At 62.9% G+C, this 54774-nt stretch carries 59 protein-coding genes and 2 pseudogenes (2 of these 61 running past the window's edge); 27 read left to right on the top strand and 34 right to left on the bottom strand.

Going from position 1 to position 54774, the window contains the following annotated elements; translation table 11 throughout:
* The 5 genes from acuI to GC127_RS13090 all read right to left on the bottom strand — a co-directional run.
* A protein-coding gene (gene acuI / locus GC127_RS13110; RefSeq protein WP_008279854.1) for an acryloyl-CoA reductase crosses the window boundary here: on the bottom strand, positions 1–358 show its beginning. 635 nt of this gene lie to the left of the window's left edge; 358 of the gene's 993 nt are visible here — the first part of the coding sequence; it begins with the start codon at positions 356–358; its stop codon lies beyond the left edge, outside the window.
* 110 nt (positions 359–468) lie between these two features.
* Complete coding sequence (locus tag GC127_RS13105) at positions 469–1581, bottom strand: dimethylsulfoniopropionate demethylase (protein WP_151978518.1); 1113 nt, start codon at positions 1579–1581, stop codon at positions 469–471.
* A complete protein-coding gene (locus tag GC127_RS13100; protein WP_151978516.1) occupies positions 1578–2093 on the bottom strand; it encodes a DinB family protein in 516 nt (171 codons plus the stop codon). The genes GC127_RS13105 and GC127_RS13100 overlap by 4 nt, the downstream gene beginning before the upstream one ends.
* Entirely contained in the window at positions 2093–2722 is a 630-nt protein-coding gene (locus tag GC127_RS13095) for a DUF1326 domain-containing protein (RefSeq protein WP_151978514.1), read from the bottom strand. Before GC127_RS13095 ends, GC127_RS13100 begins: the two co-directional genes overlap by 1 nt.
* Before the next feature lie 15 nt (positions 2723–2737).
* Complete coding sequence (locus tag GC127_RS13090; RefSeq protein ID WP_151979741.1) at positions 2738–3472, bottom strand: DUF2182 domain-containing protein; 735 nt, start codon at positions 3470–3472, stop codon at positions 2738–2740.
* Positions 3473–3557: 85 nt separating this feature from the next.
* Here GC127_RS13090 and GC127_RS13085 point away from each other — a divergent pair, with 85 nt between their 5' ends.
* Positions 3558–4286: a FadR/GntR family transcriptional regulator gene (locus GC127_RS13085; RefSeq protein WP_008279849.1), complete on the top strand. Its 729-nt coding sequence runs from the start codon at positions 3558–3560 to the stop codon at positions 4284–4286.
* Between the two features lie 4 nt (positions 4287–4290).
* On the opposite strand, the gene GC127_RS13080 is transcribed toward GC127_RS13085, so the two are convergent.
* From GC127_RS13080 to GC127_RS13040, 10 genes are all read right to left on the bottom strand, one after another.
* Entirely contained in the window at positions 4291–5652 is a 1362-nt protein-coding gene (locus tag GC127_RS13080; protein WP_008279848.1) for a sigma-54 dependent transcriptional regulator, read from the bottom strand.
* The gene (locus tag GC127_RS22840) at positions 5649–5786 is read right to left on the bottom strand and encodes a hypothetical protein (RefSeq protein ID WP_008279847.1); all 138 of its coding nucleotides are present in this window, start codon (positions 5784–5786) and stop codon (positions 5649–5651) included. The genes GC127_RS13080 and GC127_RS22840 overlap by 4 nt, the downstream gene beginning before the upstream one ends.
* 4 nt (positions 5787–5790) lie before the next feature.
* Complete coding sequence (locus GC127_RS13075; RefSeq protein ID WP_151978512.1) at positions 5791–7101, bottom strand: c-type cytochrome; 1311 nt, start codon at positions 7099–7101, stop codon at positions 5791–5793.
* 2 nt (positions 7102–7103) lie between these two features.
* Positions 7104–8315 (bottom strand): formate dehydrogenase subunit gamma, encoded by a 1212-nt coding sequence (locus GC127_RS13070; protein ID WP_008279845.1) that lies wholly within the window; start codon positions 8313–8315, stop codon positions 7104–7106.
* A 131-nt stretch (positions 8316–8446) separates the two neighbouring features.
* Entirely contained in the window at positions 8447–9043 is a 597-nt protein-coding gene (gene fdh3B, locus GC127_RS13065; RefSeq protein WP_008279844.1) for a formate dehydrogenase FDH3 subunit beta, read from the bottom strand.
* 12 nt (positions 9044–9055) lie between these two features.
* Positions 9056–11941: a formate dehydrogenase subunit alpha gene (locus GC127_RS13060; protein WP_008279843.1), complete on the bottom strand. Its 2886-nt coding sequence runs from the start codon at positions 11939–11941 to the stop codon at positions 9056–9058.
* Positions 11942–12040: 99 nt separating this feature from the next.
* The gene (locus GC127_RS13055; protein ID WP_008279842.1) at positions 12041–12232 is read right to left on the bottom strand and encodes a ubiquinol-cytochrome c reductase iron-sulfur subunit N-terminal domain-containing protein; all 192 of its coding nucleotides are present in this window, start codon (positions 12230–12232) and stop codon (positions 12041–12043) included.
* Between the two features lie 54 nt (positions 12233–12286).
* Entirely contained in the window at positions 12287–12907 is a 621-nt protein-coding gene (locus tag GC127_RS13050) for a molecular chaperone (RefSeq protein ID WP_008279841.1), read from the bottom strand.
* A complete protein-coding gene (locus tag GC127_RS13045; RefSeq protein WP_151978510.1) occupies positions 12904–13536 on the bottom strand; it encodes a DUF3306 domain-containing protein in 633 nt (210 codons plus the stop codon). The genes GC127_RS13050 and GC127_RS13045 overlap by 4 nt, the downstream gene beginning before the upstream one ends.
* Positions 13533–14138 carry a DUF3305 domain-containing protein gene (locus GC127_RS13040; protein ID WP_008279839.1) on the bottom strand — a complete coding sequence of 202 codons (606 nt, stop codon included), beginning with the start codon at positions 14136–14138 and terminating at the stop codon, positions 13533–13535. Before GC127_RS13040 ends, GC127_RS13045 begins: the two co-directional genes overlap by 4 nt.
* Before the next feature lie 348 nt (positions 14139–14486).
* Between GC127_RS13040 and GC127_RS13035 the strand changes: the two genes are divergently transcribed.
* Positions 14487–16442 carry a 4Fe-4S binding protein gene (locus GC127_RS13035; protein ID WP_008279838.1) on the top strand — a complete coding sequence of 652 codons (1956 nt, stop codon included), beginning with the start codon at positions 14487–14489 and terminating at the stop codon, positions 16440–16442.
* Here the strand turns inward: GC127_RS13035 and GC127_RS13030 are convergent.
* The gene (locus tag GC127_RS13030) at positions 16436–17170 is read right to left on the bottom strand and encodes a hypothetical protein (RefSeq protein WP_368074228.1); all 735 of its coding nucleotides are present in this window, start codon (positions 17168–17170) and stop codon (positions 16436–16438) included. The genes GC127_RS13035 and GC127_RS13030 overlap by 7 nt on opposite strands.
* Positions 17171–17278: 108 nt before the next feature.
* Between GC127_RS13030 and GC127_RS13025 the strand changes: the two genes are divergently transcribed.
* The 6 genes from GC127_RS13025 to GC127_RS13000 all read left to right on the top strand — a co-directional run bounded on the left by GC127_RS13025 (position 17279) and on the right by GC127_RS13000 (position 21944).
* Positions 17279–17473 carry a DUF6494 family protein gene (locus GC127_RS13025; RefSeq protein WP_008279836.1) on the top strand — a complete coding sequence of 65 codons (195 nt, stop codon included), beginning with the start codon at positions 17279–17281 and terminating at the stop codon, positions 17471–17473.
* Between the two features lies 1 nt (position 17474).
* On the top strand, positions 17475–18539 hold the full coding sequence (apbC, locus tag GC127_RS13020; protein ID WP_151978506.1) for an iron-sulfur cluster carrier protein ApbC: 1065 nt from the start codon (positions 17475–17477) through the stop codon (positions 18537–18539).
* Entirely contained in the window at positions 18536–19243 is a 708-nt protein-coding gene (locus tag GC127_RS13015) for a biotin/lipoate--protein ligase family protein (RefSeq protein WP_151978504.1), read from the top strand. Before apbC ends, GC127_RS13015 begins: the two co-directional genes overlap by 4 nt.
* Positions 19240–19779 carry a DUF6505 family protein gene (locus tag GC127_RS13010; protein ID WP_151978502.1) on the top strand — a complete coding sequence of 180 codons (540 nt, stop codon included), beginning with the start codon at positions 19240–19242 and terminating at the stop codon, positions 19777–19779. The genes GC127_RS13015 and GC127_RS13010 overlap by 4 nt, the downstream gene beginning before the upstream one ends.
* 247 nt (positions 19780–20026) lie before the next feature.
* A complete protein-coding gene (locus GC127_RS13005; protein ID WP_008279832.1) occupies positions 20027–20674 on the top strand; it encodes a glutathione S-transferase family protein in 648 nt (215 codons plus the stop codon).
* 226 nt (positions 20675–20900) lie between these two features.
* Entirely contained in the window at positions 20901–21944 is a 1044-nt protein-coding gene (locus GC127_RS13000; protein WP_151978500.1) for an aldo/keto reductase, read from the top strand.
* A 5-nt stretch (positions 21945–21949) separates the two neighbouring features.
* Here the strand turns inward: GC127_RS13000 and GC127_RS12995 are convergent, their stop codons facing one another.
* Positions 21950–22132, bottom strand: a complete 183-nt coding sequence (locus GC127_RS12995; protein ID WP_151978498.1) for an HNH endonuclease — start codon at positions 22130–22132, stop codon at positions 21950–21952.
* A 49-nt stretch (positions 22133–22181) separates the two neighbouring features.
* Between GC127_RS12995 and GC127_RS12990 the strand changes: the two genes are divergently transcribed.
* Entirely contained in the window at positions 22182–22562 is a 381-nt protein-coding gene (locus tag GC127_RS12990; protein ID WP_151978496.1) for a hypothetical protein, read from the top strand.
* Positions 22563–22635: 73 nt separating this feature from the next.
* Here GC127_RS12990 and GC127_RS12985 read toward each other — a convergent pair whose 3' ends face one another.
* From GC127_RS12985 to GC127_RS23135, 4 genes and pseudogenes are all read right to left on the bottom strand, one after another.
* Positions 22636–22923, bottom strand: a complete 288-nt coding sequence (locus GC127_RS12985) for a DNA-binding transcriptional regulator (RefSeq protein ID WP_151978494.1) — start codon at positions 22921–22923, stop codon at positions 22636–22638.
* A gap of 39 nt (positions 22924–22962) precedes the next feature.
* Positions 22963–23310, bottom strand: a complete 348-nt coding sequence (locus GC127_RS12980; protein WP_151978492.1) for a type II toxin-antitoxin system RelE/ParE family toxin — start codon at positions 23308–23310, stop codon at positions 22963–22965.
* Positions 23311–23414: 104 nt separating this feature from the next.
* Positions 23415–23582 (bottom strand): annotated as a pseudogene (locus GC127_RS22835) (IS1595 family transposase); the annotation flags it as partial.
* Between the two features lie 18 nt (positions 23583–23600).
* Positions 23601–23732 (bottom strand): annotated as a pseudogene (locus GC127_RS23135) (HNH endonuclease); the annotation flags it as partial.
* Positions 23733–23803: 71 nt separating this feature from the next.
* On the opposite strand from GC127_RS23135, the gene GC127_RS12970 reads away from it, so the two are divergent.
* Together GC127_RS12970 and GC127_RS12965 are read left to right on the top strand one after the other, a co-directional pair.
* Positions 23804–25135 carry a mechanosensitive ion channel family protein gene (locus GC127_RS12970; protein WP_151978490.1) on the top strand — a complete coding sequence of 444 codons (1332 nt, stop codon included), beginning with the start codon at positions 23804–23806 and terminating at the stop codon, positions 25133–25135.
* A complete protein-coding gene (locus tag GC127_RS12965) occupies positions 25132–26304 on the top strand; it encodes a TIGR03862 family flavoprotein (protein WP_151978487.1) in 1173 nt (390 codons plus the stop codon). Before GC127_RS12970 ends, GC127_RS12965 begins: the two co-directional genes overlap by 4 nt.
* Here the strand turns inward: GC127_RS12965 and GC127_RS12960 are convergent.
* The 5 genes from GC127_RS12960 to leuS all read right to left on the bottom strand — a co-directional run bounded on the left by GC127_RS12960 (position 26280) and on the right by leuS (position 32645).
* Positions 26280–26867 (bottom strand): glutathione S-transferase family protein, encoded by a 588-nt coding sequence (locus tag GC127_RS12960; RefSeq protein ID WP_081507876.1) that lies wholly within the window; start codon positions 26865–26867, stop codon positions 26280–26282. The genes GC127_RS12965 and GC127_RS12960 overlap by 25 nt on opposite strands.
* 296 nt (positions 26868–27163) lie before the next feature.
* The gene (locus tag GC127_RS12955; RefSeq protein ID WP_151978483.1) at positions 27164–28294 is read right to left on the bottom strand and encodes a hypothetical protein; all 1131 of its coding nucleotides are present in this window, start codon (positions 28292–28294) and stop codon (positions 27164–27166) included.
* Between the two features lie 160 nt (positions 28295–28454).
* On the bottom strand, positions 28455–29483 hold the full coding sequence (gene holA / locus GC127_RS12950) for a DNA polymerase III subunit delta (RefSeq protein ID WP_151978479.1): 1029 nt from the start codon (positions 29481–29483) through the stop codon (positions 28455–28457).
* The gene (gene lptE / locus GC127_RS12945) at positions 29480–29971 is read right to left on the bottom strand and encodes an LPS assembly lipoprotein LptE (RefSeq protein WP_151978477.1); all 492 of its coding nucleotides are present in this window, start codon (positions 29969–29971) and stop codon (positions 29480–29482) included. The genes holA and lptE overlap by 4 nt, the downstream gene beginning before the upstream one ends.
* Positions 29958–32645 carry a leucine--tRNA ligase gene (gene leuS, locus GC127_RS12940; RefSeq protein ID WP_151978475.1) on the bottom strand — a complete coding sequence of 896 codons (2688 nt, stop codon included), beginning with the start codon at positions 32643–32645 and terminating at the stop codon, positions 29958–29960. The genes lptE and leuS overlap by 14 nt, the downstream gene beginning before the upstream one ends.
* 149 nt (positions 32646–32794) lie before the next feature.
* On the opposite strand from leuS, the gene GC127_RS12935 reads away from it, so the two are divergent.
* Positions 32795–34036, top strand: a complete 1242-nt coding sequence (locus GC127_RS12935; protein WP_151978472.1) for a glycosyltransferase — start codon at positions 32795–32797, stop codon at positions 34034–34036.
* Here the strand turns inward: GC127_RS12935 and GC127_RS12930 are convergent.
* A complete protein-coding gene (locus tag GC127_RS12930) occupies positions 33997–34449 on the bottom strand; it encodes a helix-turn-helix domain-containing protein (RefSeq protein ID WP_008279821.1) in 453 nt (150 codons plus the stop codon). The genes GC127_RS12935 and GC127_RS12930 overlap by 40 nt on opposite strands.
* 74 nt (positions 34450–34523) lie before the next feature.
* Between GC127_RS12930 and GC127_RS12925 the strand changes: the two genes are divergently transcribed.
* Positions 34524–35162, top strand: a complete 639-nt coding sequence (locus GC127_RS12925) for a cation transporter (protein ID WP_151978470.1) — start codon at positions 34524–34526, stop codon at positions 35160–35162.
* Here GC127_RS12925 and GC127_RS12920 read toward each other — a convergent pair.
* Entirely contained in the window at positions 35143–35646 is a 504-nt protein-coding gene (locus GC127_RS12920; protein ID WP_008279819.1) for a DUF3576 domain-containing protein, read from the bottom strand. The genes GC127_RS12925 and GC127_RS12920 overlap by 20 nt on opposite strands.
* A 112-nt stretch (positions 35647–35758) precedes the next feature.
* On the opposite strand from GC127_RS12920, the gene GC127_RS12915 reads away from it, so the two are divergent.
* Complete coding sequence (locus tag GC127_RS12915; protein WP_008279818.1) at positions 35759–36412, top strand: YggS family pyridoxal phosphate-dependent enzyme; 654 nt, start codon at positions 35759–35761, stop codon at positions 36410–36412.
* An 81-nt stretch (positions 36413–36493) separates the two neighbouring features.
* The gene (locus GC127_RS12910) at positions 36494–36883 is read left to right on the top strand and encodes a YbhB/YbcL family Raf kinase inhibitor-like protein (protein WP_151978468.1); all 390 of its coding nucleotides are present in this window, start codon (positions 36494–36496) and stop codon (positions 36881–36883) included.
* Positions 36884–36886: 3 nt separating this feature from the next.
* Here GC127_RS12910 and GC127_RS12905 read toward each other — a convergent pair whose 3' ends face one another.
* A complete protein-coding gene (locus tag GC127_RS12905; RefSeq protein WP_151978465.1) occupies positions 36887–37387 on the bottom strand; it encodes a L,D-transpeptidase in 501 nt (166 codons plus the stop codon).
* 167 nt (positions 37388–37554) lie between these two features.
* Here GC127_RS12905 and GC127_RS12900 point away from each other — a divergent pair, with 167 nt between their 5' ends.
* On the top strand, positions 37555–40422 hold the full coding sequence (locus GC127_RS12900; protein ID WP_151978463.1) for a calcium-binding protein: 2868 nt from the start codon (positions 37555–37557) through the stop codon (positions 40420–40422).
* A 265-nt stretch (positions 40423–40687) separates the two neighbouring features.
* Here GC127_RS12900 and GC127_RS12895 read toward each other — a convergent pair whose 3' ends face one another.
* Positions 40688–41509, bottom strand: a complete 822-nt coding sequence (locus tag GC127_RS12895) for an alpha/beta fold hydrolase (protein ID WP_199861323.1) — start codon at positions 41507–41509, stop codon at positions 40688–40690.
* Between the two features lie 4 nt (positions 41510–41513).
* Positions 41514–42113, bottom strand: coding sequence for a 2-hydroxychromene-2-carboxylate isomerase (locus GC127_RS12890; RefSeq protein ID WP_037297095.1), 600 nt, complete (start codon positions 42111–42113; stop codon positions 41514–41516).
* Between the two features lie 102 nt (positions 42114–42215).
* On the opposite strand from GC127_RS12890, the gene GC127_RS12885 reads away from it, so the two are divergent.
* Both GC127_RS12885 and GC127_RS12880 read left to right on the top strand, forming a co-directional pair.
* The gene (locus tag GC127_RS12885; RefSeq protein ID WP_037297258.1) at positions 42216–43232 is read left to right on the top strand and encodes a ribose-phosphate pyrophosphokinase; all 1017 of its coding nucleotides are present in this window, start codon (positions 42216–42218) and stop codon (positions 43230–43232) included.
* 33 nt (positions 43233–43265) lie between these two features.
* The gene (locus tag GC127_RS12880) at positions 43266–44168 is read left to right on the top strand and encodes an EamA family transporter (protein ID WP_151978461.1); all 903 of its coding nucleotides are present in this window, start codon (positions 43266–43268) and stop codon (positions 44166–44168) included.
* A 214-nt stretch (positions 44169–44382) separates the two neighbouring features.
* Here GC127_RS12880 and GC127_RS12875 read toward each other — a convergent pair whose 3' ends face one another.
* Positions 44383–45075, bottom strand: a complete 693-nt coding sequence (locus GC127_RS12875; protein WP_151978459.1) for an NUDIX hydrolase — start codon at positions 45073–45075, stop codon at positions 44383–44385.
* Positions 45076–45096: 21 nt separating this feature from the next.
* Positions 45097–45471, bottom strand: coding sequence for a DUF983 domain-containing protein (locus tag GC127_RS12870; protein ID WP_232279158.1), 375 nt, complete (start codon positions 45469–45471; stop codon positions 45097–45099).
* Positions 45472–45710: 239 nt separating this feature from the next.
* On the opposite strand from GC127_RS12870, the gene GC127_RS12865 reads away from it, so the two are divergent.
* The 4 genes from GC127_RS12865 (at position 45711) to GC127_RS12850 (ending at position 47719) form a co-directional block, all read left to right on the top strand.
* Positions 45711–46202 (top strand): EF-hand domain-containing protein, encoded by a 492-nt coding sequence (locus GC127_RS12865; RefSeq protein ID WP_081507864.1) that lies wholly within the window; start codon positions 45711–45713, stop codon positions 46200–46202.
* Positions 46203–46276: 74 nt separating this feature from the next.
* Positions 46277–46870, top strand: coding sequence for an RNA polymerase sigma factor (locus GC127_RS12860; protein WP_151979737.1), 594 nt, complete (start codon positions 46277–46279; stop codon positions 46868–46870).
* Positions 46854–47216 (top strand): hypothetical protein, encoded by a 363-nt coding sequence (locus GC127_RS12855; protein WP_232279157.1) that lies wholly within the window; start codon positions 46854–46856, stop codon positions 47214–47216. Before GC127_RS12860 ends, GC127_RS12855 begins: the two co-directional genes overlap by 17 nt.
* Positions 47216–47719, top strand: coding sequence for a periplasmic heavy metal sensor (locus GC127_RS12850; RefSeq protein WP_008279805.1), 504 nt, complete (start codon positions 47216–47218; stop codon positions 47717–47719). The genes GC127_RS12855 and GC127_RS12850 overlap by 1 nt, the downstream gene beginning before the upstream one ends.
* 6 nt (positions 47720–47725) lie before the next feature.
* Here the strand turns inward: GC127_RS12850 and GC127_RS12845 are convergent, their stop codons facing one another.
* Positions 47726–48673 (bottom strand): GlxA family transcriptional regulator, encoded by a 948-nt coding sequence (locus tag GC127_RS12845; protein ID WP_151978457.1) that lies wholly within the window; start codon positions 48671–48673, stop codon positions 47726–47728.
* 78 nt (positions 48674–48751) lie between these two features.
* Here GC127_RS12845 and GC127_RS12840 point away from each other — a divergent pair, with 78 nt between their 5' ends.
* From GC127_RS12840 to GC127_RS12820, 5 genes are all read left to right on the top strand, one after another.
* Positions 48752–49666, top strand: coding sequence for a 3-keto-5-aminohexanoate cleavage protein (locus GC127_RS12840; protein ID WP_151978455.1), 915 nt, complete (start codon positions 48752–48754; stop codon positions 49664–49666).
* The gene (locus GC127_RS12835) at positions 49663–50424 is read left to right on the top strand and encodes an SDR family oxidoreductase (RefSeq protein ID WP_151978453.1); all 762 of its coding nucleotides are present in this window, start codon (positions 49663–49665) and stop codon (positions 50422–50424) included. Before GC127_RS12840 ends, GC127_RS12835 begins: the two co-directional genes overlap by 4 nt.
* Positions 50425–50438: 14 nt before the next feature.
* Entirely contained in the window at positions 50439–51848 is a 1410-nt protein-coding gene (locus tag GC127_RS12830; RefSeq protein ID WP_151978451.1) for a carnitine 3-dehydrogenase, read from the top strand.
* A gap of 1 nt (position 51849) precedes the next feature.
* Positions 51850–53010 (top strand): acyl-CoA dehydrogenase family protein, encoded by a 1161-nt coding sequence (locus GC127_RS12825; protein ID WP_081507859.1) that lies wholly within the window; start codon positions 51850–51852, stop codon positions 53008–53010.
* 277 nt (positions 53011–53287) lie between these two features.
* Positions 53288–54774, top strand: the 5' portion of a protein-coding gene (locus GC127_RS12820) for an acetate--CoA ligase family protein (RefSeq protein WP_151978449.1). It continues 562 nt past the right edge of the window; the window shows 1487 of its 2049 coding nt (coding positions 1–1487); the start codon lies at positions 53288–53290; its stop codon lies beyond the right edge, outside the window.

Here is a 54774-nt window from a genome sequence, read left to right as displayed (position 1 = left end):
CCAACCCCTCGGGCAGCGGCACCAGCCAATCGGCGCGCACCCGCGCCTTCTGCGCATATCCGCCCCAATGCGCCTCGCCCACGCGCCAGCCGGTTAAAACCACACGGTCACCGGGCTTGTAGCGCGCATCATCACTCGCCTCGACCGTGCCGGCAAAATCAATCCCCGGCACATGCGGATAGGACCGCACCAAACCGCCGCCCGGCCCGATGCAGAGCCCGTCCTTGTAGTTCACCGTGGAATATTCGACCGCAACCGTCACCTCGGCCTCGGGCAGATCCGCAAGCGTCAACTCTTTGACGCCTGCCGATGTCTTGCCGCTCTCCGCGTCTTTCTCGACGACCAATGCCTTGAACATCTCTCTCTCCTTCTTTCTGCAAGGCGCGCGCGCCTCGCTTCATCTGGCAAAAAATACCTCGGGGGCGACGCCCGGAACGGGCGGCGGGGGCAGCGCCCCCATGCCCCCTCTCAGGCCCAGAACCCCGCCTGCACAGAGGCGCGGCGTTCCCCATCAGGCGTCACCACTCGCAACTCCGTGCCCGCCTCCCAATGGGTCATCCGCACCATGCCGATGGCCACGCTGGTGGCGAAATCCGGCGACCACGTGGCCGAACTCACCCGGCCCACACGCGCCCCCTTCTCTGACAGGACCGGCCACCACTCGCGGCAGGGCGGCACCGCCGCCCCCTCGATAGCAATGGCGCGGATCTGCTGCACCGGCCCTTCCTTGGCCACGCGGAGCAGCGCATCCCGCCCGATACACCCAATCGCCGTATGGGTGTTGCAAAACTTGCCCAGCCCGCATTCATGTGGCGTGTTGTCATCGGTCATGTCATTGCCATAGCTCAGCAATCCGCCCTCGATCCGCTCGATCAGGTTGGGGCAGCCGGCGTGCACATCCATGCCCTTGCCCGCCTCCATCAGCGCATTCCAGAGCGGCATGCCAATATCGCCGCCTTCGACATAGATTTCAAACCCGCCCTGCTTGGAATAGCCCGAGCGCGCGATCACCATATCCCGGCCTTGAAAATCAAAATGCCCAAAGCGGAAGAACCGCACATCGCGCACCGCGTCGCCAAACACCGCCGCCATCAGATCATCGGCGCGCGGGCCTTGAATGGCCAGCGGGCTCACGTCCGGCTCATCCACCAGCACATCCAGCCGCCAGCCCTGCGCGATCCCCTTGACCCAATAGAGCAGGTCACTATCGGCAATCGAAATCCACCAACGGTCCTCGGCCAGCTTGACCGCCACCGGATCGTTGAGCATGCCGCCGGTCTCATCCACGATGGGCACATAGAAACACTGCCCCGGCGTCATGCCGCGCAAATCGCGCGGGGTCAGCATCTGCATCAGGCGGCCCGCATCCGGCCCCCGCAATTCCACCTGCCGTTCGCAGGCCACGTCCCAGACCTGCACCGCCTCTTTGAGGTGGCGATAATCCTCTTCGATCGAGCGAAAGACCGTGGGCAACAGCATATGGTTATAGACCGTATAGGCCTTGACCCCCGCCGCCTCGACCCCTTGGGAAAAGGGCGTGCGGCGCAACCGGCGCGACGGGGACAGAAGCGGAGCGTTCATTGGGCCTCCTCAGGCATGAAAACAAGATCGGTAATCGGCGCGGACAGGCCCGCGCGCGTCAGCATCGCATGCACCTGCCCCCGGTGGTGGGTTTGGTGGTTGAAAAAATGGGTGACGCAGGTGGCCACCGGTCGGGTGATCTCGCCGCCCACGGACCCTGAGTAAAACGTCAGGTTGCCGGTAAGGTCGATACTGTGCACCCGCCCCGCCCACGCCTTGATCCGCCCATCGGTGGTGAACCGTTCCGCACTCCATGCGGCCCCTGTCGGGGTCAGCGTTGTGCTCTGCTCAAAGCGGGTCTCGGGCGGTGCGGCGGTGGCATCAAACCGGCTAAGCCACATCTGATCCGCCCAGAGAATATGGTTGAGCGTGCCGAGGATCGAGCCAAAGAAGGCCCCGTGATCCTCGGTCAGCACCTTGCGGCTCACCCCGTCTATCGCACGCATCACCTGCGCGTTTTGCCACGCATTATAGCGCGCCATCAGGCGCACATGATCCGCCGCCAGCAGCATCAGCGCGGGCCTTTCCAATCAATCTGGCAGATTTCCGCACTGCGCCCGTCAAAATCCCACACCCGGCCAAAGGCGCGCACGCGCCCCTTGGTGGCGGTGGCAACGGTGATATCGGGCCCCATCCAGTATTCGGTGTTGGTGACAACAATATCCTCGCCCTTGTGGCCCGGCACCGGCACCACTTCGCCTTGGATCATCTTGCCCACCATCAGGCGGCGCGCATTGCCTTCGGTCTCGAAAATGACCGGCGCGCGTTCGGCCCCGATAAACTCGCTGACCAGCACCCCAAAGAGGCCGGTCGTGCCGCGCGCCTTGCCGCTGAAGATATTGACCAAAGCGTCATAAGCGGCCTCGCTTGCACGCTCGTCGATAAAGGCCGCGGCCTTCCAGTTGCCGCGTGCCATCAGACCGGGAATTTCCAGCATAAGACCGACGTTGAGCCCGCTCAGGTCCTCATCGCCATAATGGCCCTCGTCGATGCGCACGCCCGACCACGCCTGACAATATCCCTCGGTGGGCGCATGCTTGCCCAAAGAGACCACGCAGGGGCAGAATACCGTGCAGTTGCAGTTGAGGATCAACTCCCCCTTGATCGCCCAGGGCACTGTGCCCAAAGTATCCAGAGCCATTTTTGGCCTCCTCTCTTAGATTGACGTGAACAGAACCCAAACCGACGCGGCGATCAGCACCGCGCCCAAGGGCCGGGTCAGATAGCGCCCAACTTGGGGCAGTTTTTCCAGAACCATGATCACCGTCGCGAGGCCCATGAAGGCGAGGTTCATGACCCCCCCGACAAAGGCCAGCGCCATCAGCGCCCAGCAACATCCAAGGCACACCAACCCCAGCCGCACGCCGTTGCGCAGCGCACCTTCATCCCAATGCTGCATGAAGAACGACAGCGGGCGGCGGCATTTCGACAGGCAGGCCTCCTTGACCGGGCTGAACTGATAGGCCCCGGCCACGGCCAGCAAAACCGCCGACAAGACGCCAGAGCGGCTATCGCCAAACGCCGTCAGCAATCCGGCCTGAAACAGCGCCATTTGCGCCCCTGCCGCGATCACCGAAAACCCAAGCCAAACGCCCAGATACCCCACCACCAGCGTGCCGAACTGTGTCTCGCCGGTATGGCTCAGCTCTTCATAAGTCGCAAAGGCAGGCAGTGCTGTGGGGGCCATCATTGCCGCCGACATCAGCGCCCACATCAGGATGATGCGGCCAAATCCGGCGGCATCGGGCGTGACAATGCACAGGCTTTGCAAGAAATCAGCGCCGTAAATCACCGCCCCATCGCGCAAATCTGCGGGCAACGCCATCGCATAAAGCAGCGCCCAGGCCCCCAGAATAAGCGCGAACAGCACCAGCCAGTGCCCCCCACCCATTCGCCTGACCTGTGCTGCAATCATCGCCTCATCCCCACGACTCACCTCTTGCGTTTAAATTGTCAGACATTTAAATGTATGACAAATGAAAATTGATCCGGATAACAAAGCCGACCTTTCGGCCCAGATAGCCGAGGCGATCCGCGATGCGATCGTCTCTGGTCAACTCATCGTTGATGAACGCCTGCCCTCCGAGGCAGAGCTTGCCGATCACTTCGCCGTGTCGCGCCCCACCGTGCGCGAGGCGCTGAAACGGCTGGCCGCGCAATCGCTCATTCGCACCCAGCGCGGGGCCTTTGGCGGCGCCTTCGTCAACCGCCTCAGCTATCCCGAGGCCTATGGCCAGCAGATCACCACCGCCACGCTGCTCCTCAGCATGAACAGTATCAGCTTTGATACCGCCTGCGAGGCGCGCTATGCTTTGGAACGCGCCTGCACGCCCTTGGCGGCCCAGCGCCGCACGCCCGACACGCTCGCCACCATGCGCGCCGAGATTCACCGGCAGGGACAGCCGGGGCTGACCGATGAAAGCTTTTGCGCCTCTGACGTGGCGTTTCACCGCGCGCTTGTGGACAGTGCGGGCAACCCGGTGCTCAGCTATCAACTCGCCGGCGCGGTCGAGGCGATGCAGCCCCTGATGAATATGATCACCTTTACCGCCCGCTCGCGCGAGGCCATCGTGGGCCTTCACACCCGCATCGCCGATGCGCTGGCCTGTTCAGACGCCGAGGCCGCGCAAACCGCCCTGACCGAGCTAGAGGCCTATACGCTGACCCTTGGCCGCGATGTCATGGCCGCGCGCGCGCCAAAATAGCCCCTCAGACACCCCAAGCCGCGCATTTGCGGTCAATCGTCTTGCGCGCTACGCCCAAACGGCGCGCCGCCTCGGCCCGGTTGCCGCCGCAAGCATCGAGCACCGCCATGATGTGACGCTGCTCGACATATTCCAGCGTCTCAAGGGCCTGCTCGCCGCCGCCCCGGCCAGAGCCCGCGAATTCCTCGGGAAAGGCCCCAAGGATCACTGACCGTTCGATCAGATTTCTCAATTCCCGCACATTGCCGGGCCAGTCATAGCGGCTCAGCTTGAGCAGGACATCCGCATCGAGATCAAGCGCGGGCATCCCCAACGCCCCCGAAAATTCGCTCATAAAGAGCGCCGCCAGTTCAACGATATCCTCCTGACGCTCCTTGAGGCTGGGCATTTCCACGTTGACGATATTGATCCGGTGAAACAGATCCGCCCGGAACCGCCCCGCATTCACCGCCGCCTTCAAATCGGCATTGGTGGCAAACAGGAACCGCAGATTAAGCGGGATTTCCCGTTCAGACCCGATGGGTCGAATACGCTTGTCCTCCAGCACGCGCAGCAGCGCCGCCTGCACATGTTCGGGCAATTGCGCCACTTCATCCAGCAAGAGCGTGCCGCCATCCGCATGCAGCAGCAAACCATCCTTGCGCGCGCGGCCATCCTCGACCACGCCAAACAATTCCTCGGCGATCCGATCCGCCGAAATCGCGGCACAATTAACCGCGACAAAGGGCTTCTCCGCCCTGTTCGATAGCCCGTGCAAGGTACGCGCCGCAATCTCTTTGCCGGTCCCGCTTGCCCCGGTGAAAAGAACCGAGGTGGGCGCAGGGGCCAGCTTGCCCAGCATCGCCCGCACGCTTTGAATCGCGGGCGAATGCCCCAGCAGCCGACCGCGCGCCGCCTGCCCGCCCGCCGACAATTCGTGCCGCAACAGGTAATTCTCACGCGCCAGATATTTGCGGTCCAGCGCGCGCGCGACCGAATTCAGGATCTGGTTGGCGCGAAACGGCTTGAGCACGAAATCCGTCACCCCTGCCCGCAGCGCCTTGATCGCCGTATCAAGATCCGCGTAGGCGGTGATCAGGATCGTATCGGCAAATAACCCGACCCGCCGCTGCTCCTCCAGCCAGTCAAGGCCGGTCTTGCCGGGCATGATATTGTCGAGAATGACCAGATCGAAATGCATCTGATCAAGGATCATCGCCCCCTCGGCACAGGTGCGCGCCTGCTCCACGTGACGGCACCGCGCCCCCAGCGTCTTGATAAGGAAATTGCGCATTCCCGGCTCATCGTCGATAATCAATACCGACGCATGCGCAAGGTTCTGGCCATAATCCTCCGCTGTTTCTTCGGGCGCGGGATGCGGCGTCATTCGGCCGCGTCACCCAACCGGACAGCATCACCCGCGCGCTTGGCCTCAGACGTATAGCCCAACTCGTGCAGCACGGTGGGGGCGGCGGCGGAAATCACCGCGCAGGCGATAAAGGCCGCAATCATCGCTTTCATTCTCTCAGTTCCCTTCTGTTGCGGTGGCACGGCGAAGATAGTCAATCATATCCTGCCGGTCCTCAGCCGCTGTGATCCGTTGCATTGGCATCTTGGAGCCGGGGATATAGTGATCCGGTCCAAGGTCGAAGAGCGCGTCAATCGTTGTGTCATTCCAGACGATCCCAGACCCATCGAGGATATCGGAATAGGCATAGCCCGGCACTGTCCCCGCCTGACGCCCAAAAAGACCATAGAGCGTCGGCCCCGCCTTGCGCGAAGGCGGCGGCGTCAGTGCATGGCAGATGGAGCATTTGCGCATGAATTGCCGCTCGCCATTTTCCATCTCCTCAGGCGCGCGCAAAAAGCTGTGATCCGTCTCGCCCGCCGGATCATACGCGCCCAGCATCTCGACCGGCCAGCCATAGACGACCTCGCTCAGCCCACCCGCATAGATCATACGCCCGTCGGGCGAAAAATCCAACGCCCAGACCGGACCGCGCGCCATGGCCTGAAAATCACGGGCGATCTGCCAGGCATTCGTGTCGATCACCATGATATAGCCCTGCCCATCCCCCGCCGCCAATTGCGCTGTCGCGGCGTGATAGGCCATCGACAGCACCGGGCGACGCTCCAGCGTGAAATCCGCGATCTGCTGACCGCTTGCCGGGTCGATCACCCGCGTGGCCCCATCAACCGCGCCATAGGCCAGCCACGCATCCTGAGGCCCCAACACGATCTTGTTGATCCCAAACCCCTGATTCAGCACTTCGCGCGGCGGGGCATCCACCTCTTGCCAGCGCCATTCCTGCAATGACCCATCCGCAGACGAGGAATACAAAAGCGACCCATCGCTGCTGAATGCCACATCGCTGACCGCCGCATCATGCCCCGTCAGAAAGCGCGCAGCCCCCCCCGCCACCGGCCAAATCCCGATCAAGCCGTCCCAACTCGCCGAGGCAATCCACGCTCCATCCGGCGACACATCGAGCGCCGCAACCTTGCCTTTGTGGCCAACGTGCCGGGTGCCTTCGCCGGTTTCCCTATCCCAGACGATCAGCGTAAAGTCATCGCCCCCCGACACAAGCCGCCCGTCCTCCAGTGCCGCAACCGCAACCACCGCCGCCGCGTGACCTTCGAACCAGCGCGGGGTGCGTCCCTCCCAGAGGCCCACGGAATTGTCGAAACTAACCGACACGACCTCGCCACTCTCAGGCAGCACGCTCAGCCCCATGACCGGCCCGCCATGCCCTTTGAGCGTGGTGAACTCTTGCGCTGCCAGAGGGCTTGCCCCCGCCAGCGCCCACAGCCAGAGACCAAAGGCACGCGCCCCCATGGTTATTCCGCAGGATGCGCGGCCTTGCCGGGATCAGGCGCATGGCCCTTTTCCTGCAACTCCTTAAGCCACAGGCCATGATGCTCGCGCGCCCATTGCTCTTCGACCTCGCCCGACCCCATGGCGTCAAACGCGCCCTCCATGCCGACCGACCCAATGTAGATATGGGCCAGAATGATCGCGGTCAGAACAAAGGCCATGATCGAATGCCAGAGCGTCGCCAGTTGCATTTCCTCATGCGGTGCCAGCATCACCGGCAATTCGCCAAAGCCGACCGCTTGTGGCAATCCGGTCTGGTTGAGCATGACAAAGGTCTTGGCAAACATCGGCATCTCGAACGGAAAGAGCAGTGACAGGCCCGTGGCCGAAATCGACGCGCCGAACACGATCACCGCCCAAAAGATCATCTTTTGCCCGGCGTTGAATTTCTTGGCGGGCGGATGCACACCCTTGCTGAAAATCCCGCCGCCCACGGCCAGCCATTTCAGGTCCGTCCGGTTGGGAATATTGTGCAGAACCCACATAAAGAACACCATCACCAGACCCAGCATAAAGGCCCAGGAGATGTTGTTATGCACCCATTTTGACGCCACCGCGATGGTCGCGAACGCCTCATGCCCCAACAGCGGGATCACCACCGTTCGGCCAAACAGAACCACCAGACCGGTGATCGCCAGCACCACGAAAGAGCCCGCCATCAACCAATGGCCAAAGCGTTCGACCGCCTGAAAGCGGGTAACCGTGCGGCCCGTCTTGGCCCCGTCGATCCGGATTTTGCCCCGGACAAGATAGAAAAGCGCCAAAAGGACCAGCGTACCCCCCAGCAGATAGGCGCCATAGGTGGCCAGCGGCCCCTTGCGGAATTCAAGCCAGGTCATGCCGCCGTCCTGAATGAGAACGCGCGCTTCGGGTCCGCCTGCGGACACCTTCACATCATCCAACCCATAGCGCAGCGCACGCCACACTTCGGCATCTGATGCCCCGCCCAAGGTGCCTAACTGCCCCGCCATACCGGCCGCGTCATCCGCGTTGCCTGTGGCGTTGCGGCGGAAACTGTCGTCAATCTGCTCGCCGCGCTGCCGGGCCAGAATATCGTCTAGCGTCTGTGCCCCGCCTGTGGCGGACCGGTCAGGCCCAGTGGCCGTTGGCGTGTCCTGCGCCATGGCAGGCAGTGCGAGCAGAAAACACAAAGCCAAGCTGAGAATTGCGCGCATGATGTCCTCGATCCAAGTCTTGATGTTACGATTTCTTCAAAAGAAATCGAACCGGAAACCTTTAAGGTTTCCGATTGCTTTCGCACCAATGCCGGAGGTCTCGGTGACCTCCGGCATTGGCATCAGCGCCTTCAGCCGCCGCTTTGCTGGCCGTAGGCAGAACCCCAGCCCCAAGCGCCCGAGCCGAAACCACGGGCCACAACGCGTTCGCGGTAAATGGCCGACACGACGTCGCCATCCCCCGCCAAGAGCGCCTTGGTCGAGCACATCTCGGCGCAGATGGGCAATTTGCCCTCGGCGATCCGGTTGCGCCCATACTTCTGGAACTCAGCCTCGGAGTGGTTCTCTTCCGGGCCACCGGCGCAGAAGGTGCACTTGTCCATCTTGCCCCGGCTGCCGAAATTGCCCGCCTGCGGGAATTGCGGCGCACCGAACGGGCACGCATAGAAACAATAGCCGCAGCCGATGCACAGATCCTTGGAGTGCAACACGATGCCCTCCTCGTTCTGATAGAAGCAATCCACCGGGCAGACCGCCATACAGGGCGCATCCGAACAGTGCATACAAGCCACCGAGATCGAGCGTTCGCCGGGGCTGCCGTCGTTGATCGTCACCACCTTGCGGCGGTTGATCCCCCACGGCACCTCGTGCTCGTTCTTACAGGCCGTGACACAGGCGTTGCATTCGATGCAGCGCTCGGCGTCGCAGAGAAACTTTGCTCTTGCCATTCTCTTTCCTCCTTACGCTGGCATGATTTTGCAGAGAGTCGCCTTGGTCTCCTGCATCTGCGTGACCGAGTCATAGCCATAGGTCTGAGCCGTGTTCGTGCTCTCGCCCAAGACATAGGGATCGGCACCGGCGGGGTAATTCCCCCTCAGGTCCTTGCCCTCGAAATGGCCTCCAAAGTGGAACGGCATAAAGACAACGCCTTCCGCCACCCGCTCTGTCACCATTGCCATGACCTTGACCTTGGCGCCTTCAGCCCCTTCAACCCAGACCTGTGCGCCGTCCCGCACGCCGATGTTATTGGCATCGCGCGGGTTGATCTCGACGAACATATCCTGCTGAAGCTCGGCCAGCCACGGGTTTGACCGTGTCTCGTCGCCGCCGCCCTCATATTCGACCAGACGGCCAGAGGTGAGGATGATCGGATACTCTTGCGAGAAATCCTTTTGCTGGATCGAGGCATACATGGTCGGCAAACGCCAAGCCTTGCGGTCCTCATAGGTCGGATAATCCGCCACCAGATCACGACGGTTGGTGTAGAGCGGTTCACGATGCAACGGCACCGGGTCGGGGAAGGTCCACACGACCGCCCGCGCCTTGGCATTGCCGAAGGGCGCGCATTCGTGCTTGATCGCCACCCGCTGGATACCGCCCGACAGGTCGGTCTTCCAGTTGGCCGTAGGTCCGCCCACTGCGTCGATTGCGGCGCGCTCGTCTGCGGTCAGATCGCCGTCCCAGCCCAGATCCATCAGCATCTGCATGGTGAATTCCGGATACCCATCCTGAATCTCAGACCCTGCCGAATAGACACCCTCGGCCAAGAGGTTGTCGCCATCCCGTTCTACGCCAAACCGGGCACGGAAGGTCAAGCCACCTTTGGAAACCGGTATCGACATATCATAGAGATTGGCTGTGCCGGGATGGTTCATCTCGGCCGTTCCCCAGCAGGGCCAGGGCAGGCCGTAGTAATCGCCATCGGCCGGGCCGCCCTTGGCGCGCAACGTGGTGCGGTCAAAGGTGTGCTGGTTGGCCATATGCAGCTTAAGCCGCTCTGGGCTCTGGCCGGTATAGCCGATCGTCCACATACCCTTGTTGAACTCGCGGGTGATGTCTTCGACGTTGGGCTCTCCGGCTTCGTCAATCGCGATGTTGCGGAACATCCGGTCATGGAAACCAAACTTTTGGGCGAACAGCGCGAGGATTTCGTGGTCAACCTTGGACTCAAACAGCGGGTCCATGATCTTGTCACGCCACTGCAACGACCGGTTCGAGGCGGTGACAGAGCCGCGCGTCTCGAATTGCGTGGTAGCCGGCAGCAGATACACGCCATCGGTACGGTCGTTCATGACAGCAGAGACTGTCGGGAACGGATCGACCACAACCAGCATGTCCAGCTTTTCCATCGCGGTTTTCATTTCCTTACCGCGTGTCTGGCTGTTGGGCGCATGACCCCAGAGAACCATGGCCCGGACATTGTTGGGCTGATCCATATTCTCCTTGTCTTCGAGAACACCGTCGATCCACCGCGACACGGTGATGCCGCTGAGGTTCATCATCTTGGTGTCCGCATAGGTGGCATCCGAGAACCGGCTCTTGAGCCAATCCATATCCTCGCCCCAGACACGCGCCCAATGCGCCCAAGATCCTTCTGCCAGGCCGTAATAGCCGGGCAGCGTGTCGGCCAGAACACCAAGGTCCGTGGCTCCCTGCACGTTGTCATGTCCGCGGAAGATGTTGGTGCCGCCACCGGCCACACCCATGTTGCCCAGCGCCAGCTGCAGGATGCAGTATGCGCGGGTGTTGTTGTTGCCGTTGGTGTGCTGCGTGCCACCCATACACCAGATGACAGTACCGGGGCGGCTATTGGCCAGCGTCCGCGCCACGCGGCGCAGCTGCTCGCCCGGCACGCCAGTGACGCGCTCGGTTTCTTCGGGGGTCCACTTGTTCACCTCGTCCTTGATCTGGTCCATGCCCCAGACGCGGGTGCGGATGAATTCCTTGTCTTCCCAGCCATTCTCAAAGATGTGCCACAGGATACCCCAGACCAGCGCCACGTCCGAACCGGGACGGAAACGCACATATTCATCAGCATGCGCCGCTGTGCGGGTAAAGCGCGGGTCGCAGACGATGAGCGGCGCGTTGTTTTCTTCCTTGGCCTTGAGCACGTGCAACAGGCTGACAGGATGCGCCTCGGCGGGGTTGCCACCGATGATGAAAATCGCCTTGGAATTGTGGATGTCGTTGTAGCTGTTGGTCATGGCGCCGTAGCCCCATGTATTCGCAACGCCCGCAACGGTGGTCGAGTGACAGATCCGCGCCTGATGGTCGACGTTGTTCGTGCCCCAATAGGCGGCGAATTTGCGGAAGAGATAGGCCTGTTCGTTATTGTGCTTGGCAGAGCCCAGCCAATAGACGGAATCCGGGCCGCTTTCTTCGCGGATCTTCATCATGCCGTCGCCGATCTCGTTGATCGCCTGCTCCCAGCTGATGCGCTTCCACTCTCCACCCTCTTTCTTCATCGGGTATTTCAGGCGGCGCTCGCCATGGGCATGCTCGCGCACGGCGGCACCCTTGGCGCAATGCGCGCCCAGATTGAACGGGCTATCCCAGCCGGGTTCCTGCCCCGTCCAGACACCATTTTGCACCTCGGCCACAACCGTGCAACCGACCGAGCAATGGGTGCAAACCGATTTGACCGTCTGCACCGCCGCCGTCGCAGCGCTCTGCGCATTGGCGCGGGTCACGGTGCCCCCCATGGCACCGATTGCGGCAAGGCCACCGATGGCCAAACCGCTGCCACGCAGGAATGCGCGGCGGTCCACCGATGTTCCGGCGACCTCTGACAGGATACTGGTCCGCTGGGGGCGGCGTGCAACCCCGTTGGTCTTTTTCCTCAACATGTTTCTCTCTCCTCCCTGGGCCCTCTTGGGCTGGGTACTGCGATTGTCCCTGACGCTCTGGCCACTTGACCGCGCACCAGCGTTGACGGGCGTCCGATCCTAGAAGCGGGCGCTCTCGAAATAGGCGCGGGTATGCGCGGTGTCCTGCATCCGATCCGATGTCAGGTCTGGCTCTGCGGCTTGGGCCTCGCCCGTCGTGACCATCGTTGCGACCGCGACAGCGGGCGCGCCGGTGGCGGCCAGTTTCAGGAAATCACGGCGGCTGCTGCCAGCCTCGGTCTTCCGGGTCATGAAGGTCTCCCTCCCCTCGTTGTGACGGATCGCTCCGCCGGTTGCGATACGGGCTTACGCCCCGCTCATTCGAAAGCCCTGCGCCTCGATCTCCATGAACACCCGACCGACCGCGCCGACCGAGGCATAGAGAACCGAACTCTGCGCAGCCTCCAAATCTGTGAAAAAATGCCCGGCCCAAGGGCCGATATGCTTGGCAAAGAACGCCTGTTGATCGGCCAGCGTCGCAGGCTTGCCAAAGCGCCCTCTGATAAGTCCCGCCATCATCTCCATGAGCGAGGCGATATTGTCCTCCGGCTCATAGACATTTTGCGCACGGGTCATGCCGCGCGCGGCCATGTCGCGGCGCAGCCCCGCCAGCGGCTTCTCATTGAGAAAGCCGGTTAGATAATAGCTGGCATAGGGCAGCAATTCGCCCCGTCCCAGCCCGATAAAGAGCGCGTTGAACTCGCGCTCGACCCCGGCAGGCTTGCTCACCCCAGCCACACGCGCCAACGCGCTCACGGCTTGGCCCATTGGCGTTGCATCCCCGTTCAGCGCGGCGGTCTGTGCCAACAGCGCCTCACCCGGCGGGCGGGCCAGAATGGCGGCCAGAAAATCATAAAGATCGGCACGCAGCGCATCCTCTGCGGCGATCTCGGGCTCTTGGGCTTTCAGCGCCTCGGCTTGGCTCATGCGGATACTCCAGCCTGTTCATCAAATTGAAATCGCATCCTGCGGCGCGGCGGCAGGGGGGTGTCATCCTGTGCCGTCACTGTCTCGGCCTCAGCAAATGCACCGCTTGTCTCAGAACCTGCATCCGGGTCGGGCGCGGCCTCGACCTCTGCGACTTCTACCAGTTCGGGCTCATCGGCTAGGGCCACAACCTCAGCCTCTTCTGGCCCTCGGGCCAATGCCTCGGCTTGGCGTGCCATTTCCTGAACATGCGCCAGCATGCCCTTACCCACCTGATAGGTGGTCTTCATACCCGGCACCACCATCGCGGCATCGGTGTAATCGTCGGCATAGTCGTTCAGACCGTCCAGGTTGGCCAGCACCGGATTGCTGACCCATAGCCGCCGCAGCGCCCGCCGCCGAAGCCGCTCTGGCACCGCCTTATCCATAAAGACGCGGAAATCGTCGCCCATTTTCAATGCGTCAGGATCGGGCAGACCCAATTCCTCGCACAGCTCTGCGTCGGTCTTTTCCTCAAGCTCTGCCTCGCGGGCGGCTGCCGCAAGCTGCTCTGCTGCACGCGCCTCGTCTTGCGCCTCAGCTTCAACCCGCGCCTTGCGCCGGGACCAGAAATCAGACGCGCGGCTCAATTCAGCCTCCCCCGGCGCATCCGCTCTGGCGTGGCAAAGACATCGCGCGGCTGCACGATCCGCGCATCCCCGATCCCGTCCTGCGCGCGACCATCGGCCTGCTTGTCACGGCGACGCTTCTGAAACGCCTCTTCCTGATGATGTGCTTCGACAAAATCGCGGACCAACGCAACCAGCCCCTCGGGCATCGGCACCTTTTCCACAATATCATCGCCATTGTCGGCATAATCCTGCGCCTCAAAGGGCGAGGCTGTAACCAGCACAACCTCATAGGGCGCGCGCTCTAGATCAGCATTGGGCCGGTTTCGCATGATTACAAAGACCGACGGCACCCGTGCGGACAGGCCCTGCAAATAGGCCTCGGTCTGGGTGTGATGCAGATCAAGCAGCACGGTCGCGGCGTGGAAATCCACCGCCTCGCCCTCGCGCCGCAACTCGCGCCAATCCGCCTGCGGTGCCCCCGGCAGAACCGACACCGCCCGCCATGCCCACGCCGCCCACCGGGTAACACCCGGCGTGCGCCGCATGACAATGCCCAAGGGCACCATCATCTGTTTCTCAAGCATCTGTGTTTCGTGGCGATAGGTCACGCGGTCGTGCATCCTTTGCTGCGTGGTTCCAGATTGGTTTGGTTTCCGGACCACGCAAAGCCCTTTTTGTGTGCAACCGTCCACATCGAGTCCGATCCGGACATTTTGAACCACCCATCGGCACGTCAGCGGCCTCAAAGGACAGAATGTCCAGTTGGCCCTTTTCAATGCTGCACTGCCGCATGACAAGATATTGAAAACAAACAGAATCAATCGGGTTTAAAACAGCGCCTGAACCGGCCCTCTCCCAAGGCCGAACGATTCGAAAAGCGGTTTACGAGGGCTTCGAATCATGCCTAATCTCTGCGCAAAGTGACCGATCCGGTCCGCTTCCCAGACGTGTCAAACACCGGGGTAAACATGCCTAAACACCTGATTTTATGCGATTGTTCCGCCAGCCAGACGCTCGACCCCGAGGGGCTCTCCAAGGCCACCGGCCTGAGCTGTTCACGCCTACACAGTGCGCTCTGCACCGATGAAATCGAGGCCGCGACCAAGGCCATCACCACCGGCGAGGCAATTATTTGTTGCGCCCAAGAGGCCCGCTTGTTCGAGGATCTGGCAGCCGATCTCGAGGTCGACAGCCCCCCCCTGATCGACCTGCGCGACCGGGCCGGTTGGTCGGATGATCCAGCCTCAAAACTACCCAAAATGGCCGCCCTTCTGGCCGAAGCCAGCCTGCCAACCCCACCACAAAAGACCGTAGATGTCATATCCGAGGGGCTGTGCCTTATCCTTGGTGCCTCGGATGTGGCCCTGCCCGCCGCTGAAAAACTCGCCCCCCTCCTTGGCGTCACCGTGCTCTTGACCGACGAGACGGACCCGCCCGAGAACCGCGATTTCGATGCCATTCGGGGCCGGATCACACAAGCCAGCGGTGCGCTTGGCCAGTTCGAGCTGCGCATCGACGCGCTGCAACAGATCAACCCCGCCGGACGCGGTGCCCTGCGCTGGACCGCACCGCGCGACGGCGGGCAGACGCACTGCGATGTGCTCTTGGACCTGCGCGGCGGCACGCCCCTCTTTCCCGCCCCCCAGAAACGCGAAGGCTATCTGCGCGCTGATCCCGGCAGCCTGCATGCCGTCTCGGATGCGGTGTTTCAGGCCGCCCAGATGATCGGCACCTTTGAAAAGCCGCTTTACGTGGCGCTTGAGCCACTCATCTGCGCCCATTCCCGGGCCGAACAGACCGGATGCAGCAAATGCCTTGATATCTGCCCCACCGGCGCGATCAGCCCGGATGGCGACCACGTCAGCATTGATCCGATGATCTGTGCGGGCTGCGGGGCCTGCGCCGCGCGCTGCCCCTCGGGGGCCATTACCTATGATGCGCCCCCCCCTGACATGACCTTCCGCCGCATTCAGACGCTGGCGCAGGCCTATCGCAAGGCTGGCGGCACCGCTCCGCGCCTGCTTGTCCATGACACCCCCCATGGGGCCGAGATGATCCGCCTTGCCGCCCGCCACGGGCGCGGGCTGCCCGCCGATGTGATCCCGCTAGAGGTTTCGGCGCTTGCAGGCTTTGGCCATGCTGAGATCCTCGCTGCCCTTGCCTCGGGCTTTGCCGAGGTGGCGATCCTGCTCGCCCCCACAACCGAACGCGACGCGCTGGATCAAGAGGTGCCGCTGGCGCAGGCCATGGCCGGCGCAGGCACCGTCCACCTGCTTGACCTCACCGACCCGGACGCGCTCTGCGACGCGCTCTATGGCGCGGCCCCGCCCGCGCCCCTTGCCAGCCCGGTCCTGCCGATGGGCAGCCGCCGTCAGGTCGCGCGCCTTGCCGCCAAATCCCTCAACCCATCGGGTGGCACCCTGCCTTTGCCCACCTCCGCCCCATACGGCGCGGTGCTGGTCAATACCGAGTCCTGTACGCTGTGTCTCTCCTGCGTCTCGCTGTGCCCCTCGGGCGCGCTGATGGACAATGAGGACAAACCGCAATTGCGCTTTCAAGAGGATGCCTGCCTGCAATGCGGCATCTGCGCCACGATCTGCCCGGAAAAGGCCATCACGCTTGAACCGCGCATGAACCTTGACGACACCGCCCTAACCCAAGTGGTGCTGAACGAAGAAGAGCCATTTGCCTGCGTCGAATGCGGCACGCTTTTTGGCTCCAAGGCCACAATCAACCGCATCACCGAGAAACTCGCGGGCAAGCACGCGATGTTCGCCACCTCGGATGCCGCGCGCATGATCCAGATGTGCGAAGGCTGCCGCATCAACGCGCAGTTCAACTCTGCGAACAACCCCTTTGCCATGGGGGATCGTCCGCGCGTCCGCCGCACCGAAGATTACCTGACCAAACGCAAGGATCACTGAACTTGGATCGGCGCGCCCAGATCGGCGGGGGCCAGCCCCGCCACATAGGCGATGATCGCCTCCAACTCATCGAGCGTGACCTCGATGGGCGAAATCGGCGAGGGCAGATGGCTGGCAAAGGGCTGGGTGACACCGGCCACTTGGGTAAAGGCGGGATGCGGCTTCAACGCAAAAAAGCTCTGAAACCGGGCATCCCAATCGGCAAAGGTGCGCAGCACGGAAAACGACGGGGTCGAGCCGATCGCCCCCATCCGGTTCTCGGGCGCCACAACGTGACAGCGCCCGCATTGCAGCAAGGACACCTCCTTGCCAAGGGCGGGATCGCCGTCGAACACCGCCGCCGCCTCGGGCTTTTCCACAACCTGCGGCAGGCCAAAGGGGGCCACACCGGCCACCTCATAGCTTGTCACCGTGCGCTGACCGATCTCGGATGTCAGCCAATCGGCAAACAGGGCCGCCCCCGGATGCGTGCCCGAAACGCCCATGCGCCAGACCGCGCCCGCGCCCTCGAACACCGCGCGGCCCTCTTCTTGACCCAAGATGATCTCGGCCTCGCTTGCCTCTGCCACCACCTCGACCCGCACCCCGGTCTTGAGCGCAAAGCGCGGCACGAGATAGCCCAGCAACCCGGACTCGACCAGAACCACAGGCGCGCTCAGCCGAAAGCGCTTGTCATCGGCCTGCGCCAGATCAGGCAAAAGCCACAGCAGCGCTGCGAGCCACAGCATCGCAATCCGGGACAGTCGCGTGTAAGGGGTCACCAACAGGCACATACCCAAGCCTAGAAAACCGCCTATATCGGCGTCAAGCATTCAGATCAGCAAAGGGAGAGACCAATGAGCGACGATTTCAACATGTCGATGCGCAAATTCCTCAAACAAGTGGGCGTCACCTCGCAACAGGCCATCGAAGACGGCCTGCGCAAAAAGGGCGCGACCGCCGGACAGGAATTCACCGCCAAGGTGGTGCTGACTGTCGATGGGCTCGATATCGAACACACCGTGACCGGCATTATCAAAGGGCAGGACTGACGTGGCATTGACCAGAGAGAGCGTCCTTGAGGCGCTCAAGAAGATCACCGATCCGGTCAGCGGCTCGGACATCGTGGCCGCAGGCGTGATGCGCGCCCTCACCATCGACGGCGGCACCGTGCGCTTCGTGCTGGAAATCGACCCGGCCAAGGCGCAGGCCTATACCCCGGTGCGCGACGCCGCCGAGGCGGCAGTCACGGCACTTGCCGGGGCCGAAAGCGTGTCGGTCGTGCTCACGGGCCATTCGACCAAGGCTCCGCCCGATCTCAAACCGTCCCGCAAGGCAGAGCCGAAAGGCCCCGAAAAAGTTCCCGGCGTCAATCATCTGATCGCCATCGCGAGCGGCAAGGGCGGCGTGGGCAAATCTACCGTTTCCGCCAACCTCGCCTGTGCGCTGGCCGCCGAAGGGCGGCGCGTCGGCCTCTTGGATGCCGATGTTTACGGCCCCAGCCAGCCGCGCATGCTGGGCGTCTCTGGTCGCCCCGCCAGCCCCGATGGCAAGACCATCCTGCCGATGCGCAATCACGGCGTGACGATGATGTCCATCGGCCTCATGACCAACGAAGGTCAGGCTGTGGTCTGGCGCGGCCCGATGCTGATGGGCGCGTTGCAACAGATGCTGATGCAGGTGCAATGGGGCGCTTTGGATGTGCTCTTGGTGGATCTGCCGCCCGGCACCGGCGATGTGCAAATGACACTGGCGCAAAAGGCGCAGGTGGATGGCGCGATCATCGTCTCGACACCGCAGGATGTGGCACTTCTGGATGCCCGCAAAGGGATCGACATGTTCAACCAGCTGCATGTGCCGGTGTTGGGCATGATCGAGAACATGAGCACGCATATCTGCACCAACTGCGGCCATGAAGAGCATGTGTTCGGCCATGGCGGCGTGCGGGCAGAGGCCGAGAAACTGGGCGTGCCGCTCTTGGCGGAAATTCCCCTGCATCTCGACATTCGCGTGGCCTCGGACGGCGGCGCGCCCATCGTGGTCTCGAAACCCGACAGCCCGCAGGCGCAGGCCTTCCGCGAGGTGGCCCGCTACCTCATCACAGAAGGGCTGGCATGACCACGCCCAGCTTTCCACCTTTGATGTCAGGGCGCGCCGTCACCGGCGCGACCCACCCTTTTGATATGGCCTGCACCCTTGCCGCAGAGGGCTGCGATGCAGGCCTCATCGTGCATAACCTCACGGCCAATCACCTGATGGCCGCCATTGTCCTCGCCCCCGAGGTGCCTCTGGCCGACGCAATGCTAATGCTGCCCACCTGCGGCGTCGGCTTTCAGAATGCCTTTGGCGCGCTCGCCCCACCCGAGGTGGCCGTGCATCTCGAATGGTCGGGCGGCCTCCGCCTCAACGGGGCCTCTTGCGGGCGGCTGCGCGTGGCCGCAGGCGGCACCAACCCCGAGGTCGAACCCGACTGGCTGGTGATCGGCCTTGATCTGCCGCTGATGCAAATCGCAGAGCGCCCCGGCGACCAGCCCGACCAGACCTCGCTCTATGACGAAGGCTGCGCCGAACTCGACCCCGTGGAATTGCTAGAGGCTTGGGCGCGCCACAGCCTCGTGTGGATCAACACATGGGAAGACGCAGGCCCCCGCGCGCTCCATGCCGAATGGCGCGGCCTTGCCTGGCGCATGGGCGAAGAGATCACGCAAAACGGCCGCACCGGCACATTTCAGGGCGTGGACGACCGCTTTGGCATGCTCTTGCGCGAGGGCGACACCACCCATCTCATCCCGCTCACCACCCTGTTGGAGACCCAATCATGAAACTCGCCCGCGCCATCCATTTCGACGAAAGCGATCAGCGCGTCTACCACAGCCCCGCGCGCACCGGCGAATGGTGCATCTCGGGCGGGTTCGAGTTTTCCAACTGGTCCGAGGCGGACCTGACCGGCAAATCCCGTCAGGCGTTTTCCAACGGCTGGCTCGGGGTCGAAACCTTTGGCCGCGTGACCTTTGTCGCCGTGACCCAAGTCGAAGAGGTCGAGATTGCCACCCTGACTCAGGCGCTGGCCCAACATTTCGTCGACATCTACGGCGCGCCGGACCTCGCCGCAGCCCTCCCCGTCGCACGCGAGGAAGTGGCACAAATGGCCGACCTCTGCGAAGATCACACCCCCAACACCCTCCTCACCGTGATCCGCGAACTGACCGAGGCGGGCGTGCGCGAAACCTTCAGCGTGATCGAAGCCCAAGACGCTGGCTTAGAACAATTCGCGTTGCACGGCAGCTTGGATGACGACCACGGGCACGATCACGACCATGGGCATGGGCACGGGCATGGGCATGGGCACAATCACTGAGGCACGTTGAGAAAAGGCTGATTGGCTTTTGGGTTTGAGGTCGCGCGGGAACACGGCCCGAGACGTTTCCCCCGACAACAGGCGTGCAAGGGCTCGGGCGGTCCGGCAATAGGGACCGAGGTGAGGGACCAAGCGGACATTTGCCGCCATATACAGCAAGGTCTGCTATGCGGACCTTGCAGCCACTGGACCTCATGCTTTCGATGGCGGCTTTTTGCACGGATACTTGTTATGGTAGGAGGCGTAGATGGAACATTCAGTTATTCTTCGCGGCTATCGCTACAGTGTTTACAACCGCATTGCGCGCGTCGTGCTGCACGAAAAGGGCGTCGCGTACGAAACTGACGAGATTGATCCTTTCGCACCGGATGTCTCGGAAGACTATCTCAAGCGCCATCCTTTTGGTCGGGTGCCTGTTCTGAGCCATGGTGAGTTTGATGTATTCGAAACTTCCGCAATCTCTCGGTACGTAAATGCGGCCTTCGGGGGACCGGAGTTGATGCCAGCCAAAGCTAAGACATTGGCACGCGTCACGCAGGTGGTCTCAATTGTCGATAGTTACGGCTATCGCCCTATGGTCCGACAGGTTTTTGCCCATCGAGTTTTTCGGCCTGCTGCAGGTGAATGGGCAGATGAAGCTGAGATCCGGGCGGGAATCGATGCGTCTCACGTCGTACTAAGTGCACTGAATAGTATCGCAAAAGAGGGGGGCATCTTGGATGGTCAGAGTTTCACCCTTGCAGACTGCCACCTTGCACCGATGATCGCTTACTTTGTTCAAGCACGAGAAGGTGCTAATGCATTGAAGGCTTACTCAAAGCTTGCAGATTGGTGGGCAGCCGTGTCGCAACGGGAAAGTCTCCACGCCACTGAACCCGGCCTTCCAAGCAACTGACGCATTTCGCCCTTTCGGGAAGCGGTCACTCATGCAAGTCGCAGCATTCGGCGCAACGGGCTCGTACCTGCAGTTCGCTGTATCAGGCACAAATGTCGCCTAAAGGCCACTCGCATTACCGCGACCCGTAACAGCCTTGCCTTGCGACCGGATGGCTCAACATCCCCCTTCCCTACACGCCCCTCCTCCCCTATCCCATCCCAAAACCCAGACCGCAGGAGACACCATGCAGAAAAGACCCTTGGGCCGGACCGGGATCGAGGTGAGCGCGCTCTGCCTTGGCTCGATGACATGGGGCTCTCAGAACACCCCGGCAGAGGGCCATGCGCAGATTGACCGCGCGCTGGAGCGCGGCGTGAACTTCATCGACACCGCCGAGATGTATCCCACCACCCCCATCAGCGCGGAAACCACCGGCCGCACCGAGGAAATCATCGGCGACTGGATCAAAGCCTCCGGTCGGCGCGCGGATGTGATCCTCGCCACCAAACATTCCGGCAAGGGCTTCCAACACGCCCGCGACGGCGCGCCGATCACGGCGGGGTCCATACCGCAGGCCATTGAGGGATCGCTGCGCCGCCTCAAGACCGATCACATCGACCTCTACCAATTCCACTGGCCCAACCGGGGCAGCTATATGTTTCGCCAGAACTGGGCCTTTGACCCCTCAAGCCAGAACCGCGCCGAGACAATCGCCCATATGGAGGAGACGCTTGAGGCCCTGCAACGCGAGGTCGCGCGCGGCACCATCCGCGCCTTCGGCCTCTCGAACGAGAGCGCCTGGGGCATGGCGCAATGGCTTCGGCTGGCCGAGGCGGGCCACGGCCCCCGCGCCGCCACGCTCCAGAATGAATACTCCCTCCTATGCCGCCTCTATGATACCGACCTTGCCGAACTCAGCGTCGACGAGGATGTAGGCCTTCTGGCCTTTTCCCCCCTCGCGGCGGGGCTGCTCAGTGGCAAATACCAGCACGGCGCGCTGCCCACCGGCTCGCGCATGGCGATCAACGGCGATCTGGGCGGGCGCAAGACCCCGCGCGCGTTTGAGGCCGTCGCGGCCTATCACGCGGTCGCGCAGAAACACGGCCTCGACCCCGTGCAACTGGCGCTTGCCTGGTGCCTCACGCGCCCCTTCCTTGCATCCGCCATCTTTGGGGCCACCGACATGGCTCAACTTGATCTGGCGCTTGGCGCGGCGGACATCACGCTCGCCCCAGAGGTGCTGAGCGATCTCGACGCCACCCACAAGGCGCATCCGATGCCCTTCTGACCCCCCTACCGCTTGCGCCGCGCGCCGGGGGTCTTGGAATGAAACCTCGGCGGCCGCTGCGCCACCCAGGCGATGAATTTCGCCAAACGCGGATGCGCGCGCAGGGCCTCGACAGTGGCATAGCTGCGCGCCAATTCACCTTCCGTCAACGTCGCGTGAATCTCGTTGTGGCAAATCTGCGGCCTTATGTATCAAGCGCACCAAGATTTCCGCAAAATATAGCGTTAATCTATCGCCATGACACGCAGATATTATTACCGCCCATGGAAAGACGAAAGCCTAGTATCGGCGCTGCACTTTATGCGCTGCCGTGCCGTGCGGGATGATGATCTAGAGCTAGAGCATGTGGATGCGCTCTTGCGCCAACTTGGCGTTGATCCTGATACGCTGCCAATGCCCAAAAAGGTAGACAAGCGGTTCAAGCGGGGCGAGTTGCGCCGGGCGATCTACACGGCACTCAGAGACAGCCCATTAACCGGCCCAGAGATTACCGAAAAGGTCAGGGGCGATATGGCCTATGCTGACGTCTACAGGCGCGTATACGGAGCGCTTGACCAGATGAAAGCGGCGGGGCTGGTGAGGCGTGAGGGGCGGTTGTGGATTGCGAATAAAAATTAAAGGAGCGGTCTCCCCGCTCCTTTAAATATCTGAATTCTTTGCGCTTCTGGCAGCCAATTGAGCGCATGCTGTTTTATGCGGAAAGCGCTCTTTCCACCGCATCAGGCGCATTCTGAATAACCTTCAGAAGAACACGGGCCGTGCCATCAGGTTGCCGACGTCCTTGCTCCCAACCACGAAGTGTCCCAAGATTAAACCCAAAGCGAAGGGCGAACTCTTCCTGTGTCAGGCGCAGACTTTCGCGAACCGCGCGAACGTCAATCTTATGCACTAGAACAGTGTGATCAACTGCAGGGCTATTAAACCCGCTTGCATGGTCCAAAGCCTCATGAAGGCCATTTATAATTTTGCTACCAGACATTTATTTCTCCTGTTACGTCTCCATCTTTTGAGCAATATTTCATCCGGCGACCTGAGACAGATTTTGCTCTCTTCTGCGCGCCCATTTTTCTACGATCTCATCAACCATTTGGCTGATCACCCTTTTCTCTCTTGCTGTTAAGTTCAGCTTTTCATTTTTTTTATACACAGCGATCAAATAGATCGGCATATTTAGGTCTCGGAAATAGTAGATGATCCTTAGACCCCCCCTTTTCCCTTGCCCATCATAACCCCATCTAGATTTTCGCACTCCTTTCGTGCCCGGAATTATATCCCCTGCATCAGGGTTCAAGGCGAGCCAATCAATAAGCTGATCGTGTTCAGATTCACTCAAGACCGAATCCAAATCCCTTTTGGCTTGCGCCATTTCGGCAATCGTAATCGGGTAACTTTGTGGGTCGACATTTATCGGCCTTCTTATTTTGTGCTCAATTCATTACTAAGTCATTGACGCACAAAAGTCAAGCCAATTCACGCCGCGCGCTGCCAATATCCCTTCCAGTTCCGGCTAACCGGCGCGTCCATCGCGTTAGACACAAGGCGGTTCGCCAGTTCGCTATTGTCAGAGCGGCGGTTATCTTCCAGCCATGCGGCATGGTTCGCATACTAGTAAAGGTATTGCGGGCTTACGTCGTGGTGCGTTTGATACACAACACCGCAAATCTGATGCAGGCGCACCACCGGGCCCCCTTTGCCGCCCTTCAATTTGGGCACAAGGTGATGCAGGCTCTGGCGCGCCTCGGGCGGGATTGGGCGCAAGCAAAGCGGGCAAATGGGCCATTCCGACAGTTTAACTTGATCCTTTCGCAGCCTGCGGGCAAGAGGATGGCGTGTGCGAGACAAAAGGCAAGGGGTGTGTGATGGACGGGCAGCCAGAGATCATCGGGCAGGCACTGGGCTACGCGATGCAGGGCTGGGATCTGGCCAAGGGCTGGCTTCTCAGCCCCGCCGCCTGGTCGCAGTTTGGCCTGCTGGTGGTGGCGTGGCTCTTGGCCGTGCTGATCACCCGCCGGATACGGCCCGCACTCGCCCGGTTTCTGACCCCCCCTGCAGAGCAAGAAAACATCATCGCCTCGGCGCGGCGGTTCATCCTTATGTTCCTGCCGCTCCTGATGCCGCTGCTCGCCTATGGCCTCACCGGCATTGGCGAAGGCGTCACCCGCTCGATCTTTGGCACGGGCGATGTCATCGCCTTTGGCAAGCGGCTGTTTCTCGTCCTCGCCGCCCGCCTCTTTGTGCGCGAAATCCTGACCGATCCGTTTCTGCGGGCGCTTGGTCGCTTCGTGCTGATGCCGGTGGCGCTGCTCTATCTCTTTGACCTGCTCGGTCTGGCCAATGAAAAACTTGCCGCGATATCGGTCGATCTGGGCAATATCAGCTTTTCGGCCCTCGCGCTCATTCGTGGTGCGGTCTCTGGCGCGCTGCTTTTCTGGCTTGGGCGCTGGTCCAATAGCCAATCCGAGGATTTCATCAAGCGCCAGCAGGAGCTCCGCCCAGCCACCCGCGAACTGGCGATGAAGGCCAGCCAGATCGTGATCTTTGGCGCGGCCTTCCTGCTGCTGATGTCGATCATGGGCATCGACCTTACGGCAATTGCCGTTTTGGGCGGTGCGCTTGGCGTGGGCATCGGCCTTGGCCTGCAACAGATCGCGGCCAATTTCGTCTCGGGCGTGATCCTGCTGTTGGAGGGGCAGACGACCGTGGGCGATTACGTCGTGCTCGATGACGAATCAGAGGGCACCATCGTCAAAATGACCGCCCGCGCCGCCATTCTGGAAACCGTCGATGGGCGCTGGATTGTGGTGCCCAATGAGGATTTCATCACCTCCCGCGTGGTCAACTATTCCGACGCCGGCAAGCGGCACCGCTATGAGGCCGCCTTTTCCGTCAGCTACGACACCGATATCACACGCATCCCCGCGCTCATCGAACCCGCTGTCGCCGCCGTGCCCGAGGTGCTGAAAGATGGCAAACACGCCCCCGAATGCGAACTCAAAGCCTTTGGCGAAAGCGGTGTGGATTTCTCGGTCGAATACTGGGTCGATGGGATCGAGGACGTGACCGGGAAATACCAATCCGACGTGCTTTTTGCGATCTGGAACGTCCTGCGCGCCGAAGGGGTCGAAATGCCCTATCCGCAGCGTGTGGTGCATCACCGGGGCCTGCCCACCCCTGCGATCCCCGCCGCATGACCGACGCGCTGGTCATCGGGGCCGGGCCTGCGGGCCTGATGGCGGCGCGCGAACTGGCGCGGGCCGGGCTGCGCGTGGTGGTGACCGAGGCGAAACCCTCGGTGGGTCGCAAATTCCTGATGGCGGGCAAATCCGGGCTGAACCTGACCAAGGTGGAGCCGTTTGAGAATTTTCTCGCCGCCTACGGCCCCGGTGCCGACGCGCTGCGCCCGATGCTTGCCGCCTTTGGCCCCGACGCGGTGCAGGAGTGGGCACGCACCTTGGGGCAAGAGGTGTTCACCGGCTCTACGGGCCGGGTCTTTCCAAAGGTGATGAAGGCCTCGCCGCTTCTGCGCAGTTTCCTTTCGGAATTAAAGGGGCTTGGGGTTGAAATCCGCACCCGCTGGCGCTGGTGCGGATGGGACAATGGCGCGATTTTCGACACGCCCGAGGGCGCGCAACGCCTGCACCCCACCGTGACCGTGCTGGCCTGCGGCGGCGCAAGCTGGGCGCGGCTTGGCTCGGACGGGGCATGGGCGGCGCATTTCGACGCCGCCACATTGGCCCCGTTTCGCCCCGCCAATATGGGCTTTCTCGTCGCATGGTCGCCCCATATGGCGGCGCAATTCGGCCAGCCGGTCAAAGGCGTGGAATTGCGCGCCGGGGCGCTGCGCTCGCGCGGAGAGTTCATCATTTCCAACCAAGGGCTTGAGGGCGGCGGGATCTATGAGGTCAGCGCCGCCCTGCGCGATGGCGCGCCGCTCACGCTCGATCTTTTGCCCGATCTCACCCCATCAGAGGTCGCGCAGCGCTTGGCCCGCACCAAGACCAGCGACAGCCTCAAGAACCGCCTGCGCAAGGCGTTTCGCCTCGATCCGGTGAAACTCGCGCTGGTGATGGAATTTGGCCGGGGGGCCAGCGATCTGCCTGTCTTGCTCAAAGGCCTGCCGGTGCCGCTCTCGGGGCCGCGTCCGATGGATCAGGCCATCTCAACCGCAGGTGGGCTGCAACTGAGCGCCCTCGATGCGGGCCTCATGCTGCGGGATCACCCCGGCGTGTTCGCCGCCGGGGAAATGCTGGATTGGGAGGCCCCAACAGGTGGCTACCTGCTCACCGCCTGCCTTGCCACCGGCCTTTGGGCCGGGCAGCACGCCGCAGCTTTCGCTCAGGGCAGCGCCGCCGCCCGCTGACAGGCCGGGCGCTCGACCATCATCGCCATGTAATCCTTGAGCTTGTCGTCCGGATCGGCAAACCCGGCCTTGCCCGCCCACATCAGACAATGCACCAGGAGGATATCCGCAATGGTCATCGTCTCGCCTTGCAGAAACGGACCGGTCAGCGCATCGGACAGGCGCGCAAGATTGCGCTCATATTCCCATTTGAGCGAGTCTTTCACCGCCGGCACCCGATGCTCTTCGGGCAGCACGAAACTATGCCGCGCCGCAGTCCAGAGCGTGCCGTCAATCTCGTCAAGAATCTGATGCGTCAGCGCATCCTGCCGCGCCCGCGCAACCGTGCCGGGGGCATGGGTGAATTGCCCATGCTTATCGGCCAGATAGGTCATGATCGCGGCGGAATCGGTCAGCACCGCATCACCATCCCGCAGCGCCGGGATCTTGCCCGAAGGGTTTGCGGCCAGCGCCTCGGGCGACCGGGGCGCAACAGCCATGTGATTATAGCCGACCCCCATTTCCTCCAGCAACCACAGCACGCGAAAGGCGCGACTGGCCCGAGAGCCGATAACATCATACATGGCGATTTCCCTATTGAGTGTTGGTGCGGCACCATTGCCCAAAGGCTGACCCAAGGCAACGGGGGCAGCTCAGGCAACAGGTTGGATATCACGCACTCGTGTTCGGGGGGCCTGGGCAGACAGTCGCCCCGAACACCCCACAAAGCGATCATACCGCAGGCACCGCCGCGCAGCGGCCATGCCTAAGGCATGCCCCCCCGTCGGGCGGGCGCGCTTGCAACGTCTCGTCGATTGGGGAAGTTTCCACAATTCACCACGCTTCCAGTCTGTTAGACCGGATTGCCGCCTGGCATCAATTATCCGCCGATCCCAAATGATAGCAAATTCTTGACGAATTGGTACAGTCGGCCATTGATAGCGAAGTGATCAATCAAGACCGCTCCGCCCGTAGTGCCGATTGTGGCAGCACCGGCCATGATCACCTTGTCGCCAACTTTGCCGCAATAGGCGACAACTTCGTTCAGCGCCGAAAACATCCGCTCCGCGATAGCGCGCAACACACCCTTGTCGGGCGCGACCTGGTCCAACTCTTCACCGGCCTCATCCAAGCCAACCCAGATGATCGTGATCTGCTGCGCCACCGCTGACGCATCATCGACCAACCCCTCGGGTGGTTGATTGTGCCCACGATGCGCTGCAGATGCCTGCACAGCCAGAAACGCCTCCTTTTCGGCTTGAAGTGCCGCCACCTCCGCGCGCAAGCGGTGTAGTTCCCAAATCCCCCGGATCACCGGGTTCACTTCTTCCGGCCCCTTATCCCATGTCTCGGGGTCGATGAGGGCGATCAGTTCCAGCATCTCCCACGTGCGGGCAGTGTCGCCCAGCATCGGGCGGCCAGCGAGCAGGGTGTCGTACCACTCTATCCAGAATCGCCAGTCCTCAGCTCCTTCGGAATTGTCTACCTCCCACTTGATCGCGCGCCAACGCTCCGCTAGCGGCCCCTGCCCCTCTGGCCAGAGGGGAAGGGCCTCGAGATATTCACCGCGCGTCACAAATTCTGCATCCGTTCTCAGACCAATTTGCGCTTCGCCATGGGCGCGAGATGCCGTGAAAACTGCCAAAGCTGCATTATGTGCAAAAGGAGCGGCTGAGGCAGCGAGTGCAGCTCTGCGGGCCGCACCATCCGCTTCGAGCGCAGGTTTGAATGGAATACCTACGATACCGCCTTCAAGAGTTGTTTTAGCGGCTATCTTCAATGAATCTGAGGGCTTATTGAATGCAACAGATGATGTTAGCAAACGTCGCAAAGCTGGGAGGACGGTTAAATTAGCCTCGTTTGCCCAGTCCTCGCTAAGCACCGCCTCCCACCATATCGGCAGCACCCGCGCCGCCGCACGTGATGCGATCCAGACCGCCACTTCTCGCGGCTGATCCTCCAGCCACTCCTTGAGGCTCGCTTGATCTCTGATACCCAAAATTTCACTCATCTCGCCGACCTTGCCCCGCCCATTTCCCTCTGTCCAGCGCCCGCTGAATTAACCCTACACTTCCCCCAAACCCGCACCGACGCAATACCGACGCAATACAGCCCCAATACCGCTCCGTAATTTTCTTAAATTTCCGTCTGTTAACCCAGATTCGCCCGGATCACCGCGCCGTGGCCAGCATCGCCAGCCGGATCAGTGCCCGCTCGACCAGTGCCATGTCGGGCGCGCGCTGTCCGGCGGAGCGCAGGGTGAGGTCGGTATCCGTCAGGATCGTCAGTGCCTGTTGCAAGCGCTCCGCGCCCCAGCCTTGCGCCTGCCGCAGCATCCGGTCGCGACGGGGCCCGAAAATGGGCGGGCGCATCCGGGCAATGCCCTGCGCCGCGCCTCCGGGGTCCGACGCAGCGGTATAGAGCGCCCGAAAATGCCGCGTGGCCCCGATGCAGAGGCCAACAGGCTGGGTGCCCTGCGCCTTCAACCGCCGCATCACCGGGCCAATCTCTGCTGACCGCCCCTCTGCCACGATATTGAGGATGTCGTCCAAATCCGCCTCGGTCGAGGCAGGGGCGCAGGCGGCGATATCCGCCGCATTCAGCGGCGTGGCGTCCCCCAACTTATAAAGCGCCAGCTTCTCAATGGTCTGACGAAAATCGCCCGGATCAAGATCGCGCGCCAGCGCTGTCAGATCGGCCATGACCGGCCCCGGCACATCGCGCAAACCGGCGCGGGCCAATGTGGCCTCAATCTCCTCTCGGCTGGGGGGATCGTCATAGATTCCAACCGCATAGGCATTGGGATGGCTCTCAAACGCTTTGCGAATTTTCGATGTCGCCTTGAGCGCGCCTGCGGTCACGATGATCTGGGCATCCCCCGCCTGCCAGTCGCTGAGCGCCGCCAGAATGGCATCGGCGGCGGTGTCATTGGCATCCTCGACAAAGGCCGCGCGCGGGCCGGGAAAGAACCCCTGCGCCTTGACCGCATCCAAGAGCGCGGCCGGGTCTTTGCGCAAGTCGCCCGCAGGCAGACGTGTCAGGCGCATTTCGGCATCCGCAGTAGGGCCGAGCAGCGCCGCGAGCATCTCTTGCCGCCTGAGCGCCACACGCATCGCATCCGCGCCATAGATCAGTATGCCGGTGCGCTGCGCCTCCGGCTTGGCGAAATAGCGGATAGCATCGCGCGGCGAGAGCTTCATTCCGGCTGGGGCAGGTCTGCGGCCAAGAGGCGGGTCAACACTTGATCCGCCAGAATCGCCATCAACCGCGCCTCGGCGTCGCGCTCCGCCGCCTGCACCGCCACGGTCGTGCCGGTCGCGGAATAGCCGGTAAAGCTGGTGACTTCGCTCGAGGTGACAATCACCCCCGTCTCAAGATCACGCAAGCTATAAGCCACTGTTCCCAATAGGTTAAAGCGGGATGCCACGTTATTGCGGTTGATCGCCATGGCCTGCGTGTTCACTCGAACAGCCGGAATCAGCGCGTAACGTGGATTGGCGGGCCGCCCCAACCGCGTCTCGATCTCTTGCGTCAAGAGATAGCTGGCGCGGGTATCGGGGGCCTCGACCGCCACCCGCCCCATCAGCGCCGATCCCGCCCCGCCCGGCCCATAGGCGGGCGCAAAGCCGCATCCCGCCAGCAGGGCGAGGCCGGACATCAGGAAAAAGCGGCGATTACACCACGACATTGACGATCCGTCCGGGGACGACGATAATCTTCTTGGGCTGGGCCCCGTCCAGCGCCTTGACCACAGCATTGTGGGCCAGCGCCAGTTTTTCAACCTCGGATTTCGGCATATCGGCGGGCACGGTGATTTCGCCCCGCCGTTTGCCGTTAATCTGAATGGGCAATATGACCGTCTCGTCGATCAGCATGGCCGGGTCGGCGACCGGCCAAGGTGCTGTGGCAATCAGACCCTCACCGCCCAGCATCGCCCAGATATCCTCGGCCAGATGCGGGGTCATGGGCGACATAAGCTGCGCCAGCGTGCGGGCGGCGGTGGTTTTCGCCCCCGTCCCTGCCTGCGATTTCGCCAGCGTGTTGGTAAAGGCATAAAGCCGCGCAATCGCCGCGTTAAAGCCGAAACTGTCGATGCCCTTGGTCACCTCGTCGATGCATTTGTGCATCTCACGCAAAAGCGTGTCATCCTCCGGCGTGGCGGGCGCGTCGCTCGCCGCGATCTCGGCGGCAATGCGCCAAACGCGGCTCAGGTGCCGATGCGCCGCCTCAGCGCCCGAGGCGGTCCATTCCACATCGCGCTCGGGCGGGCTGTCAGACAGGACAAACCAGCGCGCCGTATCGGCCCCGTATTGCGCGATAATGGTCGAGGGATCGACCACATTCTTCTTGGATTTCGACATCTTGGCAGAGGGGATGATTTGGACGCGCCTACCAGCCTCGCCCTCAATCAACCAGATATTTTCCAACTGCCTCACATCTACTGCCTCTTCACCGTTGGCGACGGCAACCGAGCGCTTGATGGCTTTCTTCTCTCCAAAAGAGTCTGTAAATTCAATTACATCTTCTGGGAAAAGGAATTCAGTTCTCAACGGCTGAGCCGAAAGAGGCTCATCTCCCTGAGAACCTAGATCACTATTGTCTAAATACTGATATATGGAGTGCGTCACCATCCCTTGGGTGAACAACGCATCAAAGGGCTCAATCGCCTTCTGCGGCAAATGGCCGGTGATCTGCATCGCGCGGGCAAAGAACCGCGAATACAAGAGGTGCAGGATCGCATGCTCGATGCCGCCGATATACTGGTCCACATTCATCCAATACTCAGCCTCGGCCATATCCGTGGGCGTCGCGGCATGGGGCGCGGTAAAGCGGGCGTAATACCAGCTTGAATCCACGAATGTATCCATCGTGTCCGTCTCGCGCCGCGCGGGCGCGCCACAGCGGGGGCAAGCACAGTCGCGCCATGTCGGATGCCGATCCAGCGGATTGCCGGGGGCGTCAAAGGTGACATCATCGGGCAGGCGGATGGGCAGGTTTTCCTTGGCTTCCGGCACCACGCCGCAGGTGTCGCAATGCACCACCGGAATGGGGCATCCCCAATAGCGTTGGCGGCTCAGACCCCAATCGCGCAAGCGGAATTTCGTGACACCTTGGCCCACGCCATTGGCCTCACAAAAATCAATCGCGGCGTTGACACCCGTCTCGCCGGTCTGAATTTCATCCCCCGCCACCAGGCGCGTATACCGCACAGCTTCCGATTTGAGCGGCACATAGGGCGCCGCCTGAATGTCATAGTCGCCCTCGACCGGCAGGAAGGTATCGACAATGGGCAAATCATATTTGCGCGCAAAATCATGGTCGCGCAGATCATGCCCCGGACAGCCGAAAATAGCGCCCGTGCCATAGTCCATCAGGATGAAATTGGCGATATAGACCGGCAATTCCCATGCGGTATCAAAGGGATGGCGCACACGCAGCTCGGTGTCGAACCCCAGCTTCTCGGCCTTCTCGATCGCCTCGGCGGTGGTGCCGCCCTTGCGCGCCTCGGCGCAGAACGCCGCCACATCTTCGCGCTCGGCCTCAAGCCGCTTGGCCAGCGGGTGATCCGGCGAAATCCCCACAAAGGATGCCCCCATCAGCGTATCGGGCCGGGTGGTGTACACCTCGACCCGGTCATGCCCCTCTGGCCCGTCAATCAGGCCAAAGGCAAATTGCAGCCCGCGCGATTTACCGATCCAGTTCTCCTGCATCAGTCGCACCTTGGCGGGCCAATTGTCGAGGGTATCGAGCGCCTCAAGCAGGTCCTCGGCGTGGTCCGAAATGCGGAAGAACCATTGCGTCAGTTCGCGCCGCTCCACATCCGCGCCCGAGCGCCAGCCCTTGCCGTCAATCACCTGCTCATTGGCCAGAACGGTCATATCGACCGGGTCCCAGTTCACCACCGCATTCTTGCGATAGACCAGCCCATGTTCGAGAAAATCCAGAAACAGCGCCTGTTGCTGGCCATAGTACTCCGGATCGCAGGTGGCGAATTCGCGGGACCAGTCGATGCTCAGGCCCAAGGGCTTCATCTGGGCGCGCATGTCGGCGATATTGGCGTAGGTCCAGTCCTTGGGATGGCCACCGCTCGCCATGGCCGCATTCTCTGCGGGCATGCCAAAGGCATCCCAGCCCATCGGATGCAAGACGTTATGCCCGGTGGCAATCTTATAGCGCGCCACCACATCGCCCATGGTGTAATTGCGCACATGGCCCATGTGGATACGCCCCGACGGATAGGGGAACATTTCCAGCACGTAATATTTCGGCCGTGTCTCATCGCGGCGCGCACGAAACACATCGCCCGCCTCCCAGGCGGATTGCCATTTCGCTTCGACGTCACTGGCGGCATAGCGCGACATGGGGCGCACCTCTTACTGATAGGGTTGTTGCAGGGGGTGATAGGCGGTTGGCGCGCGCGGGTCCAGTGGGGGCGCGTAAAAATGCAAGGGGTTTGCGCGGGCCGATCGCCTGATTATAACCACGAACAACCTTTGAAGTGCGGACACCTATGAAAATCCTTTTTATCCATCAGAATTTTCCCGGCCAATACAAACATCTGGCCCCGCTTCTGGCCCAGCAGGGGCATAACTGCGTGGCGCTGACCCTGCGGGTCAAAGAAGCCATGAAATGGCAGGGCGTGCAGGTGATCCCCTATGCCCTGCCCAAGCGTAACGGGCAAAGCCTGCATCCTTGGCTGGTCGATCTCGATACCAAGGTCACGCGCGCCGAGGCCTGCTGGCAGGCGGCGGTAGACCTACGCACAAAGGGTTATACGCCCGATCTCATTCTGGCCCATCCCGGCTGGGGAGAGTCGCTTTTCCTGCGCGATGTCTGGCCCACGGCCAAGCTGGGCCTGTATTGCGAGCTCTATCACCTCGCGGGCTATCCGCATCTCAACTTCGATCCCGAATTCGCCTCAAAAAACATCGAGGCCGAAGCCCTGCGCATCCGGATGAAGAACATCAACAATCACCTGCATTTCGAGACCGGGCACGCCGGAATCAGCCCGACCCAGTTTCAGGCCGATACCTTTCCCAGCCCCTTCCGCGAGAGGATCACGGTCAGCCATGATGGCATCGACACGGTTCAGGCCGCCCCCCTGCCTGATGTCCGCCTGACCATCGAAGGGCAGTGCGACGTGACCCGCGCAGATGAGGTGATCACCTTTGTAAACCGCAATCTAGAGCCCTATCGCGGCTATCATGTCTTCATGCGCGCCCTGCCCCGCCTCTTGCGCGAGCGGCCCAATGCAACGGTGCTGATTGTCGGCGGGGACGAGGTGAGCTATGGGGCCCGCCCCCCCAAGGGGCAGACATGGAAGCAGATTTTCATTGATGAGGTGCGCGCGCAGATTTCAGATGAAGATTGGGCGCGGGTGCGGTTTCTTGGGCGCATCCCTTATGATCAGTTCCTGCGGCTTTTGCAGGTCAGCCGGGTACATGTCTACCTTACCTATCCCTTTGTCCTCAGTTGGTCCCTGATGGAAGCGATGTCCTGTTCCGCCGCGATAGTCGCAGGCGATACCGCCCCGGTGCGCGAGGTCATCACCCATGGCGAGACCGGGCGACTCGTGGATTTCTTTGACCGCGAGGCGCTGGTGGATGAGATTTGCGCCTTGTTGGAGGATGCCGGAGCACGGGCGCAGTTGGGCAAGACCGCGCGCGAGCTGATCCGCGCGCGCTATGATCTGCGCGGCATCTGCCTGCCGCGTCAGCTTCGCTGGGTCGAGGATCTGGCCTCCGCCGGGTGATCCCGGCGGCACAGGTCGTGGTCTGCTAAAGACGCCAGCACATAACAATCGCGTGCGGCCCCCTCGCCCGTGCATCCCTCTGCAATGCGCGCCAACTCGGTCTCAAGTGCGCGCAATCGCCGGATTTTCTCCCGCACTGCCCCAAGCTGACCTTGCGCGATTCGGGTGGCCGACCCGCACCCGCGGTCGGGGTGATCCTGCAACTCGATCAGCGCCGCAATCGCCTCGAGCGAGAACCCCAGATCGCGGGCATGGCGGATGAACCCCAACCGCTCCAGCTCTGCCCGCCCGTAGCGGCGTTGATTGCCCGCACTGCGCAGTGGCACAGCAATCAGGCCACGGGATTCGTAATAGCGGATGGTGGGCACCTTGACGCCCGTGCGCGCCGACAGCTCGCCAATCGACAAAAACATCCCGAAACCCCCTTGAAGCTCTAGTCACTAGAGAGATTACATTGCCCCTGACGCAAATGCAAAGGAGGTGCAGCATGGCGGGATGTTGTGGCCATGAGGCCCAGTTCGATGGGCTCTCAGCCGCCTACAAGCAACGGCTCTGGATCGTGATCGCCCTCAATGCCGCGATGTTCGGGGTGGAAATGGCCGCAGGCCAAGCCGCACAATCGCAGGCGCTCAAGGCCGATGCGCTGGATTTTCTGGGCGATGCGCTGACCTATGGGCTGTCTTTGGCCGTGATCGGTGCCAGCCTCCGGGTGCGGGCTACGGCGGCGCTGTTCAAGGGTCTCAGCCTCATGGCGATGGGGCTGTGGGTGCTGGGCAGCACCGTCTATCGCGTGATCTATCTGGGCGTGCCACAAGCCGAGATTATGGGCAGCATCGGGTTTCTTGCCCTCATGGCGAATGTTGCAAGCGTGCTCTTGCTCCGGGCCTACAAGGATGGCGATGCCAATGTCCGCTCAGTCTGGCTCTGTTCGCGCAACGATGCCATCGGCAATGTGGCGGTGATGGTCGCAGCCCTTGCGGTTTGGGGCACCGAGACCGGATGGCCCGACCTGATCGTGGCCGGGCTCATGGCGGGCCTTTTTGTCAACTCGTCGCAACAGATCATCCGACAGGCGCTAACAGAGCGCCGCCATGCCAAGGCGGTGCTCAGAACCGCGCCGCATTGATCCGCAATTGCCGGGCGCGGTTGAGAATCGCATCCTCGACCGCGCGCTCGGTTGCGGCATCCACCGAACCGCCCCGCGTTTGCAGCGCAACGTTGAGGGACCGCGCGTCAAGCGCCGGGTCGCTGATCAGGATGGTGGCGCGATAGGCCTGCCCGCCCCCCGGTGGGGTGCCATAGCCCGTTGAAATCACGCCGGTAAAGGGATCGGCGGCCTCGATCGGCAGGAAATCCAGAACTTGCAGAGACGCCGTCCAGAGAAAGCGGTTGACCTTGACGGTGTCCCTCGCCCCACGAAACGAATCCAGCAGAGAGCCTTCATTCGCGGCCGCCTGTCTTTCTCTGCCGCCTTTAACGCGCATGGCCTCCGGGTCCAACGTCGCATTCTGGAACGCGCCGCAGCCGCTCAGAAGCACGAGACTGGCCAGCGTCAGGCCGAAGATCTTGAAACGCGAATGGGTCATGGCACCGTCCGGGATTGTTTCCATCCCTACTATCCAAGCCGGGGCTAAGGGGCAAGCCGTTTGACGGTCTGTCGCGCACTTGTGCGGGGGGTGGCCCCTGTGGCATGCAAGAACAACGCAATGAATGAGGACGATTATGGGTCTGAGCGAAATCAGGGCACGGATGGACAAGGCCTGCACCGCAGCAGGGCGTGCGCCGCAGGATGTGGAATTGATCGCCGTCTCCAAGGTGCAGCCCGCAGAGCGCGTCGCCGCTGTGCTGGATCAAGGACACCGCGTGTTCGGCGAAAACCGGGTGCAAGAGGCAGCCGGGCGATGGCCAGCCTTTCAGGACCGCTACACCGACATAGTCTTGCATCTCATCGGCCCCTTGCAGAGCAACAAGGCACGGCAGGCGATGGAGATGTTTCAGGCCATCCATTCCGTCGACCGCCCCAAAATCGCACAGGGTATCGCGCGGCTGGCGCAGGAAATGGGGCGCTGCCCGGACCTTTTCCTTCAGGTCAACACCGGCGAAGAGCCGCAAAAGGCGGGCGTTCTGCCACAAGAGATTGATGGGTTTGTGGCCGAGTGCCGCGCGCTCGATCTGCCGGTCAAGGGGCTGATGTGCATCCCCCCGGTCGAAGAAGAACCCAGCCTGCATTTCGCCCTGCTGGCGAAAATGGCGGCGCGCAACGGGCTTTCGGGCCTTTCGATGGGCATGAGCGGCGATTTCGAGAGCGCGATTGCGCAGGGGGCCACGCATGTCCGCGTTGGCTCTGCGATCTTCGGAGAACGCGACTACGGCTAGGCCGACACGCGCATTTGTTGTCAGGTCGGGCGCGCTGGTGTAGTGTTTTCCAGGTAGAAACGGATTGCATCGGAGACACCAATGCGCCTTTTATCTCTATCGCTTGCCGCTCTTGCCTTGTCTGCCACCACGGCTGCGGCCGAATTCACGATATCCTTTGACTGGGGCAATATCCCCGCCTGCCGCACCGGCAAGCCCAATACGGTCGGCAGCCCCGCCTTTGTGCTGCGCGGGGTTCCGGCTGGCACCACATCCATCGAATTCTCCCTCAAGGATCGCGATGCGCCCAACTACAACCACGGCGGCGGGCGCCTGAAGGTAGGAAGCGACGGGCAATTGCCCTTCGGAGCCTTCAAATACAAAAGCCCCTGTCCGCCGGGCGGTGTGCATACCTATGTCTGGACCGCCACAGCGCGCGCCGACAAAAAGGTTCTGGCCCGCGCCACGGCAAGCCGAAAATATCCCGAATAGGTATCAGCGCGGCGGCACGATCAATCGCGCGCCAAAGGTAATCTGCTGCGCGATATGGAGCAGGTGATCGGGGCGCAGCCCGATACAGCCCGCGGTGGGATAGCCCGGTCGCCGCCAACGATGAATAAAGATGCACGATCCCCGCCCCCGCACCGCCTGCGGCCAATTCCAATCGGTGATCAACACCAGATCATAAAGCGGATCGGCGCGGCGTAGCACCTCATGGCTATGCGGATAGGGCGTGCGCACCATAAGGTTGTAATCCGCGTCGCCAGGATCGTCCGACCACAGATCACCGGGCCGGATCGGCACCGCCCAATCGGTGGGCCGCGCCATGCGGTCAGGGCGATAGAGCAGCCCCACGATGCGATGCGCGCCCACCGGCGTCGCCCCATCCCCTTCGCGCTTGCGCGCCGATACCCCGCCACGCCCGATGGTGCAGGGATAGCGCCGCCCACGAAACCGCAGGCCAAGTGGGGTCAGAACCAGATCATCAGGCGTCATGGCCCCTTTCTGCCTGATCCCTCAGGGCGGGCCAAGCGCGAAGTGCAGGCCCTGCTTTCTTCTTGGTGCAAATACTCAAAACTCCGCCTCTCCCCCAGGCCACCGCAGATGGTGGCAAGACGCGCGCGCCGCCTCTATATTGGGGCAAAGACAGGGGGAACCGGACCATGCGACATCTGATAGGCCTCATCGGGGCGCTTCTCATGCTGGGCACCATCCCGGCGCAGGCCGAGCGTGGAGCGCTCAGCGCGCATGTGTTTGGCAATTCTCTGGTGCATCACCTCAGCGACGACCCGGCCACCAATGTGCCCTACTGGCTGGCGCGACTGGCGCAGGCAGAAGGGCGCGATCTGACCCTGTCGGGGCAATGGGGATTTCTGCGCGACTTTGCCACGCAGGGCATCGCCCCCAACTGGTCCTTTGACGGTGTGACAGCCCGGCGCGCTGCCGCTGATACCGTGCTCATTACGCCGGCTAATTTCATTCAATATCAATCACCTGATGCCGCGTTTGAGGGGGACAACCCTGACAATGCCAGCCCGGTTTCGGTAACCCTTGAGGTCATCGACCGCGCCACCGCCGACTGGCCCGGCGCGCGCATCGTGATCTACGAAGGCTGGCCCGACATGGGCGGCTTTACCCGTGGCTTTCCGCCTTCGGATCGCAATCTGCGGCGCTGGCACGGCTACGCGCTCAGCGATTATCACGACTGGTTTCGTGATTATGTGGCCGCTTTGCAAGCGGCACGCCCCGGCATCGAGATCACGCTTCTGCCGGTCTCATCCGTGCTCTCCGGCCTGCAAACCGGCCTGTTAGAGGAGATGCCCGTTGAAGCGCTCTATTCCGATGACGCCCCGCACGGCACCGCCACGCAATATTTTCTGGCCGCGCTCGTGGCGTATAGCGCGCTCTATGAAACGCCGGCACCGACCGGGTTTGCACTCCCCGACATCTTGCATCCGCTGGTGCGCGACACCTATCCCCGCCTGACCGAAGAAGTGGCCCAAGCGCTCGGCCTGCGCGACACCACCCAAGCGAGCCCCCCGGCGCAAGCGGTGGCCACAGCAGGCATCTCATCCGGCGCAGGCCTCGCCAACCCAAGCCTGGGCATGGGCCTGAACGGCATCGCGGATTGGTCAAGCCAGCATCCTTTCGTCGATGTGATGAAAACCGCGCGCCCTTGGGTCGGCCATAGCGCCGACCAATGGGGCGCCTTCACCACCGAGGCGTTATTGGCGGGGGGCTATCTCGACGCCTTCGGCTGGCCCTTGGCCCTGCCCGACGGGGCCAAGGCGCTCGAGGCCTTCATCCTGACCGATCAGCCCGCCGCCGCCACGCATCTGAAAGGGCGCTATGTGCTGCGCTATACGGGCACCGGGGTGATCCGGGTCGTGGGCCGCGCCGATAATGTCCGGTATGACTATGGCAAACGTGAGGTGCGCTTCGATGTGACACCCGGCGATGGCCCGGTGGCGCTCAGCCTGCTTGAGACAGATGCGGCCGACCCCCTGCGCGACATCACCGTGGTGCGCGAGGATCAATTGGCACTGCATGACTTGGGCGTGATCTTCAACCCGCTCTGGATCGAGAAAGTGGCCGATCTGCGCGTGATCCGCTTCATGGACTGGATGTTCACCAATGGCGCGCCACAGGTCACATGGGAAGATCGCCCCCTGCCCCAAGACGCCACCTATGTCTGGCGCGGCGCGCCGCTCGAGGTGATGGTCGCGCTCGCCAATCAGATCGGTGCTGACCCTTGGGTGAACATGCCGCATATGGCTGATGATGGCTATATCCGGGGCTCTGCCGCCTATCTGCGCGACCATCTCGCCCCCGACCTCAAGGCGCATGTGGAATATTCCAACGAGGTCTGGAATTTCATGTTTCCTCAAACGGTCTGGGCCCGTGATCAAGCGCTGGCGCTCTGGGGCGACGCGGCGGGGGACGATGCCTGGATGCAATTCGCAGGCCTGCGCGCGGCGCAGATGGCCGATATCTGGCGCGCGGAATTCAGCGGCCAAGAAAACCGGCTAACGATCGTCGTGGGCACCCATACTGGCTGGCCGGGGCTGGAAGAGCCGCTCTTGATGGCCCCTCTGGCCCTTGCGCAAGGGCAGTTGACCGCGCCACCTGTCACCCGCTTTGACGCCTATGCCGTCACCGGCTATTTCGGCTTTGACTTGGGCGGCGAGGATCAGCTTGGCACCATTCAGGGATGGATCGCCACCAGCGCGGCCATCGCCCGCGCCAAGGCGGTCGAACTCGGCGCGGACCCCGAGGCGTATCTGGCCGCACATCGCTATGATCTCGCCTATGATCTGGCCGCCGAGGCGCTGCGCCGGGGCTCATTGGGGGAATTGCTGCGCGATATCCTGCCCTATCACGCCGGGATCGCCGCCCAGCACGGCCTGCGACTTGTGATGTATGAGGGCGGCACGCATGTGGTGGGGCACGGGGCCGTGGTCGAGAATGACGCGCTCACCGAGTTCTTCATCGGCTTCAATTACAGCCCACAGATGGGCGTGCTTTATGACGAATTGCTAAGCGGCTGGACAGCGGCAGGCGGCACGCTTTTCAACGCGTTCGTCGATGTCGCCGCCCCTTCGAAATGGGGCAGTTGGGGCGCGCTCCGGCATCTCGACGATACGACCCCTCGCTGGGACGCGTTGATGCGCGCCAATGCGCAGGCACCGGAATGGGATGCGGACCGCGCGACGGGCACATTCCTGCACGGCCGAACCGAGGTCGCCGGGCCAGAGGGCGCACGGCTAGAGGGCACGGCCAAGGCCGATATCCTGCTCGGCGCGGCTGGGGATGATGTGTTTGTGGGCAATGGCGGCCATGACCGCATCCACGGCGGCGCGGGCCGTGATCTGGCGATCCTGCCCGGAAACCGCGAAACCTATGGCATCGGGCGCGACGGCGCGCGGGTGATCCTTGAAGGACCGCAAGGGGCGGTCGTGCTGGTCGATGTCGAAACGGTAGAATTCGCCGACACACCCGGTCAAGCGGTGGCGCTCAGTGATTTGATGTAGGGCCGCGCGCGGGCGCTGGCCTGGGTCGCAGCAAAAAACCGGCACTTCAGTAGGTATCCGACATCGGTCCCGATCACCAAAGCGCGGAATCAAGGTGCCGCAGGCACCGCCGCGCAGCGCCCGACCGCCCCCTCGGGCGGGCGCTTTTGCAACGTATCACCTCATTTGGAACGCGGAAGACTTGGCAGGCATAAACTGCCCATCACGTCTGTTGCAGCGCCCACCCGGCGGTCAGGCACAGCGCAGTTCATTGCGGAGGACACGCTCAACCCAAATACCCCTGCACCCCCCCAAGAAACCCCTTGATCTCTTCCGCAACGCCCCTCGCATGGCTGATCGGGCCCATATGCCCCGCGCCCTGCACCACCACGCGCAGCGCCTCTGGTATGCGCGCCATCAGCCCCGCATTGATCGCGGCAATGATCGCCGGCGAGGCGCTGCCTTCCATCAACAAAACCGGCACGCTGATCCGCGTCAACGCGCCGCTCGACAGCATCCCGCCCGCATCGCCATATAGCGCATCGGTCGCGGCCTCGATCAGCGGCACCTGCGCCGCCATCGCCGCGCGCGCGCCCTCAGGCAGTGCGGTCCAGCCGCGCCGGTCGCCCCAAACGCGGGTAAACCCTTCGGCGGCGCGCAGAAAATCCCCCGCCGCCATGCCCGCCGCATACTCGGCCATTTCGGCCTCGTGGCCTGCGCGCAAACCGGGCTGATCGTGCAGACCCACGGCAAAAAACACCGGCTCATAAAGGATCAGCGTGCGCACCAAATCCGGACGCTCGACCGCCAGCCGCAACGCCACCGTCGCGCCGAACGAATGCCCGATGATATCCGTGGGCGCCTCCAGCAGGCCCGCCGCCATCGCGGTGCTGACCGCCTGAATCTCACCGTCGCCGGTCCAGGCCGCGCTTTGCCCATGCCCCGGCAGATCGAACGCGGCAAGGCGCAGCGCGCCGCCCAACTCACGCGCCAGCGGCCCCCAACTGCCGCTATGCGACAGCGAGCAGTGGATCGCCAAGGCATGCCGAGGCCCATGGCCCAGCTCTGTCCAATGGGTCGGAAACCCGCCCCTTACCCCCTGCGGCATGGGATCAGAGCTTGCCCGCCAGATGCAGATCAAGATCCTCAAGCCGGTCCTGACCCCAGAAGCTCTGACCGCTATCCACCACATAGAAGGGCGCACCAAACACGCCAGCCGCCACCGCCTCTTCGAGGTTGGCGGCATAGGTTTCCGCCCCGCTGAGCAATCCCTTGTCCGCCAAGGCCGGATCGAAACCGGCGCGTTCAAGGCAATCGCGGATCACCTCATCCTCGGCGATGTTGCGCTCTTCCGCCCAGCAGGCCCGCAGAATGGACTGCACCAGCCCCCCCAGATCACCACCCCCCGCCGCCTGCGCGGCGATAATGGCATAGGAGGACGGCGCAGGATTGGTGGGCCAGAACGCAGGTTTGAGCGTCAGCGCCATACCGCGTTTCTTGGCCTGACGCGGCAATTCCTGATTGCGATAGGCGGTGCGGATGGGATGCCGGTCCGCAGGTGCGGCACCGCCCGTGCGCGCAAACAGCGCCATGATATCGAGCGGTTTATAGCTGAGGCTGGCCCCGTGCCGCGCGGCAATCTCTTCTAGCCCCGCGCCCGCCAGATAGGCATAGGGCGAGAGGGTTGAAAAATAATAGTCGATATGGGCCATTTCGGCACGTTCCTTTGCTGCATCGCTTTGCCTGAGCATGACCACATGCTAAGCGGTGTCAACATCACGAATCTGTCATATTGCACAGCCGGGGACCCCATCATGCCAGCCACATCGCAACCGAAGCTCATTTCGGGCAATGCCAACCTGCCGCTTGCCACGGCGATTGCCCGGCGGATGTCGATGCATCGCGGGGTCAATGTGGGCTTGGTCGACGCCCGTGTCGAACGCTTCAACGATCAGGAAATCTTTGTCGAGGTCTACGAGAATGTGCGCGGCGAGGATATGTTCATCATCCAGCCCACCTCGAACCCGGCCAATGACAACCTGATGGAGCTTCTGATCATGGCCGACGCGCTGCGCCGGTCGTCGGCGGCGCGGATCACCGCCGTAATCCCCTATTTCGGCTACGCCCGTCAGGATCGCCGCTCCAAGGCGCGTACGCCGATTTCGGCGAAACTTGTCGCCAATATGATCGTCGAGGCCGGGGTAGAACGCGTGCTGACCATGGACCTGCACGCCGCGCAGATTCAGGGCTTTTTCGATATTCCGGTGGATAACCTCTACGCCTCGCCGATCTTTGCGCTCGACATCATGACCCAGTTCAAGGGCCGGATGCAGGATGTGATGGTGGTCTCGCCCGACGTGGGCGGTGTGGCGCGCGCGCGCGAGCTGGCCAAACGGATCACCGCCCCTCTCTCGATCGTGGACAAGCGCCGCGAAAAGGCGGGCGAGGTGGCGGAAATGACCGTGATCGGCGATGTGACAGACAAAATCTGCATCATTGTTGACGACATGTGCGACACCGCTGGCACGATGTGCAAAGCGGCCGAAGTGCTGATGGAAAACGGCGCATCCGAGGTGCATGCCTATACCACCCATGGCGTCATGTCTGGACCGGCGGTCGAGCGGATCACCAAATCCGTTCTGAAATCCATGGTCATCACCGACACGATCCTGCCCACCGAGGCAGTGCGTGCCACGCCCAACATCCGCATCATCCCGACAGCCCCCGTCTTTGCCCAAGCCATCCTGAACATCTGGAATGGCACGAGCGTGTCGTCGCTCTTTGACACGCCGACGCTCGAGCCGGTCTATGAGGGCCAGTTTGGCGGCTAAGCGAGCCGCGCCCGAACGCGGCGCGTGACGGGCATGGAGCCGTGGATCTTTCTCTCGATTGCAGCGGCAGCGTTCCAGACGCTGCGTTTCATGCTGCAAAAACACCTGAGCATGGGCGCGCTCAGCGCAGGCGGCGCAACGCTGTCGCGGTTTTTCTACTCCGCACCTTTCGTGGTGGCGCTCTCGTTGGTCTATCTGGCTGCAACCGGTGCCACTTGGCCGGGCTACACCCCGCTGTTCTGGGCCTATGCGATTTCGGGCGGGCTGGCGCAGATTCTCGCAACATGGTGCGTGGTGGCGCTCTTTGCAGAGCGTAATTTCGCCGTGGGCATCACCTTCAAGAAAACCGAAGTGGTGCAGACGGCGCTTGTCGGCCTTGTGATTCTGGGCGATCGAATCACGTGGCTGGGCCTTGGCGCGATCCTCTTGGGGCTGATTGGTGTGCTGATCCTGTCGGAAACGCCGGGATTTGAAGGGCGTTGGTGGCGGCGCTTTGGCAATCGTGCCGCAGCGCTTGGGCTGGCCTCAGGCGCGTTCTTTGCGGTCTCTGCCGTGGGCTATCGCGGCGCCACGCTAGAGATTGCCAGCGCAGACCCGCTATTGCGGGCCGGTCTGTCGCTGATGATGGTGACGGTGATGCAGGCCGTGGCCCTCACGCTTTGGCTGATGTGGCGCGAACCGGGCCAGGTGGGGCGCGTCATCGCAGCGCGGCGCACGGCAGTCTGGATGGGGCTGACCGGCATGGCGGGCAGCCTCTGCTGGTTCACCGCCTTCACGCTCCAAAACGCGGCGATGGTCTTTGCGGTCGGACAGGTCGAGGTGATCTTTTCGCTCTTCGCCTCGGTGCTTTTCTTTGGCGAGCGCATCACCCGGCGCGAAGGCTGGGGCATTGCGCTGATCACGCTCTCGGTGATCGCGGTGGTGGCGCTTAGGTAAGGTGCGTTTGGCCCCTAGCGTTGAGCCGCGCGGTGCCTGACCGCGGGAGGGCGCTGCAACAGAAGTGATGGGCAGTTTATGCCTGCCAAGTCTTCCGCGGGTTCAATGAGATGAGCCGCTGCAAAGGCGCCCGCCCGGGGGGCGGTCGGGCGCCGCGCGGCGGTGCCTGCGGCACCTTGATTCCGCGCAAGAGGAAACTCGGGGAGGTCCCCCGTCACCCAGACGCCGCGCCCTTCAGCCGCAAGAACAGGCTCTCTTCGTCATCATTGCGAAAGAACGGCACAGATACAGGCGGATTGCGGTCATGCGCCCGCGCCGTGACCTCTGCCAGCACCACCTCGGTGATGAACGGCAGATCAAACCGGCGCGCCTCTTCCAGCGGGATCCACTGCAGATGGCTTAATTCTTCGCAGGCGGCGGAAAAATCATCCGGGTCCCCCGCCAACGCCTCGGCATGCACCAAAAAGAACCGCGCATCGAACCGGCGCGGACGCCCCGGCGGGGTAATCGCGCGAAACACGAATTGCAGCGGATCGGCCACCGGCACCAGACCGCGCGCGGCAAAGCCTTGCCAATCACCGGGCACATCACCCGGCCATGCGCCGGGCATTCCAAGCGCCAAACCAGTTTCTTCCCACAACTCGCGGATGGCGGCGGCGGCAATCGCATGGCTCAGATCGCGCTCACAATCCTCGGTCAGGCGCGCAGCGCAAAGCGGCGGCAGGGGGCGCACAAGCGGAATTTCGGCATCGCCCGCATCCACGGCCCCTCCGGGAAAGACGAATTTGTTGGGCATAAACGCCGCTTCGGCCCCGCGCTGCCCCATCAGAACATGCGGCCGCTCTGGATCACGCAGCACAATGACGGTTGCGGCGTCTCGAATAGCGGTCTTGTCGATTGCGCTCATGCCTGCCCCTTTGCGGCGGGGCTAGTGGCTCTCTTTGAACCCATGCATCAGCCGCGCCCATTGAAAGGCCACAATGGCCCCCTTCAATCGGGGCAAAAGGTAGAGCGACAGCGCGATGGTGCCAATAGCGAATATCGTGAACAGCACCAAAGGCTCGGGCCGGAACTGGACAAAGGCAATATGCAGCAGCGGTGCCATCAGATGCCCCACGATCAGAATCGTCAGATAGGCCGGGCCATCATCAGCGCGCGCATGGCTCAGATCCTCGCGGCACACAGGGCAGGTATCGCGCAGCTTGAGATAGCTGCTCAGAAGCGGGCCACTGCCACAGTTCGGGCATTTCCGGGAAAACCCCCGGCGCACCGCAGGCCAAAGGGCGCGGTCAGTCTGTGTCATCGTCGTATCGCCCATGAGAAGCCTCGCTTTGCGTTTGCGCAAACATGGCGCACGCGGGACATAGAGGAAAGATGACAGACCGTCCTTGCGGCGCGATGTCGCAAAGCCTGCACCGCATCTGCAAAAAATTTCATCCCTTGCGACGGAGCGGCCCGCGCCCCGCGTAAGAGACCTTAGAAACGCCCCAACGATCCGGGCGCTTCACGACAAGGCATCAAATCCCTGAGGGAGAGACGATAATGCAAAAGACAGTTCTGATGGTGGGCCTGACAGCGGCGATTCTGGCCGGTGGGCTCAGCGTGGCACAGGCCGACAGCCACAAGGGCAAGATGGGCAAAGGCATGGGCATGCAGCACAGCTTTGAAGAGCTGGACGCCGATGCCGATGGCAAGATCACGCCAGAAGAGATGGCCAACCACATGCAGGCGCGGTTCGAAGGTGCCGATAGCGATGGCGACGGGGCCCTGTCCAAAGACGAGCTGGTCGCCCGCATGACTGAACGTCAGGCCGAGCGCATGGCCGCCTATGCCGATCACATGATTGAGCGGCACGATGCCAACAGCGATGGCATGCTCAGCCCCGACGAGATGCAGGCCCGCAACAAGGGCAAAATGTTCGAAAAGATGGACGCCGATGGCGATGGCGCGATTTCCGAGGAAGAGTTTTCCCAGATGCGCGCCCAGCACGGCAAGCATCACGGCATGATGAAAGACAAGAAGGCCAGCGAGTAACATCTTGCGGCGCGGGGATACCCCCGCGCCGGGCCTCTGGTCAGGGGCCGATCCGAAGGATACGCTAAAGGGTGATGCGCATGCCATTCGACGCCATGGAGGATCTGCCCGATGACGCGCTCTTGGCGCGGTTCGCGGACGGTGACGGCATGGCCGCGCGCCTCCTCACGCTGCGCCTGACACCGCGCATCATGGCGCATGCCTACCGCCTCTTGGGCAACCGCACCGAGGCCGAGGATGTAGCGCAAGAGGCGCTCTTGCGGCTCTGGCGTCAGGCCCCCGATTGGCGACCCGGCGAGGCCAAGGTCAGCACTTGGCTTTACCGCGTGGTGGCCAATCTTTGCATCGACCGGCGCAGGCGGGCGCGCGGCGGCAATCTGCCGCTTGATGCGATACCAGAGCCCGAGGATGAACAGGCCAGCGCCGCCGAACGGATGCAGGACCGCGCCCGCGCCGACGCGCTGCAATCCGCGCTCGATCAGTTGCCCGAACGGCAACGCCAAGCGGTGGTTCTGCGCCATATCGACGGGTTGGCGAACCCCGAGATTGCCGAAATCATGGACGTGACCGTCGAGGCGGTCGAAAGTCTGACCTCACGCGGCAAGCGCGCACTCAGCGCGCTTCTGGCGGGGCGACAAGAGGAGTTGGGATATGTCGATGAGCGATAAGGATCAGGATATTGGCGGGCTTGGCGCGTTTTTTGACGCCGCCCGCGCCCATCCGCCCGCACCGTCGGCAGAGTTGCTGGCGCGCGTGCTCAGCGATGCCGAGGCCGAACAGGTCTGGATCACCCGCCGGACTGAGGCCGCCCGCGCCGCGCCGCGCTCTGGTCTTCTGGAACAACTCTATCGCCTCTTGGGCGGTTGGCCCGCTATGGCCGGGCTGACAACGGCCGTTGTGGCGGGCGTCTGGATCGGCACCACCCTGCCCGAGGGGCTATCTGGCAGCAACGAGGCGGCCTATCTGGTCGATATCACACCCGAAGCGGTGTTTGAACTGGCAGGAGATTTCTGATGACAGAGCAGCAGGGCACTGGCCGGACCAAGCCTTGGGTGCGGGCGCTTTTGGTGGCCTCTCTGGCCCTGAACCTTGCGGTGGCGGGGTTGGCAGCGGGCTGGGCGCTGCGCCATGGCGGCGATCACGCCGGTCATCACCCCTCGCGGCTCGATATGGCCGGTGGGCCGCTCACGCGCGCGCTCTCGGATGCCGACCGCCGCGCCATAGGCCGCGCGATGCGGGACGCATGGCGCAGCCGCACGAACAACGGCCCAAACATCGGCGAGAGTTTCGACGCGCTTGTGATCGACCTGCGCGCCGTGCCGTTTAACGCTGACCGGGTCGCGGCCCAGATGCGCACCCAGCGCGATGGGTTCGCCGCGCGCTTTGAGATGGGACAGGAGGTGCTTTTGACACATCTCGCCGCCATGTCCGACGCCGACCGCGCCGCCTATGCCGACCGGCTCGAGGCGCAGATCGCCGAATACCGCGCCAAACGCGAAAAACATCGAAAGGACTGACAGCGCTCAGCCGTGCCGCAAAGCACGCGGCGTGGTGCCATACTGCCGCCGCAGCGCGCGGGTCAGCGCCGCAGGCGATTCGTAGCCCGAGCGCAGCGCAATCTCCGCCATACCCAGACGCGTGTTCTCGACCAGCTTGCGCGCCGCCGCCAAGCGCAGATGCCGGTACACCGCCCCCGGCGGTGCCCCAAGGCCCGCCCGAAACCGTCGATCCAGCGTGCGCGGCTGGCACGATAACCGCCGCGCCAGATCGCTCAGCGACAAGGGCCGCTCGACATGATCGCGCATCAATCCCAGCGCCCGGCGCACCAGCGGATCGCCCACGGCCACATCCTCGCGCGTCGGGGTCACTGGCGGATCGCCATGCAGAAACAGCGCCTCGACATCCAGCCGCACCGCCATGCCCAAGTGATCGCTGATCAGCCCCAGCGTCAGATCAAGCGCCGACATCGCCCCCGCACAGGTCATCCGCGTGCCATCGCGCAGCACCCGCGCGCGCTCTGGCGTGACCGTCAGAAACCGCTCGGTAAAGGCATCCAGCAAATCCCAATGCACCGTCGCCCGCCGCCCATCCAATAGCCCCGCCGAGGCCAAAAGCCACGGCCCGCTATCCAGCCCCACCGTCACCCCCGCCCGCCGCGCCGCCGCTTGCAACGCGCGCCGCGCGGCGGCAGTGTCGTGCCGGTCGTGATCATAACTCGCCAGCACAAAAAGGTAATCGCAGGCCGTCAGCGCCCCCAACCCGCCATGCGCCAGCACCTCGATCCCACTGGACGAGCGCGCAGGCGCGCCGTCCAACGTCAGGATCTGCCAGTCAAAGCCACGGCGCGGCCCCAGCGTATTGGCGGCGCGCAGCGGCTCCAGACAATTGGCAAGGCACAGGTTTGAAAACCTGTCAAAGAGCAACAGCGCGATACGCACCGGGGCGTTTGGTGATTTTGTCCATTCCAGCATGATTATTGTCTGATACCGCAAAATCAAAAGCCATACCAGCACGCTAGGCTGGCCCCAACACACAAACCGGAGGATGCCATGCCGCTCACCATGAACCGCGAGGTTTTCATTACCTGTGCCGTCACCGGATCGGGCGCCACCCAAGACAAAAGCCCGCATGTCCCCCGCTCGCCCAAAGACATCGCCGAAAGCGCCATTGCCGCCGCCAAGGCAGGGGCCGCCGTGGTGCATTGCCATGTGCGCGACCCCGAAACCGGCGCGCCCTCGCGCGATCTCAAACTCTTTCGCGAATTGACCGACCGCATCCGCGACAGCGACACCGATGTTGTGCTGAACCTGACGGCGGGCATGGGCGGCGACATGATCTTTGGCGGGGTGGAATCCCCCCTGCCCCTCTCGCCCAAGGGCACCGATATGGCAGGGGCAACCGAACGTGTCGCCCATGTCGCCGAATGCCTGCCCGAGATTTGTACGCTCGACTGCGGCACGATGAATTTCGCCGAGGCCGATTATGTGATGACCAACACCCCCGGCATGTTGCAGGCCATGGGCCGGATGATGACCGAATTGGGCGTAAAACCCGAGATTGAGGCGTTTGACACCGGCCACCTCTGGTATGCCAAGCAATTGGTCAAGGATGGCATTCTGGAACCCGATGCGCTGGTGCAGCTTTGCATGGGCGTGCCATGGGGCGCGCCGGATGATCTCAACACCTTCATGGCGATGGTCAACAACGTGCCAGACACTTGGACCTTTTCCGCCTTTTCGCTGGGTCGCCACCAGATGCCCTATGTCGCGGCGTCGGTGCTGGCAGGCGGGCATGTGCGCGTCGGGCTCGAGGATAACCTCATGCTCGACCGTGGCGTGCTGGCCACCAATGCGCAACTCGTGGAAAAGGCAAAGGGCATCATCGAAGGGCTTGGCGCACGCCTCATGACCCCCGCCGAGGTGCGCCAGAAACTGCGCCTCACCAAACGGGCCCCGCGCGGATGAGCCAGCGCGTCGTGATCACCGGCGGCGCGTCGGGGATCGGGCGGCGCTTGGCCGAACGCTTTGCCGCGCGCGGCGACCGGGTGGCGATTTGCGATGCCGATGGCGATGCGGTGGCCCTTATGCAGGCTGACCACCCTTTGATGATCGCCCGTCAGGCGGATGTGACCAACGAGGCGCAGATGACCGCCTTTCTGGGGCATGTCGAGGCCGCATGGGGCGGGGCCGATGTGCTCTGCGCCAATGCTGGCACCGGCGGCCCCGCAGGCCGGATCGAGGATCTCGATTATGCCGCATGGCAGGCCTGTGTTGGCGTCAATCTCTTTGGCACCTTTCTCGCCTGTCGCTGGGCGGCGCGGGTGATGCGGGCGCAAGGCGCGGGGCTGATCCTGATCACCACCTCCACCTCTGGCCTGCACGGCGTGCCCTACCGCACCCCCTATGTGGCCGCCAAATGGGGGCTGGTGGGGCTGACCAAGACACTGGCGATGGAGCTTGGCCCCGCCGGTGTGCGCGTCAACGCCATCGCCCCCGGCGCGGTCGAAGGCCCCCGGATGGAGCGTGTGGTGGAAATGGAGGCCCGCGCCTCGGGCCGGACCGAGGATGAGGTCCGCGCGCTCTATGCGCGGGGCACCAGCCTGCGCACATGGGTCACGGCGGATGATCTGGCGGATATGGCGCTATTCCTCGCCTCCCCCGCCGCAAGCAAGGTAACGGGCCAGATCCTGGCCGTGGACGGACATACGGAGAGCATGGTGTGATGAAGGATGGTGTGATGACGAAAACAGCAGCAATCATCGGTGGCGGTGTGATCGGCGGCGGCTGGGCTGCGCGTTTCCTTCTCAATGGCTGGAATGTGCGGGTGTTCGACCCAGATCCCGAGGCCGCCCGCAAGATCGACGCCGTGCTGGCCAATGCCCGCCACGCCCTGCCCATGCTTTATGACGTGGCCCTGCCCGCCGAGGGGCACCTGACCTTTCATACAACCCTATCCGAAACCGTCATGGGCGCGGACTGGATACAAGAAAGCGTGCCCGAACGGCTGGACCTGAAACACAAGGTCTTCCAAGCGCTGCAAGAGCATTGCGACGCTGGGGCGATCATCGGCTCCTCCACCTCAGGCTTCAAACCCTCGGAATTGCAAGACGGTGCCGCGCGCCCCGAACAGATCGTCGTCACACATCCGTTCAACCCGGTCTATCTCTTGCCCCTCATCGAACTGGTCACGACCGAGAAAAATCCCCCCGCCCTCATCACCCGTGCCAAGGATATCCTCACCTCGCTCGGTCATTTCCCGCTGCATGTGCGCCGGGAAATCGACGCCCATATCGCCGACCGCTTCCTCGAGGCGGTGTGGCGCGAGGCGCTCTGGCTCGTCAAGGACGGCATCGCCACCACCGAGGAAATCGACAACGCCATCCGCTACGGCTTTGGCCTGCGCTGGGGGCAAATGGGCCTCTTTGAAACCTACCGCATCGCGGGCGGCGAGGCGGGCATGAAACATTTCATCGACCAGTTCGGCCCCTGCCTGTCGTGGCCCTGGACCAAACTCATGGATGTGCCGGAACTGACGGATGAACTGGCCCAGATGATCGCCGATCAGTCCGACGCGCAATCCGGCCACCTCAGCATTCGCGAACTCGAACGCAAACGCGACAATAACCTTGTCGCCATGCTGCGCGCGCTGCGCCAACAGGGCAATGCAGCGGGGCGGCTGATCAACCAACACCAGCAGACGATCAAGACCACCCTCACCGACGGCCCGCCCATCACCAGCGCCCGCCGCGTCATTCCCGCCGACTGGACCGATTACAACGGCCATATGAACGAAGGGCGCTTTGGCCAGCTTTTCAGCGATGCCGCCGATGCGGTGATGACCCATGTCGGGGCCGATACCGCCTATATCGCGGGCGGGCTGAGCTATTTCACTGTCGAGAACACCATCAGCTTTCTCGCCGAGGCCCATGCCGGCGAGCATATCCGCGTCGAGACGCGCGTCACCCAAGGCGAGGGCAAGAAACTCCGCTGCTTCCACGAAATGAAACGCGAGAGCGATGGCGCGCTCTTGGCCACCTCGGACCAGTTCATGCTGCATGTGGATCTCAAGTCCCGCAAATCCTGCGATCCGCGCGCCGATGTGCTGGCGCGGGTCGTGGCATTGGCCAAACAGCACAAGGAGGCCTAAGATGCATTTCGGACTGACCGACGAGCAAGAGATGATCGTCGGAGCGGTGCGCCGCTTTGTCGAGAATGAGATATACCCCCATGAGCCCCTTGTTGAGCGCACCGGCGAAGTGCCCCCCGAAGTGGCCCAAGCCATCAAGCAAAAAACCATCGACCTTGGGTTCTACGCCTGCAATTTCCCCGAGGCCGTCGGCGGCGCAGGGCTGAGCCATCTCGAGTTTGCCCTTGTCGAGCGCGAACTCGGGCGCGGTTCCATGGCGCTCACGCATTTCTTTGGGCGACCGCAGAATATCCTGATGGCCTGCACGGGCGAACAGATCGAGCGTTACCTCTTGCCAGCGGTGCGCGGCGAGCGGATGGATGCCCTTGCGATGACCGAACCGGGCGCCGGATCAGACGTGCGCGGCATGAAATGCGCCGCCCGACGCGACGGGGGTGACTGGGTGCTCAACGGCACCAAACATTTCATCTCGGGCGCGGATCACGCCGATTTCGTCATCGTCTTTGTCGCCACCGGCGAGGATCAGACCGACAAGGGGCCCAAGAAACGCATCACCACCTTCCTCGTGGATCGCGGCACGCCGGGCTTCACCATCCGCGACGGCTATAAATCCGTCAGCCATCGCGGCTACAAGAACATGGTGCTCGAATTCGACGATTGCCGCCTGCCCGATGCCCAGGTTCTGGGCGAGGTGGATGGCGGCTTTGCCGTGATGAACGAATGGCTCTACGCCACCCGGATCACCGTGGCCACGATGGCGGTCGGGCGCGCACGCCGCTGCTTTGACCACGCGCTGCGCTACGCGGCAGAGCGGGAACAATTCGGGCAGGCCATTGGCAAATTCCAAGGCGTCAGCTTTCAGCTGGCCGATATGATCACCGAAATCGACGCGGCCGATCTTCTGACCCTCAACGCCGCGTGGCGTCTGGATCAGGGCCTGCCCGCCAACCGCGAGATCGCCAGCGCCAAGCTCTACGCCTCCGAAATGCTGGCCCGCGTCACCGATGCCACGCTGCAAATCCACGGCGGCATGGGGCTGATGGATGACCTGCCCATCGAACGCTTCTGGCGCGATGCACGGGTCGAACGCATCTGGGACGGCACATCCGAGATTCAGCGCCACATCATCAGCCGCGAAATGCTGCGGCCCCTCGGCGCATGAGACGGATCGCCGCCTGCGGCGCCGACACGCCGGGGGGCGCCGCCCCCCGGACCCCCCGAGGTATTTTGGGCCAGATGAAACAGGCGCACCCCCTGCCCGTTACGGACAGGGGGCTTCACCTGGCGCGGTCATCGGCTCCTCAGCCTGTACCGCCCTGTCAAACTGCCGCAAAATGGTTAACCAACCCTTTCATCTGGCCCAAAATACCTCGGGGTGAATGGCCCGCAGGGCCAGAGGGGCAGCGCCCCTGCTCTTCTCTTGTCCAAAGTGCCACACGATGACCCGTGATCTTTCCCGCCTGCTGAGCCCCGCCTCCATCGCCGTGATCGGCGGCGGCACATGGTGCGCCAATCTTATCCGACAATCTGTGGCCATGGGCTTTGCCGGGCCGGTCTGGCCGGTGCATCCGACCAAGGCAGAGATCGGCGGCGCGCGCGCCTATCCCGCGCTATCCGCCCTGCCCGGCGTGCCCGATGCGGTCTTTGTCGGCGTCAACCGCGACGCCACCATTGCCACCATCGCGCAGCTTCGGGAGATGGGCGCGGGCGGCGCTGTCTGCTTTGCCGCAGGTTTTCTCGAGGCCGAGGCCGAGCTGGGCGACGGCGCTGAGATGCAGGCGCGCCTGTTGCACGCCGCGGGCGACATGCCGATCATCGGCCCGAATTGCTATGGCTTCGTCAACTATCTCGATGGCGCGCTCCTCTGGCCCGATCAGCATGGTGGGCAACGCTGCAAGAGCGGCGTGGCAATCCTCACGCAAAGCTCGAACATCGCGATCAATCTCAGCATGCAGGCGCGCGGCCTGCCCATTGCCTATCTGATGACCGTGGGCAATCAGGCACAGCTGGGCCTGTCGGCGCTTGGCCGCGCGCTGTTAGAGGATCCCCGCGTCACCGCCCTTGGCCTGCATATCGAGGGGGTGGGCGATCTGCGCGCCTTCGAGGCGCTGGCAGAGGCGGCGCGCCGGGCAGGCAAGCCCATCGTCGCACTGAAATCCGGGCGCTCGGATCAGGCGCGCGCCGCCACGCAATCGCACACCGCCTCTTTGGCCGGGAGCGGGGCCGGCGCGGCATCCCTCTTGGCGCGATTGGGAATTGCGCAGGTCACGTCCCTGCCGCAGATGCTGGAGACCCTGAAGCTCTTGCATTTTGCAGGCCCGCTGCCCGGCAATGCCGTGGTCTCGATCTCTTGCTCGGGCGGCGAGGCAAGCCTGATGGCCGACACCGCCCTTGATCACGCCCTCACCCTGCCACCGCTCACGCCAACACAATCCCGCGCGCTGCGCGCCGCACTTGGGCCACGGGTGGCGCTGGCCAACCCCTTGGATTACCACACATTCATTTGGGGCGACGTGCCCGCCATGGCCGCCACCTTTGCCGCCGCTCTTGATGGCCCTGCCGATATCGGCGTGATGATCGCTGATTTTCCACGCCCCGACCGCTGTGATCCCTCCGCTTGGGACTGTATATTCGAGGCAGGCGCAGAGGCGCAGCGCCGGGTGGGCAAACCGCTCGCGCTCATCGCGACCCTGCCCGATTGCCTGTCAGAGAGTGTGGCCGAGCGCGCCATTGCAAGCGGATTGATCCCGCTTGCCGGGCTGGATGATGGGCTCGCCGCCATCGCCCGCGCCGCGTGGCTGGGACAGGGGCGCAGCACGCCTTTGCCGCTCCTCTTGCCCGGCACGCCGACGCAGCCCCGCACCCTGACCGAGGCCGAGGCCAAGGTGGCGCTCGCCGCCCACGGGCTGCGCATCCCACAGGCGCG

Origin of the sequence: Roseovarius sp. EC-HK134 (genome assembly GCF_902498815.1) — a bacterium.
Taxonomy (GTDB): domain Bacteria; phylum Pseudomonadota; class Alphaproteobacteria; order Rhodobacterales; family Rhodobacteraceae; genus Roseovarius; species Roseovarius mucosus_A.
The sequence above is the reverse complement of the archived record's forward strand: the minus strand, read 5'-3'. Positions and strand labels throughout refer to the sequence as shown.

Bases quoted from the DNA above. Each gene is read 5' to 3' on its own strand.
- GC127_RS12880 (WP_151978461.1), top strand. From the start codon at position 43,266: ATGGAGCCGTGGATCTTTCTCTCGATTGCAGCGGCAGCGTTCCAGACG.
- GC127_RS12985 (WP_151978494.1), bottom strand. From the start codon at position 22,923: ATGTCTGGTAGCAAAATTATAAATGGCCTTCATGAGGCTTTGGACCAT.
- GC127_RS12855 (WP_232279157.1), top strand. From the start codon at position 46,854: ATGTCGATGAGCGATAAGGATCAGGATATTGGCGGGCTTGGCGCGTTT.
- GC127_RS13090 (WP_151979741.1), bottom strand. From the start codon at position 3,472: ATGGGTGGGGGGCACTGGCTGGTGCTGTTCGCGCTTATTCTGGGGGCC.
- GC127_RS13080 (WP_008279848.1), bottom strand. From the start codon at position 5,652: ATGACGCCGCATCCCGCGCCCGAAGAAACAGCGGAGGATTATGGCCAG.
- GC127_RS12925 (WP_151978470.1), top strand. From the start codon at position 34,524: ATGGCGGGATGTTGTGGCCATGAGGCCCAGTTCGATGGGCTCTCAGCC.
- GC127_RS13035 (WP_008279838.1), top strand. From the start codon at position 14,487: ATGCCTAAACACCTGATTTTATGCGATTGTTCCGCCAGCCAGACGCTC.
- GC127_RS12910 (WP_151978468.1), top strand. From the start codon at position 36,494: ATGCGCCTTTTATCTCTATCGCTTGCCGCTCTTGCCTTGTCTGCCACC.
- GC127_RS12930 (WP_008279821.1), bottom strand. From the start codon at position 34,449: ATGTTTTTGTCGATTGGCGAGCTGTCGGCGCGCACGGGCGTCAAGGTG.
- GC127_RS12980 (WP_151978492.1), bottom strand. From the start codon at position 23,310: ATGGCGCAAGCCAAAAGGGATTTGGATTCGGTCTTGAGTGAATCTGAA.
- GC127_RS13075 (WP_151978512.1), bottom strand. From the start codon at position 7,101: ATGGGGGCGCGTGCCTTTGGTCTCTGGCTGTGGGCGCTGGCGGGGGCA.
- GC127_RS12830 (WP_151978451.1), top strand. From the start codon at position 50,439: ATGACGAAAACAGCAGCAATCATCGGTGGCGGTGTGATCGGCGGCGGC.
- GC127_RS12990 (WP_151978496.1), top strand. From the start codon at position 22,182: ATGACACGCAGATATTATTACCGCCCATGGAAAGACGAAAGCCTAGTA.
- GC127_RS12955 (WP_151978483.1), bottom strand. From the start codon at position 28,294: ATGAGTGAAATTTTGGGTATCAGAGATCAAGCGAGCCTCAAGGAGTGG.
- GC127_RS12915 (WP_008279818.1), top strand. From the start codon at position 35,759: ATGGGTCTGAGCGAAATCAGGGCACGGATGGACAAGGCCTGCACCGCA.
- GC127_RS12865 (WP_081507864.1), top strand. From the start codon at position 45,711: ATGCAAAAGACAGTTCTGATGGTGGGCCTGACAGCGGCGATTCTGGCC.
- GC127_RS12845 (WP_151978457.1), bottom strand. From the start codon at position 48,673: ATGCTGGAATGGACAAAATCACCAAACGCCCCGGTGCGTATCGCGCTG.
- GC127_RS12960 (WP_081507876.1), bottom strand. From the start codon at position 26,867: ATGTATGATGTTATCGGCTCTCGGGCCAGTCGCGCCTTTCGCGTGCTG.
- GC127_RS12860 (WP_151979737.1), top strand. From the start codon at position 46,277: ATGCGCATGCCATTCGACGCCATGGAGGATCTGCCCGATGACGCGCTC.
- GC127_RS12965 (WP_151978487.1), top strand. From the start codon at position 25,132: ATGACCGACGCGCTGGTCATCGGGGCCGGGCCTGCGGGCCTGATGGCG.
- GC127_RS13100 (WP_151978516.1), bottom strand. From the start codon at position 2,093: ATGCTGCTGGCGGCGGATCATGTGCGCCTGATGGCGCGCTATAATGCG.
- holA (WP_151978479.1), bottom strand. From the start codon at position 29,483: ATGAAGCTCTCGCCGCGCGATGCTATCCGCTATTTCGCCAAGCCGGAG.
- GC127_RS13070 (WP_008279845.1), bottom strand. From the start codon at position 8,315: ATGCGCGCAATTCTCAGCTTGGCTTTGTGTTTTCTGCTCGCACTGCCT.
- GC127_RS13050 (WP_008279841.1), bottom strand. From the start codon at position 12,907: ATGAGCCAAGCCGAGGCGCTGAAAGCCCAAGAGCCCGAGATCGCCGCA.
- lptE (WP_151978477.1), bottom strand. From the start codon at position 29,971: ATGTCGTGGTGTAATCGCCGCTTTTTCCTGATGTCCGGCCTCGCCCTG.
- GC127_RS13000 (WP_151978500.1), top strand. From the start codon at position 20,901: ATGCAGAAAAGACCCTTGGGCCGGACCGGGATCGAGGTGAGCGCGCTC.
- GC127_RS12825 (WP_081507859.1), top strand. From the start codon at position 51,850: ATGCATTTCGGACTGACCGACGAGCAAGAGATGATCGTCGGAGCGGTG.
- GC127_RS12840 (WP_151978455.1), top strand. From the start codon at position 48,752: ATGCCGCTCACCATGAACCGCGAGGTTTTCATTACCTGTGCCGTCACC.
- GC127_RS12870 (WP_232279158.1), bottom strand. From the start codon at position 45,471: ATGACACAGACTGACCGCGCCCTTTGGCCTGCGGTGCGCCGGGGGTTT.
- GC127_RS12890 (WP_037297095.1), bottom strand. From the start codon at position 42,113: ATGGCCCATATCGACTATTATTTTTCAACCCTCTCGCCCTATGCCTAT.
- GC127_RS12935 (WP_151978472.1), top strand. From the start codon at position 32,795: ATGAAAATCCTTTTTATCCATCAGAATTTTCCCGGCCAATACAAACAT.
- GC127_RS13015 (WP_151978504.1), top strand. From the start codon at position 18,536: ATGACCACGCCCAGCTTTCCACCTTTGATGTCAGGGCGCGCCGTCACC.
- GC127_RS13060 (WP_008279843.1), bottom strand. From the start codon at position 11,941: ATGTTGAGGAAAAAGACCAACGGGGTTGCACGCCGCCCCCAGCGGACC.
- GC127_RS13030 (WP_368074228.1), bottom strand. From the start codon at position 17,170: ATGCTGTGGCTCGCAGCGCTGCTGTGGCTTTTGCCTGATCTGGCGCAG.
- GC127_RS12905 (WP_151978465.1), bottom strand. From the start codon at position 37,387: ATGACGCCTGATGATCTGGTTCTGACCCCACTTGGCCTGCGGTTTCGT.
- GC127_RS13005 (WP_008279832.1), top strand. From the start codon at position 20,027: ATGGAACATTCAGTTATTCTTCGCGGCTATCGCTACAGTGTTTACAAC.
- GC127_RS12835 (WP_151978453.1), top strand. From the start codon at position 49,663: ATGAGCCAGCGCGTCGTGATCACCGGCGGCGCGTCGGGGATCGGGCGG.
- GC127_RS13055 (WP_008279842.1), bottom strand. From the start codon at position 12,232: ATGACCCGGAAGACCGAGGCTGGCAGCAGCCGCCGTGATTTCCTGAAA.
- GC127_RS12850 (WP_008279805.1), top strand. From the start codon at position 47,216: ATGACAGAGCAGCAGGGCACTGGCCGGACCAAGCCTTGGGTGCGGGCG.
- GC127_RS12885 (WP_037297258.1), top strand. From the start codon at position 42,216: ATGCCAGCCACATCGCAACCGAAGCTCATTTCGGGCAATGCCAACCTG.
- GC127_RS13085 (WP_008279849.1), top strand. From the start codon at position 3,558: ATGAAAATTGATCCGGATAACAAAGCCGACCTTTCGGCCCAGATAGCC.
- GC127_RS12875 (WP_151978459.1), bottom strand. From the start codon at position 45,075: ATGAGCGCAATCGACAAGACCGCTATTCGAGACGCCGCAACCGTCATT.
- GC127_RS13010 (WP_151978502.1), top strand. From the start codon at position 19,240: ATGAAACTCGCCCGCGCCATCCATTTCGACGAAAGCGATCAGCGCGTC.
- GC127_RS13095 (WP_151978514.1), bottom strand. From the start codon at position 2,722: ATGGCTCTGGATACTTTGGGCACAGTGCCCTGGGCGATCAAGGGGGAG.
- GC127_RS12970 (WP_151978490.1), top strand. From the start codon at position 23,804: ATGGACGGGCAGCCAGAGATCATCGGGCAGGCACTGGGCTACGCGATG.
- GC127_RS12920 (WP_008279819.1), bottom strand. From the start codon at position 35,646: ATGGAAACAATCCCGGACGGTGCCATGACCCATTCGCGTTTCAAGATC.
- fdh3B (WP_008279844.1), bottom strand. From the start codon at position 9,043: ATGGCAAGAGCAAAGTTTCTCTGCGACGCCGAGCGCTGCATCGAATGC.
- GC127_RS12900 (WP_151978463.1), top strand. From the start codon at position 37,555: ATGCGACATCTGATAGGCCTCATCGGGGCGCTTCTCATGCTGGGCACC.
- GC127_RS13025 (WP_008279836.1), top strand. From the start codon at position 17,279: ATGAGCGACGATTTCAACATGTCGATGCGCAAATTCCTCAAACAAGTG.
- GC127_RS12895 (WP_199861323.1), bottom strand. From the start codon at position 41,509: ATGCCGCAGGGGGTAAGGGGCGGGTTTCCGACCCATTGGACAGAGCTG.
- leuS (WP_151978475.1), bottom strand. From the start codon at position 32,645: ATGTCGCGCTATGCCGCCAGTGACGTCGAAGCGAAATGGCAATCCGCC.
- GC127_RS22840 (WP_008279847.1), bottom strand. From the start codon at position 5,786: ATGAAAGCGATGATTGCGGCCTTTATCGCCTGCGCGGTGATTTCCGCC.
- GC127_RS13040 (WP_008279839.1), bottom strand. From the start codon at position 14,138: ATGCACGACCGCGTGACCTATCGCCACGAAACACAGATGCTTGAGAAA.
- GC127_RS13105 (WP_151978518.1), bottom strand. From the start codon at position 1,581: ATGAACGCTCCGCTTCTGTCCCCGTCGCGCCGGTTGCGCCGCACGCCC.